The organism is Variovorax sp. J2L1-78, assembly GCF_030317205.1.
GTDB lineage: Bacteria > Pseudomonadota > Gammaproteobacteria > Burkholderiales > Burkholderiaceae_C > Variovorax > Variovorax arabinosiphilus.
In genome coordinates this window covers 2,242,222-2,297,517 of sequence record NZ_JASZYB010000001.1, presented here as the reverse complement: position 1 = coordinate 2,297,517, position 55,296 = coordinate 2,242,222, and the positions used below count along the sequence as shown (strand labels likewise).

54 protein-coding genes (2 of these 54 cut by a window edge) are annotated in these 55,296 nt (G+C 68.5%); 36 read left to right on the top strand and 18 right to left on the bottom strand.

The features are described 5' to 3' along the window. Nucleotides 1-739 carry the 3' portion of a BMP family ABC transporter substrate-binding protein gene (locus tag QTH86_RS10910; RefSeq protein WP_286644670.1) on the top strand. It extends 353 nt beyond the left edge of the window, so 739 of the gene's 1,092 nt are visible here — the last part of the coding sequence; its start codon lies beyond the left edge, outside the window; the stop codon is at nucleotides 737-739. Here QTH86_RS10910 and QTH86_RS10905 read toward each other — a convergent pair. After that, nucleotides 736-1,617, bottom strand: coding sequence for a LysR family transcriptional regulator (locus tag QTH86_RS10905; protein WP_286644671.1), 882 nt, complete (start codon nucleotides 1,615-1,617; stop codon nucleotides 736-738). The two genes, QTH86_RS10910 and QTH86_RS10905, sit on opposite strands and share 4 nt — an antisense overlap. Nucleotides 1,618-1,721: 104 nt before the next feature. Here QTH86_RS10905 and QTH86_RS10900 point away from each other — a divergent pair, with 104 nt between their 5' ends. The 9 genes from QTH86_RS10900 (at nucleotide 1,722) to QTH86_RS10860 (ending at nucleotide 12,572) form a co-directional block, all read left to right on the top strand. Further along, nucleotides 1,722-2,327 carry a short chain dehydrogenase gene (locus tag QTH86_RS10900; RefSeq protein WP_286644672.1) on the top strand — a complete coding sequence of 202 codons (606 nt, stop codon included), beginning with the start codon at nucleotides 1,722-1,724 and terminating at the stop codon, nucleotides 2,325-2,327. Then, nucleotides 2,324-3,310 (top strand): NHL repeat-containing protein, encoded by a 987-nt coding sequence (locus QTH86_RS10895; RefSeq protein ID WP_286644673.1) that lies wholly within the window; start codon nucleotides 2,324-2,326, stop codon nucleotides 3,308-3,310. Before QTH86_RS10900 ends, QTH86_RS10895 begins: the two co-directional genes overlap by 4 nt. Before the next feature lie 76 nt (nucleotides 3,311-3,386). Beyond that, a complete protein-coding gene (guaD, locus tag QTH86_RS10890; protein ID WP_286644674.1) occupies nucleotides 3,387-4,679 on the top strand; it encodes a guanine deaminase in 1,293 nt (430 codons plus the stop codon). Between the two features lie 53 nt (nucleotides 4,680-4,732). Continuing rightward, a complete protein-coding gene (gene dcd, locus QTH86_RS10885; protein ID WP_286644675.1) occupies nucleotides 4,733-5,299 on the top strand; it encodes a dCTP deaminase in 567 nt (188 codons plus the stop codon). Nucleotides 5,300-5,486: 187 nt separating this feature from the next. Then, the gene (locus QTH86_RS10880) at nucleotides 5,487-5,711 is read left to right on the top strand and encodes a hypothetical protein (RefSeq protein ID WP_286644676.1); all 225 of its coding nucleotides are present in this window, start codon (nucleotides 5,487-5,489) and stop codon (nucleotides 5,709-5,711) included. A gap of 54 nt (nucleotides 5,712-5,765) precedes the next feature. Continuing rightward, nucleotides 5,766-6,644 (top strand): KPN_02809 family neutral zinc metallopeptidase, encoded by an 879-nt coding sequence (gene ypfJ, locus QTH86_RS10875; protein WP_286644677.1) that lies wholly within the window; start codon nucleotides 5,766-5,768, stop codon nucleotides 6,642-6,644. Between the two features lie 103 nt (nucleotides 6,645-6,747). Next, a complete protein-coding gene (locus QTH86_RS10870) occupies nucleotides 6,748-8,223 on the top strand; it encodes a DEAD/DEAH box helicase (RefSeq protein WP_286644678.1) in 1,476 nt (491 codons plus the stop codon). Between the two features lie 216 nt (nucleotides 8,224-8,439). Next, complete coding sequence (locus QTH86_RS10865) at nucleotides 8,440-9,480, top strand: TRAP transporter substrate-binding protein (protein ID WP_286644679.1); 1,041 nt, start codon at nucleotides 8,440-8,442, stop codon at nucleotides 9,478-9,480. After that, nucleotides 9,477-12,572 (top strand): bifunctional diguanylate cyclase/phosphodiesterase, encoded by a 3,096-nt coding sequence (locus QTH86_RS10860; RefSeq protein WP_286644680.1) that lies wholly within the window; start codon nucleotides 9,477-9,479, stop codon nucleotides 12,570-12,572. The genes QTH86_RS10865 and QTH86_RS10860 overlap by 4 nt, the downstream gene beginning before the upstream one ends. Here the strand turns inward: QTH86_RS10860 and QTH86_RS10855 are convergent. The 3 genes from QTH86_RS10855 to QTH86_RS10845 are packed head-to-tail and all read right to left on the bottom strand — an operon-like array spanning nucleotide 12,559 to nucleotide 15,666. Beyond that, nucleotides 12,559-13,806, bottom strand: a complete 1,248-nt coding sequence (locus tag QTH86_RS10855; RefSeq protein WP_286644681.1) for a rhodanese-like domain-containing protein — start codon at nucleotides 13,804-13,806, stop codon at nucleotides 12,559-12,561. The two genes, QTH86_RS10860 and QTH86_RS10855, sit on opposite strands and share 14 nt — an antisense overlap. Continuing rightward, the gene (locus QTH86_RS10850; RefSeq protein WP_286644682.1) at nucleotides 13,803-14,417 is read right to left on the bottom strand and encodes a cysteine dioxygenase family protein; all 615 of its coding nucleotides are present in this window, start codon (nucleotides 14,415-14,417) and stop codon (nucleotides 13,803-13,805) included. Before QTH86_RS10850 ends, QTH86_RS10855 begins: the two co-directional genes overlap by 4 nt. 10 nt (nucleotides 14,418-14,427) lie before the next feature. Beyond that, on the bottom strand, nucleotides 14,428-15,666 hold the full coding sequence (locus QTH86_RS10845) for an acyl-CoA dehydrogenase family protein (RefSeq protein WP_286644683.1): 1,239 nt from the start codon (nucleotides 15,664-15,666) through the stop codon (nucleotides 14,428-14,430). Between the two features lie 138 nt (nucleotides 15,667-15,804). Between QTH86_RS10845 and QTH86_RS10840 the strand changes: the two genes are divergently transcribed. From QTH86_RS10840 to QTH86_RS10805, 8 genes are read left to right on the top strand one after another with little or no spacing between them, the layout of a single operon-like run. After that, nucleotides 15,805-16,830, top strand: coding sequence for an ABC transporter substrate-binding protein (locus QTH86_RS10840; RefSeq protein WP_286644684.1), 1,026 nt, complete (start codon nucleotides 15,805-15,807; stop codon nucleotides 16,828-16,830). Nucleotides 16,831-16,863: 33 nt separating this feature from the next. Next, nucleotides 16,864-17,976, top strand: coding sequence for an LLM class flavin-dependent oxidoreductase (locus QTH86_RS10835; RefSeq protein ID WP_286644685.1), 1,113 nt, complete (start codon nucleotides 16,864-16,866; stop codon nucleotides 17,974-17,976). Further along, nucleotides 17,973-18,791, top strand: coding sequence for a class II aldolase/adducin family protein (locus QTH86_RS10830; protein WP_286644686.1), 819 nt, complete (start codon nucleotides 17,973-17,975; stop codon nucleotides 18,789-18,791). The genes QTH86_RS10835 and QTH86_RS10830 overlap by 4 nt, the downstream gene beginning before the upstream one ends. Before the next feature lie 20 nt (nucleotides 18,792-18,811). Beyond that, a complete protein-coding gene (locus tag QTH86_RS10825) occupies nucleotides 18,812-19,810 on the top strand; it encodes an ABC transporter substrate-binding protein (RefSeq protein ID WP_286644687.1) in 999 nt (332 codons plus the stop codon). Next, nucleotides 19,807-20,880: an ABC transporter permease gene (locus QTH86_RS10820; RefSeq protein WP_286644688.1), complete on the top strand. Its 1,074-nt coding sequence runs from the start codon at nucleotides 19,807-19,809 to the stop codon at nucleotides 20,878-20,880. Before QTH86_RS10825 ends, QTH86_RS10820 begins: the two co-directional genes overlap by 4 nt. Further along, nucleotides 20,874-21,680, top strand: a complete 807-nt coding sequence (locus QTH86_RS10815) for an ABC transporter ATP-binding protein (protein ID WP_286644689.1) — start codon at nucleotides 20,874-20,876, stop codon at nucleotides 21,678-21,680. The genes QTH86_RS10820 and QTH86_RS10815 overlap by 7 nt, the downstream gene beginning before the upstream one ends. Continuing rightward, nucleotides 21,677-22,855 carry a c-type cytochrome gene (locus tag QTH86_RS10810; protein WP_286644690.1) on the top strand — a complete coding sequence of 393 codons (1,179 nt, stop codon included), beginning with the start codon at nucleotides 21,677-21,679 and terminating at the stop codon, nucleotides 22,853-22,855. The genes QTH86_RS10815 and QTH86_RS10810 overlap by 4 nt, the downstream gene beginning before the upstream one ends. Nucleotides 22,856-22,880: 25 nt before the next feature. After that, nucleotides 22,881-23,837 (top strand): ABC transporter substrate-binding protein, encoded by a 957-nt coding sequence (locus QTH86_RS10805; RefSeq protein WP_286644691.1) that lies wholly within the window; start codon nucleotides 22,881-22,883, stop codon nucleotides 23,835-23,837. Between the two features lie 3 nt (nucleotides 23,838-23,840). On the opposite strand, the gene QTH86_RS10800 is transcribed toward QTH86_RS10805, so the two are convergent. Further along, nucleotides 23,841-24,683: a symmetrical bis(5'-nucleosyl)-tetraphosphatase gene (locus tag QTH86_RS10800; protein WP_286644692.1), complete on the bottom strand. Its 843-nt coding sequence runs from the start codon at nucleotides 24,681-24,683 to the stop codon at nucleotides 23,841-23,843. A 22-nt stretch (nucleotides 24,684-24,705) separates the two neighbouring features. Here QTH86_RS10800 and QTH86_RS10795 point away from each other — a divergent pair, with 22 nt between their 5' ends. The 5 genes from QTH86_RS10795 to QTH86_RS10775 all read left to right on the top strand — a co-directional run bounded on the left by QTH86_RS10795 (nucleotide 24,706) and on the right by QTH86_RS10775 (nucleotide 30,413). Beyond that, a complete protein-coding gene (locus QTH86_RS10795; RefSeq protein ID WP_286644693.1) occupies nucleotides 24,706-26,013 on the top strand; it encodes a hemolysin family protein in 1,308 nt (435 codons plus the stop codon). Further along, complete coding sequence (locus QTH86_RS10790; protein WP_286644694.1) at nucleotides 26,006-26,833, top strand: alpha/beta hydrolase; 828 nt, start codon at nucleotides 26,006-26,008, stop codon at nucleotides 26,831-26,833. The genes QTH86_RS10795 and QTH86_RS10790 overlap by 8 nt, the downstream gene beginning before the upstream one ends. Nucleotides 26,834-26,924: 91 nt before the next feature. After that, the gene (locus QTH86_RS10785; protein ID WP_444813678.1) at nucleotides 26,925-29,009 is read left to right on the top strand and encodes a TonB-dependent siderophore receptor; all 2,085 of its coding nucleotides are present in this window, start codon (nucleotides 26,925-26,927) and stop codon (nucleotides 29,007-29,009) included. 37 nt (nucleotides 29,010-29,046) lie between these two features. Further along, entirely contained in the window at nucleotides 29,047-30,231 is a 1,185-nt protein-coding gene (locus QTH86_RS10780) for a PepSY-associated TM helix domain-containing protein (protein ID WP_286644696.1), read from the top strand. After that, entirely contained in the window at nucleotides 30,228-30,413 is a 186-nt protein-coding gene (locus QTH86_RS10775; protein WP_286646794.1) for a hypothetical protein, read from the top strand. The genes QTH86_RS10780 and QTH86_RS10775 overlap by 4 nt, the downstream gene beginning before the upstream one ends. 19 nt (nucleotides 30,414-30,432) lie before the next feature. On the opposite strand, the gene QTH86_RS10770 is transcribed toward QTH86_RS10775, so the two are convergent. The 10 genes from QTH86_RS10770 to QTH86_RS10725 all read right to left on the bottom strand — a co-directional run bounded on the left by QTH86_RS10770 (nucleotide 30,433) and on the right by QTH86_RS10725 (nucleotide 40,682). Continuing rightward, nucleotides 30,433-31,419, bottom strand: a complete 987-nt coding sequence (locus tag QTH86_RS10770) for a Bug family tripartite tricarboxylate transporter substrate binding protein (RefSeq protein WP_286644697.1) — start codon at nucleotides 31,417-31,419, stop codon at nucleotides 30,433-30,435. A gap of 40 nt (nucleotides 31,420-31,459) precedes the next feature. After that, entirely contained in the window at nucleotides 31,460-32,434 is a 975-nt protein-coding gene (locus QTH86_RS10765) for a Bug family tripartite tricarboxylate transporter substrate binding protein (RefSeq protein ID WP_286644698.1), read from the bottom strand. 62 nt (nucleotides 32,435-32,496) lie between these two features. Then, nucleotides 32,497-33,261, bottom strand: a complete 765-nt coding sequence (locus QTH86_RS10760; RefSeq protein WP_286644699.1) for an SDR family NAD(P)-dependent oxidoreductase — start codon at nucleotides 33,259-33,261, stop codon at nucleotides 32,497-32,499. A 16-nt stretch (nucleotides 33,262-33,277) separates the two neighbouring features. Further along, nucleotides 33,278-34,867: a galactarate dehydratase gene (gene garD, locus QTH86_RS10755; protein WP_286644700.1), complete on the bottom strand. Its 1,590-nt coding sequence runs from the start codon at nucleotides 34,865-34,867 to the stop codon at nucleotides 33,278-33,280. Between the two features lie 44 nt (nucleotides 34,868-34,911). After that, nucleotides 34,912-36,003, bottom strand: coding sequence for a lactonase family protein (locus tag QTH86_RS10750; RefSeq protein ID WP_286644701.1), 1,092 nt, complete (start codon nucleotides 36,001-36,003; stop codon nucleotides 34,912-34,914). Between the two features lie 47 nt (nucleotides 36,004-36,050). Continuing rightward, nucleotides 36,051-37,346, bottom strand: a complete 1,296-nt coding sequence (locus QTH86_RS10745) for a TRAP transporter large permease (protein ID WP_286644702.1) — start codon at nucleotides 37,344-37,346, stop codon at nucleotides 36,051-36,053. A gap of 4 nt (nucleotides 37,347-37,350) precedes the next feature. Further along, nucleotides 37,351-37,839 carry a TRAP transporter small permease gene (locus QTH86_RS10740; RefSeq protein WP_286644703.1) on the bottom strand — a complete coding sequence of 163 codons (489 nt, stop codon included), beginning with the start codon at nucleotides 37,837-37,839 and terminating at the stop codon, nucleotides 37,351-37,353. A gap of 46 nt (nucleotides 37,840-37,885) precedes the next feature. Next, entirely contained in the window at nucleotides 37,886-38,863 is a 978-nt protein-coding gene (locus QTH86_RS10735) for a TRAP transporter substrate-binding protein (RefSeq protein ID WP_286644704.1), read from the bottom strand. 43 nt (nucleotides 38,864-38,906) lie between these two features. Further along, the gene (locus QTH86_RS10730; RefSeq protein WP_286644705.1) at nucleotides 38,907-39,806 is read right to left on the bottom strand and encodes an SMP-30/gluconolactonase/LRE family protein; all 900 of its coding nucleotides are present in this window, start codon (nucleotides 39,804-39,806) and stop codon (nucleotides 38,907-38,909) included. A gap of 18 nt (nucleotides 39,807-39,824) precedes the next feature. Continuing rightward, entirely contained in the window at nucleotides 39,825-40,682 is an 858-nt protein-coding gene (locus QTH86_RS10725; RefSeq protein ID WP_286644706.1) for an NAD-dependent epimerase/dehydratase family protein, read from the bottom strand. 93 nt (nucleotides 40,683-40,775) lie between these two features. Between QTH86_RS10725 and QTH86_RS10720 the strand changes: the two genes are divergently transcribed. The 7 genes from QTH86_RS10720 (at nucleotide 40,776) to QTH86_RS10690 (ending at nucleotide 47,770) form a co-directional block, all read left to right on the top strand. Beyond that, entirely contained in the window at nucleotides 40,776-41,558 is a 783-nt protein-coding gene (locus QTH86_RS10720) for a FadR/GntR family transcriptional regulator (protein ID WP_286644707.1), read from the top strand. A 106-nt stretch (nucleotides 41,559-41,664) separates the two neighbouring features. After that, nucleotides 41,665-42,648 (top strand): Bug family tripartite tricarboxylate transporter substrate binding protein, encoded by a 984-nt coding sequence (locus tag QTH86_RS10715; RefSeq protein ID WP_286644708.1) that lies wholly within the window; start codon nucleotides 41,665-41,667, stop codon nucleotides 42,646-42,648. Nucleotides 42,649-42,685: 37 nt separating this feature from the next. Further along, nucleotides 42,686-43,597, top strand: coding sequence for a 5-dehydro-4-deoxyglucarate dehydratase (gene kdgD / locus QTH86_RS10710; RefSeq protein WP_286644709.1), 912 nt, complete (start codon nucleotides 42,686-42,688; stop codon nucleotides 43,595-43,597). Between the two features lie 133 nt (nucleotides 43,598-43,730). Further along, a complete protein-coding gene (locus tag QTH86_RS10705; protein WP_286644710.1) occupies nucleotides 43,731-44,180 on the top strand; it encodes a nuclear transport factor 2 family protein in 450 nt (149 codons plus the stop codon). Continuing rightward, a complete protein-coding gene (gudD, locus tag QTH86_RS10700; RefSeq protein ID WP_286644711.1) occupies nucleotides 44,177-45,502 on the top strand; it encodes a glucarate dehydratase in 1,326 nt (441 codons plus the stop codon). Before QTH86_RS10705 ends, gudD begins: the two co-directional genes overlap by 4 nt. Before the next feature lie 85 nt (nucleotides 45,503-45,587). Further along, on the top strand, nucleotides 45,588-47,024 hold the full coding sequence (locus tag QTH86_RS10695) for an aldehyde dehydrogenase family protein (protein ID WP_286644712.1): 1,437 nt from the start codon (nucleotides 45,588-45,590) through the stop codon (nucleotides 47,022-47,024). 95 nt (nucleotides 47,025-47,119) lie between these two features. Continuing rightward, nucleotides 47,120-47,770 (top strand): glutathione S-transferase, encoded by a 651-nt coding sequence (locus QTH86_RS10690; protein WP_286644713.1) that lies wholly within the window; start codon nucleotides 47,120-47,122, stop codon nucleotides 47,768-47,770. 24 nt (nucleotides 47,771-47,794) lie between these two features. Here the strand turns inward: QTH86_RS10690 and QTH86_RS10685 are convergent, their stop codons facing one another. Both QTH86_RS10685 and QTH86_RS10680 read right to left on the bottom strand, forming a co-directional pair. Further along, nucleotides 47,795-48,553, bottom strand: coding sequence for a hypothetical protein (locus tag QTH86_RS10685; RefSeq protein ID WP_286644714.1), 759 nt, complete (start codon nucleotides 48,551-48,553; stop codon nucleotides 47,795-47,797). Nucleotides 48,554-48,665: 112 nt separating this feature from the next. Further along, nucleotides 48,666-49,001, bottom strand: coding sequence for a transcriptional repressor (locus tag QTH86_RS10680; RefSeq protein ID WP_286644715.1), 336 nt, complete (start codon nucleotides 48,999-49,001; stop codon nucleotides 48,666-48,668). A gap of 370 nt (nucleotides 49,002-49,371) precedes the next feature. Here QTH86_RS10680 and QTH86_RS10675 point away from each other — a divergent pair, with 370 nt between their 5' ends. Genes QTH86_RS10675 through QTH86_RS10655 form a run of 5 tightly spaced genes read left to right on the top strand, consistent with a single transcriptional unit; the run spans nucleotide 49,372 to nucleotide 53,513 of the window. Further along, the gene (locus QTH86_RS10675; RefSeq protein WP_286644716.1) at nucleotides 49,372-51,561 is read left to right on the top strand and encodes a TonB-dependent receptor; all 2,190 of its coding nucleotides are present in this window, start codon (nucleotides 49,372-49,374) and stop codon (nucleotides 51,559-51,561) included. Nucleotides 51,562-51,579: 18 nt separating this feature from the next. Continuing rightward, complete coding sequence (locus QTH86_RS10670) at nucleotides 51,580-52,266, top strand: Fe2+-dependent dioxygenase (RefSeq protein ID WP_286644717.1); 687 nt, start codon at nucleotides 51,580-51,582, stop codon at nucleotides 52,264-52,266. 35 nt (nucleotides 52,267-52,301) lie between these two features. Further along, nucleotides 52,302-52,610, top strand: a complete 309-nt coding sequence (locus QTH86_RS10665) for a PepSY domain-containing protein (RefSeq protein ID WP_286644718.1) — start codon at nucleotides 52,302-52,304, stop codon at nucleotides 52,608-52,610. Then, the gene (locus QTH86_RS10660; RefSeq protein WP_286644719.1) at nucleotides 52,607-53,146 is read left to right on the top strand and encodes a cytochrome b/b6 domain-containing protein; all 540 of its coding nucleotides are present in this window, start codon (nucleotides 52,607-52,609) and stop codon (nucleotides 53,144-53,146) included. The genes QTH86_RS10665 and QTH86_RS10660 overlap by 4 nt, the downstream gene beginning before the upstream one ends. Before the next feature lie 52 nt (nucleotides 53,147-53,198). Next, complete coding sequence (locus QTH86_RS10655) at nucleotides 53,199-53,513, top strand: hypothetical protein (protein WP_286644720.1); 315 nt, start codon at nucleotides 53,199-53,201, stop codon at nucleotides 53,511-53,513. Here QTH86_RS10655 and QTH86_RS10650 read toward each other — a convergent pair. Next, on the bottom strand, nucleotides 53,510-55,033 hold the full coding sequence (locus tag QTH86_RS10650; RefSeq protein ID WP_444813677.1) for an ABC transporter permease/substrate-binding protein: 1,524 nt from the start codon (nucleotides 55,031-55,033) through the stop codon (nucleotides 53,510-53,512). The genes QTH86_RS10655 and QTH86_RS10650 overlap by 4 nt on opposite strands. A gap of 144 nt (nucleotides 55,034-55,177) precedes the next feature. On the opposite strand from QTH86_RS10650, the gene QTH86_RS10645 reads away from it, so the two are divergent. Then, nucleotides 55,178-55,296, top strand: partial view of an ROK family protein gene (locus QTH86_RS10645; protein ID WP_286644721.1) — the start only. It continues 1,132 nt past the right edge of the window; only the first 119 of its 1,251 coding nucleotides appear in the window; it begins with the start codon at nucleotides 55,178-55,180; the stop codon falls past the right edge of the window.

Here is a 55,296-nt window from a genome sequence, read left to right as displayed (position 1 = left end):
GATCACCGGCTACAAGACCGCGCCCAACGTGGCCACCGCGAACGCGCGCTACTACGAGGGCCGCTACCTGGCCGGCGTGGCCGCGGGCCGCATGTCGAAGACGCATGTGGCGGGCTACGTCGCGGGCTTCCCGATCCCCGAGGTGCTGCAGGGCATCAACGCCTTCACGCTCGGCATGCGCTCGGTCGACCCGAAGGCGCGGGTTTTGGTGGTGTGGCTCGACGCCTGGTTCGATCCGCCGAAGGAGCGCGACGCGGCCATGACGCTGTTCAACCAGGACGTCGACGTGATCGCCTTCCACACCGGCTCGACCGCCGTGATGGCGGCGGCGCAGGAGCGCGGCAAGATGGCCGTGGCCTATCACTCCGACATGCGCAAGGTCGCACCCGACGCGCAGATCGTCGCCGTGACGCACCAGTGGGGCGGCTACTACACGCAGCGCGCCCGCGCGGTGCTCGACGGCAGCTGGAAGCCGGGCAATGTCTGGGGCGGCGTGAAGGAAGGAATGATCCGCGTCGGCGACTTCGGGCCGAAAGTGCCCAAGCCGGTGCAGGACGAGGTGCTGGCGCGGCAGCAGGACATCGCCGCCGGCAAGCTGCGGCCCTTCACCGCCGTGGCGGCCGACGTGCGCGACAACGAAGGCCATGTCGTGGTGGCCAAGGGCAGTGCGCTCACCGACGAGCAGATCCTGAAGATGAACTGGCTCGTCGAAGGCGTGCAGGGCCGCGTGGCGCGCTAGCCGAGCCGTTCGACCACGAAGTCGACGAAGGTCCGCAGCTTGGCGCTGGGCCGCGCTTCGGGCAATCGAACGATGTGCACCTGGCGCGTCGGCAATGCCCAGTCGGGCAGCAGCTGAACCACCTGACCCGAGGCCAGAGCGGGGCCGAGCAGCGCATCGGCCTGCACGATCACCCCCACGCCTGCCAGGGCGGCAGCCAGCAACGCTTGCCCGTTGTTGGTGGTGAGCGGCCCGCGCACCGGCACATGCACGGTCTGGCCGTCGCGCGTGAAGCGCCATGAATGGTTCGGCCCCCAGGTGGCAAAGCCCAGCAGCGGGAAAGCCTCGAGCTCCGACGGATGGCGGGGCTGCCCGTGTTGCGCGACCCAGGCCGGGCTGGCGGCCACGAACATGCGCGCGAGCGCGAGCGGACGCGCGATGAGCCCTTCATCGACCGCCGCCCCGGAGCGGATGCCGCAGTCGAAACCCTCTTCGGCCAGGTCGACCACGCGGTCGTTGAGCACCAGGTCCACCTTCACCTGCGGGTAGGTGGCGATGTAGTCGCCGATCACCGGCGTGAGCCGGTGCGCCCCATAGGCCACCGGCGCGGTGACCCGCAGCACGCCCTGCGGCATGGCGCGCAGCGATTCGGCGACGCCGTCGGCCATGCGCACGCTGGCCAGCACGTCGCGGCAGCGCTCCAGGTAGGCCGCACCAATCTCGGTGAGCGCGTGGCGGCGCGTGGTGCGCTCCAGCAGGCGCGCGCCCAGCTGTGCTTCGAGCGCGCGAATGTGCTTGCCGACCATCACCGCCGACAGGTCGAGCGCCTCCGCTGCAGCGGCGAAGCTGCCCGCGTCGACCGTGGCGGCAAAGACCTCCATGGCGCGTAGCTTGTCCATATTGCGAACCTCGAGTTTCGAATGAGCGAACCGGATGGCAATTTATCAAATCGATGGTTCGCAAAACAATCGCCGCTTCCTGATTCACTTTGGCGAGGTTCTCCATGAAGGTTCTTGTTGTGGGCGCGACGGGCGCTGTGGGCAGCGCGGCGGCACAAGCACTGGCCGCACGCGGGCACGAGGTGGTGCGTGTGGGCCGTACGCGCGGCGAGCTGCAGGTCGACATCACGAGCGACGCCAGCGTCGATGCGCTGTATGCGGCGGTCGGGCGTGTCGATGCGATCGTCTCGGCGGCGGGTGGCCTGTTCTTCGGCCCGCTGGTCGAGATGACGCCGGCGAACTTCAATGTCGGCCTGCAGGACAAGCTGCTGGGCCAGGTGCGGCTCGCGTTGCTCGGCCAGCACGTGTTGAATGACGGTGGCTCGATCACCTTGACCACGGGCGTCGCCGCCGATGACCCGGTTCGCGGTGGGAGCAATGCGGCTGCCGTGAATGCGGCGGTCGAGGGATTCGTGCTGGGCGCAGCGATCGAGCTGCCGCGCGGCCTGCGCATCAATGCGGTGAGTCCGACGCTGCTGACCGAATCGTCGGCGGCGTATGGTGCGCTCTTTCCTGGCGTTGAAACCGTACCGGCCGCGCGCGTGGCGCTGGCTTACGTGCGCAGCGTCGAAGGACCGCTGACGGGGCGCGTGTTTCGCGTGTGGCAATGAGCAGGCGCACACGGCTGGCCGGCGCGCTGCTTGCGCTCGTCACGACAGCGGCCATCGCCGCACCGCCTGTCGTGCAGGCGCTGCCCGAAGACTGGTACCCGGAGAGCGTGGCCATCGGCTCGGACGGCACGTTCTACGTCGGCAGCTGGCGCCAGGGCGCGGTTGCACGGCTGAAGCGCGGTGTGGCGCCAAAGGCCGAGGTGCTGGTGAAGCCAGGCAGCAACGGACTGGCGAACGGGCAGGGCGTGTTGGTGGACGCCCGACACCAGGCCCTGTGGGTCTGCTCAGGCAACAGCGGCTTCACCACCGTGCCGCAGACGCCGAGCGCGCTCAAGCGCTACGACCTGGCCACCGGTGCGCCGCGCGCGAGCTATGCGATGCCCGACGAGGGCTATTGCAACGATCTGGTGCAGGACGCACGGGGAAATCTCTATGTGACGGATTCCTTTCATCCGCGCGTGCTGCGGCTTGCGCCTGGCGCCGCCGCGCTCACGGTCTGGAAGGAAGACCCGGCGCTGGCCGGAGACGGGCCGTACAAGGGCCTGAACGGCATCGCCATCGATGGTGGGCGCGATGTCTACGTGAGCCTGGTGGCCGCGGCGCCGCACCTGCTGCGCATCGGTCTCGGCGCTGATGGGCAGGCTGGCGAGATCTCGCGCATCGAGGCACCGCGCACGATGAAGAACGTCGATGCGATCCGTGCCTGGAAGCCCGGCCGACTGGTGTTGTTCGAGAGCAATGCCTTCGGTGACGGGCCGTATGGTGGACAGATCACCGTGGCCCGCATCGACGGCACGAAGCTCGGTTTGCAGACCGTGGTGACGGGGCTGAACGACCCATCGTCTGGTGCTGTGCTGGGCGACCGCGTCTATTTCATCGAGTCGAAGTACGGGCTGCTGACCCGTCGCAAGGACGGCGACCCGCCCGTGCCGGCCGGTGTGCCCTTCGACATTCAGTCGCGGGTGCTGCTGCCGCCGCCGTGAGTGCATTCCGCCTATAGCACTCATATGTGCATGAAAATTGCGGCGGCGCGAGGCTGGATTACCCTCCGCAGCCACGATGAAAAAATCCTACCGCGCCTCCCTCCTGCGATTCGACGATGCCGGTCGTCCCCAGTTCGACGAAGACGGCCTGCTGGTCGTCGCGCCCGATGCCACCGGCCGCCAGCGGGTGGTCGATGCCGGCCCCCACGCCGCCGTGGCGCCGCGCCATCCTGATGCGTCCGTCACGCACTGGCCGGGGCGCATCCTAGCGCCGGGCTTCGTGGACATGCACATCCACTTTCCGCAGACCGACATCATCGGCGCGCCGGCCGACGGCCTGCTGCCCTGGCTCGAGAACTACACCTTTCCGGCCGAGAGCCGCTTCGCCGAGCCGGCCCATTCGGCGGCTGTGGCCGAGGTCTTCTTCGACGAACTGCTGCGCAACGGCGTGACCACGTCGCTGACCTTCGCGACCTCGCACGTCGCATCGGTGCAGGCCTTCTTCGCATCGGCCCAGCGCCGCGGTCTGCGCATGATCACCGGCAAGGTGCTGCAAGACCGCCATTCGCCCGACGGCGTGCGCGACGAGACCGCGCAGAGCCTGGCCGACACCGAGTCGCTGATCCGGCAATGGCACGGCGTGGACCGCCTGGGCTACGCCATCACGCCGCGCTTTGCGCCGACCAGCACCGACGCACAGCTGCGCGGTGCCGGCGAGCTGGCGGCCAAGTACCCCGACACCTGGATCCATTCGCACGTCGCCGAGAACAAGGACGAAGTGAAATGGGCGCGCGAGCTGTTTCCGCATGCGCGCTCCTACCTCGAGGTCTACAACGGCTTCGGCCTGATGCGCGAGCGCGCCGTGTACGCGCATTGCATCCACTTCGACGACGAGGACCGCCGCCTCATGCGTTCGACAAAAACGGCCACGGCCGTGAGCCCGACCAGCAACCTGTTCCTGGGCAGCGGCTTCTTCGACTTCGAGGGCGCCGACCGCATCGGCTACCGCTATGGCCTGGCGAGCGACGTGGGCGGCGGCACCAGCTTCAGCCCCTTCGCGACCATGATGGCCGCGTACTACGTCGGCCGCGAAGGCCAGACCAAGCCGGGCATCAGCATCGCACCGTCCGAACTCTGGTGGCGCCACACCGGCGGCGCAGCCGAGGCGCTGGGCCTGGCGGGCGTGATCGGCAACCTGCAGCCGGGCTGCGAGGCCGACTTCGTGGTGATCGACCCGAAGGCCACGCCGCTGCTGGCGCGCAAGACCGGGCTGGCGGCCAACCTGGAAGAACTGCTGTTCGCGATGATCGTGCTGGGCGACGACCGGCTGATCGAGCGGACGGTGATCTCGCAGGCACTGCCGGCCTGACCCGGCCGTCCACGCCGGCTGCCTAGAATGGCGGCCCGAGGAAGGACCCTGACATGACCATCAAGAGCGACAAGTGGATCCGGCGCATGGCCGAGCAGACCGGCATGATCGAGCCCTTCGAGTCCGGCCAGATCCGCGAGCGCGAGGGCCACAAGATCATCAGCTACGGCACGTCGAGCTACGGCTACGACATCCGTTGCGCGCCCGAATTCAAGGTCTTCACCAACATCCACAGCACGGTGGTCGACCCGAAGAACTTCGACGAGAAGAGCTTCGTCGACATGCAGGGCGACTACTGCATCATCCCGCCCAACAGCTTCGCGCTGGCCCGCACGGTCGAGTACTTCCGCATCCCGCGCAACGTGCTGACCATCTGCCTGGGCAAGAGCACCTACGCCCGCTGCGGCATCATCGTCAACGTCACGCCCTTCGAGCCCGAATGGGAAGGCTACGTGACGCTGGAGTTCAGCAACACCACGCCGCTGCCGGCCAAGATCTACGCGGGCGAAGGCTGCGCGCAGGTGCTGTTCTTCGAGAGCGACGAGGTCTGCGAGGTGAGCTACAAGGACCGCGGCGGCAAGTACCAGGGGCAGCACGGCGTGACGCTGCCGAAGGCCTGATCGGTCGAGTGGCGGATGCCCGGCGGCGTCCGAGTCGCGGCCCGGCTGTGGTCCTACAACGCCTCGCGCTCTCCGGCATGGTCTGCCCATCGGGGTGCACGGCACCATCGGTAACTGGACGTACACGCTGTACGGAGTCGAGGAGCCGACGATGAATCACACAGAACAACTGCGCCCTGAGCGCCCCATGACGCCGTACCGCTGGCTGCTGGCCGCGGCGTTGTTGTCCCTCATGCTGGCGCAGATGGTCGCGATGGTGCTCGTCACCCGCTCGCAGGTGCTGCGGGCCGAGGTGCGGGAAGCGGCGGAACGCACGCAGGCACGAACGACTTCGGTGGCGTCGTCGAATGCGCGGACGGTCGATGCCTCCCGTAACGGTTTGATCACGGTCGGGCTTTCCGCCACGCGTTGAGCGCGTAGGATCGCGCCAAAGCCCGCCCTGTAGGCGGCTGTCAAGGAGAGCGTCATGCGGTGGGAAGGCAACGAACAGTCGGACAACGTGGAGGACCGCCGCAGCGATGGCGGCGGTGGTGGGGGCTTCCCCATCGGCGGCCGCAGTGTCGGCATCGGCACGGTGGCCGTGGCGCTCATCGCCGGCTGGATCTTCGGCATCAATCCCCTGACCGTGCTCGGGCTGCTCAGCGGCGGCGGCGCCCCCCAGGTGCAACAGCAGCAGGGGCCCGCGCACAAGCCGCCGCCCGACGACCGCGAGGCGGCGTTCGTGTCCACCGTGCTCAAGAACACCGAGGTCGTGTGGACGCAGGCGTTTCAGCAGAACGGCGGCACCTACCAGCCGCCGCGCCTCGTGCTGTTTCGCGGCGCCACGCCGACCGCCTGCGGCACCGGCCAGTCGGCCATGGGGCCGTTCTACTGCCCCGGCGACAAGAAGGTCTACATCGATCTCGGCTTCTTCGACACGCTCAAGCGCGATCTCGGTGCGCCGGGCGAGTTTGCCCAGGCCTATGTGATCGCACACGAGGTCGGCCACCATGTGCAGGACGAGCTCGGCATCACCGCCAAGGTCGACGGCATGCGCGGCCGGCTCAGCCCCACCCAGAACAATGCGGTCAGCGTGCGCGTCGAGCTGCAGGCCGACTGCTTCGCCGGCGTGTGGGCACACCACTCGCAGCAGTCCAAGCAGTGGCTGGACCCGGGCGACATCGAGGCAGCGATGAACGCCGCGCAGAAGATCGGCGACGACGCGCTCCAGCGCTCGGCCGGCCGGGCCGTGGTGCCCGACAGCTTCACCCACGGCACCAGCGCGCAGCGCCAGCGCTGGTTCGGCAACGGCTACAAGACCGGCAGCATGCAGGCCTGCGACACCTTCGCCGCCAAGCAGTTGTAACGCCACGGGAGCGGCCTCGGGCTGCTCCTCATTCGATAGCGGATCGGCGAGTCACCGCACTGTCATTGCCGTTTTTTGCCGCAGTGCGACAATAGCGGGCTTCATGACAAGCTCCTTTTCCAATCTTTCGCTGGCAGAACCGCTGGCGCGCGCCGTGGCCGAAATGGGCTACGAGACCATGACACCGATCCAGGAACAGGCCATTCCGGTCGTGTTGTCCGGGCAGGACGTCATGGGCGCCGCACAGACCGGTACCGGCAAGACGGCCGCCTTCTCGCTGCCGCTGCTGCAGCGGATGCTCAAGCACGAGAACAGCTCGACCTCGCCCGCGCGCCACCCGGTGCGCGCGCTGGTGCTGCTGCCCACGCGCGAGCTGGCCGACCAGGTCGCCCAGCAGGTCAAGCTGTACGCCAAGTACACCAACCTGCGTTGCGCGGTGGTGTTCGGCGGCATGGACATGAAGCCGCAGACGCTCGAGTTGAAGAAGGGTGTCGAGGTGCTGGTCGCCACGCCCGGCCGCCTGCTCGACCACATCGAAGCCAAGAACGCGGTGCTCAACCAGGTCGAGTACGTGGTGCTCGACGAGGCCGACCGCATGCTGGACATCGGCTTCCTGCCCGACCTGCAGCGCATCCTGAGCCACCTGCCCAAGCAGCGCACCACGCTGCTCTTCTCGGCCACCTTCTCGCCGGAAATCAAGCGTCTGTCGGCCAGCTACCTGCAGAACCCGGTGACGATCGAGGTCGCGCGGCCGAACGAAACCGCGTCGACCGTCGAGCAGCGTTTCTTCAGCGTGAGCGACGACGACAAGCGCCGCGCGCTCAAGCAGATCATCCAGCAGCGCGGCATCACGCAGGCCTTCGTCTTCGTCAACAGCAAGCTGGGCTGCGCCCGGCTGGCCCGTTCGCTCGAACGCGAAGGGCTGCGCACCACGGCACTGCACGGCGACAAGAGCCAGGACGAGCGCCTGAAGGCGCTCGACGCCTTCAAGAAGGGCGAAGTCGACCTCCTGGTGTGCACCGACGTCGCGGCCCGTGGCCTGGACATCAAGGACGTGCCGGCGGTGTTCAACTTCGACATCCCGTTCAACGCCGAAGACTACGTGCACCGCATCGGCCGCACCGGCCGCGCCGGCGCCTCGGGCCTGGCGGTGAGCTTCGCGAGCGGCGGCAACGACGCCCGCCTGGTGGCGGACATCGAGAAGCTGATCAAGACCAAGATCGAGCTCGAGCCGATGGAGTTCGAGGAAGACCGCCCGCGTGGCCGTATCAACGACGGTCGCCGCCACTGGCGCGAAGAGGGCGAGGCCGGCGACGAGCGCGACGTGCTGGACACGCTGCAAGCGCCGGCGCGCGAGCGCGTGGCCGACACGCGCTCGCCGCGCGGCGGTGGCCGTCCGCACCGTGCGCCGTCCGCCCCGCGCGACCCGTTCTTCGAGCAGCCCTACGAGGCGCCGGCGCGCGAAGCGGCACCGACGTGGGAAACCACCGCCAAGGGTGCGCCCGCACGGGGCATCTCGAGCAACATCAAGCCCAAGCGCAAGGTCGCCGCGCTCTTCAAGAGCAGCGAGCCGAGCTGAGCCGGCGGCGCGAGCCGCGCGCTGCGTGGACGCCACAGGGCGCCTGCACCGCGCGCATCGCTGGTTGACCGCAAGCGGCACTGCCGACACCATTGACGGTCGGCGATAGCGCGGATCTTGTTTGCCGGTGCTGGCCCGACACAAGGAAACACACGCATGGTGCACCGGCCCGCCGCTCGTTCCGCCCGCACAGCGGCGCGCGCATGGCGGACATGCATGCTTCTCGTCCTCTGCGCCGTGGCCGCGGGCATGCCCGCGCGGTCTCAGCCGCAGCCGCGCGAAGCACTGAAGTTGCGCGTCGTTGGCGGCCTGGCCGGCATCAGCCAGTACGTGCAGCACGAAGAACCCTTCTGGACACGCGAACTGAGCCGCCTGAGCGACGGCCGATTCACGGCGGACATCGTTCCGTTCGACCGCGCCGGCGTGCCGGGTCACGACATGCTGACCCTTCTCCGGCTGGGCGTGGTGCCGTTCGGCACGGCCCTGCTGAGCCTGGTGGCCGGCCAATACCCCGAACTCGGTGCGCCGGATCTGGCGGGTTTGAATCCGGACGTGCCGACGCTCCGGAAGGTGGTCAACGCGTTTCGTCCCGCGCTCGAGGGGCTCATGGCGGAACGCCACGGCGCCAAGCTGCTGGCGGTCTACATGTACCCCGCGCAGGTGGTGTTCTGCCGTGAGGCCCTGAAGGGCGCGGAGGATCTCGCTGCGCGCAGGGTCCGGGTCTCCTCCGCCACACAATCCGATTTTGTCCGTGCCCTCGGGGCGGTGCCCGTTCTGATCCCGTTCTCCGAGGTCGGGGCCGCGATGCGCTCGGGCAAGACCGACTGCGCGATCACGGGGGCGGTGTCGGGCAACGCCCTGGGCCTGCCCAAGGTGGCCAAGACCCTCTACACGCTTCCGATCTCGTGGGGGCTCGCGGTCTTCGCCGCCAACCGGGAGGCATGGCGCGCGCTGCCGGCCGAACTGCAAACGCTGCTGCTCGAGCAGATGCCCCGGCTCGAGTCTGCGATCTGGGACGAAGCAGAGCGCGATTCGCTGCCGCGCAGAAGCTGCAGTGCCGCGCAGCCCTGCGTGGCAGGCACCCTGGACGCGTTGGTCGAGGTGCGGCCGCTGGAAGCCGACCAGATCCTGCGGCGGCGGATCTTCGAGCAGGAGGTGCTCCCGCGTTGGATCGATCGCTGCGGGCCCAAATGTCCCTCCCTGTGGGACGCGACCATCGCACCCGTCATCGGTGTCAAGGCGCCGACCTCCCGGTGACGATCAAGCCCTCGCCACGTTACGCGCTCGCGATCTTCGGCGCGGCGCTGTTCATGGCGGCCGTGATCGCCGGGATGGCCGTGCTCGCCAGCAGGGAGCTGTCGCAGCGTGCACTGCTGGGGGGTGAGCAACAGGCCGGGCGATTCATCACCGGCGCGCAGGCCGCATTCAACCGGTCGGTGCTGGGGGTCGACGTGCTGCTGGCCGGCGTGGGTGAACTGGTGCCCGAGCCCAAGGAGCTGCAGACGGCGGAGGGTCGAGCCCGCGCCGCACGGCTGATGGAGATCGGCGTGACCCAGAACCCTTTGGTGCGCAAGATGGTCCTGGTGTCGCCCGCAGGAGAGGTTCTTGTTTCTTCCGAGGAACGTGGCCGCGGCGACGTGCGCCGGTGGCCGCTGCCGGCTGGTTACCTGCCCTCCGTCCTTGCGCCGACCGTCGCGTCCCTGGTGATCAGCGACCCGGTCCTCAGCCCCACCACGTCCAGTCAGGTTCTGTATTTCGGCCGCGCGCTGCGGCTGCACGACGATGGCCGCGCCGCTGCCGTGGCCGAGGTCGACCTGGGGCAGTTGATGAACCTCCTGGTCCAGGGGGCGGACATCGAAGGCCTGGAAGTGACGCTGGAGCGCGCCGACGGCGCCTTGTTGGCGAGCATCCCGACGTCGGTCGTGCCCCGAGGGTCCGTCGCGCGTCTGGCGCCGGCCACACGCCCCCCGGAAGGCCGCCACCGACCGTTGGCCAGTGCCGCACGCGTGACCGGTACGCCCGCCTTGGTGGCCGTGCGCGCAACGCTGCAGACGGGCGTGCTGGTAACGGCCAGCATTCCACTGGGCTGGGCCCTGGCGGATTCGCAGCGGGAACGCACGGTCATCTTCGGCCTCGCGCTGCTTCTGATCGCGGCGACCTTCGCGGGCGCCGCCTTCCTGCACCTGCGCATCCAGCGCCAATGGCTCGCGCGCGCCGAGCAACTGCGCTCGCGCGCCACGCTCGACCAGGCGCTGGAATCGATGCAGGTCGGCTTCGTGCTGCTCGATGCCCAGGACCGCATCCTGGTCTGGAACCGGACCTACCTCGAGATCTTCCCCTGGGCCGAGGCATTTGTCGGGCCGCTGCGGCCGTTCGGCCCGATCCTGGACTACGCCGCCAGCTACCGGCGCACGGTGGGCGAGGGCGCATGGACGGCGTGGCGGTCCGGCGGTGGCGAGCGCGCCGGCGGCCAGTTCGAGAGCGAGCTGACGCTGCCGGACGGCCGTGTGGTCCGCTCGACGAAAAATCGCACGCCGGACGGCGGTCTGGTCTGCATCTACGAGGACGTGACCGAAAAGAAGCAGCGCACGGCCGAGATCCTGGACAGTCGCGCGCAACTGCAGGCGACGCTCGATGCGCTGCCGGACACGCTGTTCGAACTGAGTGGCGATGGCGTGTGCGGTCGCATCCATTCGCCGCAGGGGCTGGTGGCGGCCGTGGACGCGGCGGCGCCCAGGACGCAGCGCCTGCAGGACCTGTTGCCGCCTGCCGCGGTCAGCGAAGTCATGCGTGCGGTGCGCGACGCCGAGACCGCCGGCATCTCCAGGGGGCGGCACTTCGAGGTCGAATCCACCCGAGCACGCAAGCACTTCGAGATCTCGGTGTCACGCAAGATCGGCGAAGGACCGACACGGCCCGGCTATGTCGTGATCCTGCGCGACGTCACGCAGGCGGAGCAGGCCTCGCGCGACATCCGGCAACTGGCGTTCTACGATGCGCTCACCGGCCTGCCGAACCGCCGCTACCTGCTCGACCTGATGGCCAGCGCCGTCCGGATCGATCCCGAGAGCGGGCGCCGCGGTGCCGTGCTCTTCCTCGACCTGGACAACTTCAAGACCTTGAACGATGCCCTCGGGCATGCGATCGGCGACGCCTTCCTCAAGGAGGTGGCCATCCGCATCGGGCAGAGCGTGCCACCGGGTGGCGTGGTCGCGCGGCTCGGTGGCGACGAGTTCGTCGTCGTGCTCGAAAACCTCGGGCCGGGGACGCGACAGGCGACGACACAGGCACGCGAAGTGGGCGAGCAGATCATCGATGCGCTCGACGTGCCCTTCGCGCTGGACACGCAGACCACCTACCAGCGGGCCTGCAGCATCGGCGTCACGCTGTTCGACGGTCGCGAGCGATCGATCGAGGAACTGCTCAAGCAGGCCGACATCGCCATGTACGTGGCCAAGACCTCGGGTGGCAACGGCTTGCGCTTCTTCGAGCCCGAGATGCAGGCGGCCGTCGCGGCCCGCTCCGCACTCGAGAACGAGATCCGCGAGGCGCTGTCGGCCCGTGAATTCGTCCTGCACTACCAGAGCCAGGTCGATCGGGACGGCGTCGTGATCGGCGCCGAAGCGCTGGTGCGCTGGCACCATCCGCGGCGGGGCCTGGTGCTGCCTGGCGACTTCATCGCGGTGGCCGAGGACTCGGACCTCATCGTCGCCCTCGGCACCCAGGTGCTCGAGATGGCGTGCGTGCAGCTGGCGGCCTGGCGCCTGCGGGAAGACCGCAGGACGCTGGAGCTGGCCGTCAACGTGAGCGCCAGGCAGTTCCGGCGCGACGACTTCGCCGAGCAGGTGCAGCAGATCCTCGAGGCCACGGGTGCCGACCCGTCGATGCTGACGCTCGAACTCACCGAGAGCCTGCTGCAAAGCCGGGTGGAGGAAACGATCCGGAAGATGCACCGCCTGAAGGCCATCGGGGTGCGCTTCTCCATGGACGACTTCGGCACCGGTTATTCGTCCCTGTCGTACCTGACCCAGCTCCCGCTGGACCAGGTGAAGGTCGACAAGTACTTCGTCGGCAACATCGGACGCGATCCGAAGATCGAGATGATCGTGCAGACGATCATCGGCATGGCCCGCAACCTCGAGGTCGAACTCATTGCCGAAGGCGTCGAGACCGAGGCGCAGTTGCAGTTCCTGCAGGAGAACGGCTGCCTGCGTTACCAGGGCTATCTGTTCAGCAGGCCTCGCCCGATCACCGAATTCGACTACAGGGTCGGTGCGGCTTCGGGGCTGCAGGTTGCGCACGACGCACCAGGCGTTCTGCAGCCTGGCTGGGGTTCTACACGACCTTGAAATGGTGCGTGCCGTCGCGCGCCAATTGCGCGACCAGGCCGAACTCCCAGTCGAGGTAGGCCTGCATGGCCTCCGGCGACGCGTCCGTGCCTTCGTAGGGGCGGCGATAGCGCTGCGCACCCACTGAATGCGCAATGGTCGGTGCGCCGGTCTCGCGCAGCGCGCTGGTGGGCGGCGGCGGATCGATGACGACCACCTCCCAGCCCATCTGCGCGAGCCACGAGGCCGTCATCGGCGCGCGCACGCCATCGTCGTCGGCCAGCACGATGCGCGCGCCGCGCACGGGCACGTGGTGGTCGGTCTCCTGGACCAACTGACCCCCGGGCGCGCTCGCGAAGCCGGGCAGGTGGCCCGCGGCGTATTCCTCGGGCGTGCGCACGTCGAAGCGGTAGACGGTGCGCGTGGGCGCCTCGAGCGTGTCGAGGGCGTCCAGCGCGATCCAGCGCACGCCCGCGCGCTCGGCCACGGCGCGGGCACCGGCCTGCGCCTCGGCACGGTGGGCGGCGTCGACCGCCGGCGCCTGGCGCGCGGCGCCGGTGTCGAGCACCTGGCCGGCCAGTTTCCAGCCGATGGTGCCGTTGCGAAGCGCCGCCACCGGGTTCGGCAGGCCGGCGTTCACCAGCGACTGGGTGCCGATGATGCTGCGCGTGCGGCCGGCGCAGTTGACGATGACCCGCGTCTTCGGGTCGGGTGCCAGCGTGCGGGCCCGCAGCACCAGCTCGGCGCCCGGCACGCTGGTGGCGCTCGGGATGCTCATCGTGCGGTATTCGTCGAAGCGGCGGGCGTCGAGCACCACCACATCGGCCTTCGCGTCGATCAACGCCTTCACTTCCTGCGCCGACAGCGAGGGCGTCTGCCGCTCGTGCTCGACCAGCTCGCCGAAGGACTTGCTCGGCACGTTGACATCGCGGAACAGCTCGCCGCCGGCCGCGCGCCAGCCGTCGAGTCCACCTTCGAGCGCATGCACGTTCGTGTAGCCCAGCGCCGCGAAGCGCTCGGCGGCGGCGGGTACGCGGTCGACGTCGTCCTGTTCGCCGTACAGCACGACCAGCGTGTCGCGCCGCGGGATGCGCCGCGCTGCGTCGCGTTCGATCAGGTCGAGCGGCAGGTTCGCCGCCCACAGCGGATGTGCCTGCGCGAAGGGGTGTTCCTCGCGCAGGTCGATGAGCGCGATCTCGTCGCGGGCGAGCAGGTGCTGGCGGATGTCGGCGAAGGACAGGGTGGAGAGCGTCATGCGTGGCGCAGTTCGGCGGAGCGGTCCCACAGGTTGGGAAGCAGGGTGTTCGAATAGCCGGAGACGAAGGGCTTGCGCCCGCCTTCGGCCGGGTAGGTGTGGCGTCGCACCGCGCCGATGTTGGCGCCGTAGACGTGGATGCTGACCGACACGCGGTCATCGTAGAGGTTGCGTACCCGGTGCACGTCGCCGACGGTGGGCGACACCGCCTCGACGTCGCCCGGCGCCAGCCGCACCGACGCGCCCTGCGGCACCGCACGGCCATCGCGTTCGACGTAGGCCTGGCTTTCCTCCGCGCCGCGCAGCATGCCGATGAGGCCCCACACCGTGTGGTCGTGCACCGGCGTGGCCTGGCCCGGCCCCCAGACGAAGCTGACCACCGAGAAGCGCTCGGTCGAGTCGGCGTGCAGCAGGTGCTGCTGGTAGTAGGTGGGGTGCGGCTGCGCGAAGGCCTCGGGCAGCCAGTCGTCGCGGGCCACCAGCGTGCGCAGCAAGGCACCGCCTTCGGCGAGGATGCGTGCCTCGTCGGGTCGCGTGTCGAGCAGCCGACCGAAGCCGGTGACGAAATCGCGCAGCGGGGTGATGGGGGAGCGCTCGATCGTGGACGTCATCCGCGGATTCTCATCGCTTCAGCGCCGCCTTGCCCGCCGCCACCAGGATCGCGTCGTTCTGCGGCGTGTGGATGCGGCTGCACAGCACGTCGCGGTGGTGGCGCTCCAGCGGGTTCTGGCGCGACAGGCCGTGGTTGCCGCTCAGCTGCAGGGCGATCTCCACGGCGCGGATCGCGTTCGCCGTCACGCTGTATTTCAGCATGCCGCTGTCGGTGGCGGCCGGCAGGCGGCCGGCGTCGACCTCGGCGGCGGCGTGGTCCAGCAGCACGCGGTTGGTGCGCAGCAGCGCCTGGATCTCGCCCACCTGTTCCTGCACCCGGGGCAGGGTCGCCAGCGGCGCGCCGAGGCTGCCCGGCGCGCGCGCCTGCAGGAAGCCGCGCAGCCAGGCCTCGGCCGCCTGCGCGACGGCGTCGTAGAGCGACCCGAGCAGCACGACCATCCAGGCCTGCTGCTGGGCGTGTGCCTCGATGTCCGCCGCGCTGCCGTTGCCGGGAATCCAGGCCTCTGGCGCACGCAAGTCGACGGCGTGATCGAGCGGCACCTTCACATCCTCGAACACCACTTCGTGGCTGCCCGAGGCGCGCAGGCCCAGGTGGTCCCAGCTCTCGATCACGCGGAGGCCGGGTGCATCGCGCGGCACCAGGAAGACGCCGACCTGCGGCGCCGGGTCGTCGGTGCGGCCCCACACCGACAGCCAACGCAGCCCCTCGATGCCGGTCGTGTAGAGCTTGTGGCCGTTGATGATCCAGCCGTCCGCGGTGCGCGTGCCCACGGTGCCCGGCAGGCCGCCGCGCGCGGGCGAGCCCAACGCGGGTTCCACGCGCAGGGCATTGATGAGCGCACCGTGCGCTGCCGTGTCGCGCGCCACGCGCTCGCGCAGGTGGCGTGGCCAGCGGCTGTCGGCACGGGCGATGGCCTGGTGCTGCAGGTAGGTCATCGTGAGGATCAGTGCCGTCGCCGGCTCGCCGCGCGCCACGGCGCCGATCACGCGGCGCGCCTCGGCCAGGGTGGCGCCGCGCCCGCCGTGGGCCGTCGGCACCGTGAGCCCGACCAGGCCGTGGCGTTGCAGCGTCGCGAAGTTGTCGTGCGGAAAGCGGCCCGCGCGGTCGTGGTCGGCCGCGGTGGCGGCGAACTGCGCGCTCAGCGAGGCCAGCAGGGCGTCGTCGAGGGGTCGCCTGGCGGGGGACGACGAAGAGAGGGCCGTGGCAAGGGGCGAGGGCGCAGGCCTGGGCGGAGCGATGGAACTCATGGCCGCGACGGTAGACCCGCGCAGCTTGCCGGCCAACAAAGTTTCTCGCCTATCGATCTGCGTTTTTCTGCGTTGGGTTTCGGCCGCCCGGGGCTTACGGTCTCGTTCCTGTCATCCATCGTCCGAGGAACCTGCCCCATGCCTTCCCACCCGTCCGACGCCTGGTCGCGCCGCACCTGGCTGCAGGGTGCTGCTGCCACCGCGATCGGCGCCAGCCTGCCGTTCGCCGCGCACGCCGCACCGCCTGCCACCGACCTCTCGGGCCTGACCTTGCGCGTTGCCGTCTACAAGGGCGTGTGGCGCCCTCTGCTGCAGGCGGCGGGTGAGGCGAACACGCCCTACAAGATCGACTGGCGCGAGCTCAACAATGGCGTGCTGCACATCGAGGCGATCAACGGCGATGCGCTGGACATCGGCTCGGGCAGCGAGATCCCGGCGACCTTCGCCGCACGGCAGAAGGCCAACGTGCGCTTCATCGCCGCCTCGCACGAGGACCTGAACAACCAGGTCACGCTGGCGCGCAAGGACGCGCCCATCCAGAAGATCGCCGACCTCAAGGGCAAGCGCGTGGGCTACGTGCGTGCCACCACGGCGCATTACTTCCTGAGCAAGCAGCTGGCCGAAGCGGGCCTGGGCTTCGACGACATCCAGGCGGTGAACCTCACGCCGGCCGACGGCCTGTCGGCCTTCGCGCGGGGCGACCTCGATGCCTGGGCCATCTATGGCTACAACGGCCAGATCGCGCGCACCCAGTACGGCGCCCGCACCATCAAGACCGGCAAGGGCTACCTGTCGGGCAACTTCCCCGTCTACGCCAACCCGCGGGCCATCGACGACCCGCGCCGCCACGCGGCCATCACCGACTACCTGCTGCGCGTGCAGCGCGCCTACGCCTGGGCCAACCGCAACTACCTGGCGTATGCCAAGGCGCAGTCGGCCGAGACCCGCGTGCCGGTGGGTGACCTGGTCGAACTCTTCAACGGCCGCAGCGACGACTACGCGCTCGGCCCGGTGACCGAAGCCATCGTGCGCAGCCATCAGGAGGTGGCCGACACCTTCCAGCGCCTGGGCGTGCTCGACGGGCCCGCCAACGTCGCGCCCTTCTGGGACCGCAGCTTCGACCGCGCACTGGCCGCCGGCGCGCGCGGCCTGTCGGCCGCCTGACCTACTTTTGAAACCATCGTCCAAGGACGCCCCATGAGCCACGACAGCCCCATCGAATTCATCGGCATGATCCAGACCCAGAAGGTCTCGGAGATCCACGCGGCCAAAGGCCCGGCGATCGACCGCGACTACGTGCGCGCCTTCGCGCAGGCCCATGAGAAGGCCGGCTTCGACCGCATCCTGGTGCCGCACCATTCGACCGGCCCCGACGCGACGCTGACCGTCGCGTACGCCGCATCGGTCACCGAGCGCATCCAGTTCATGCTGGCGCACCGGCCAGGCTTCGTGTCGCCCACGCTGGCGGCGCGGCAGTTCGCATCGCTCGATCAGTTCAGCGGCGGGCGGCTGGCGGTGCATTACATCTCGGGCGGCTCCGATGAGGAGCAGCGGCGCGACGGCGACTGGCTGGACCACGACCAGCGCTACGCGCGCACCGACGAATACCTCGAGGTGCTGCGCAAGGTGTGGACGGCCGACAAGCCCTTCGACCATCAGGGCGCGCATTACCACGCCGAGAAGGCCTTCTCGGAAGTCAAGCCGGTGCAGACATTGAACGGCAAGCCGCACGTGCCCGTGTACTTCGGCGGTGCGTCGGCGGCCGCGATTCCCGTGGCCGGCAAGCATGCGGACGTGTATGCGCTGTGGGGCGAGTCGCTCGACCAGGTGCGCGAGCTCACCGGCCGTGTGCGGGCCGAGGCGGCCAAGCATGGCCGCAGCGTTCGCTTCTCGGTGTCGTTCCGGCCGATCCTGGCCGAGACCGAGGAGAAGGCCTGGGCCCGCGCCGACGCGATCCTCGCCGAGACCAAGCGCCTGCGCGTGGTGCAGGGCTTCGGCCGCGGCGGGCCGCAGCAGAGCGAAGGCGCCAAGCGCCTGCTGGCCGCGGCGGAAAAGGGAACGCGGCTCGACAAGTTGCTGTGGACGGCCGTCGCGCAGGAGATCGGCGGACGCTCCAACAGCACCGCGCTGGTCGGCACGCCCGAGCAGGTGGCCGACGCGCTGCTCGACTACTACGACCTGGGCGTGACCACCTTCCTTATCCGCGGCTTCGACCCGCTGGAAGACGCCCTCGACTACGGCCGCGAACTGATCCCGCGCACGCACGCGCTGGTGGCCGAGCGCCTCGCTGCGCAAAGGAAGACGGCATGAGCGCCGTTCTGTCGATCGACCGGAAGTCGCCACTCGCGCTCAACCCGAACCCGAAGCAGAAGTTCTGGTTCGACCCGCCGCCGCGGCGCACCAGTGTCGAGGCCGAGCGGCGCCACCGCCAGGAACGCCTGGCAGGCGCCTTCCGCCTGTTCGCGCGCTTCGGCTTCGCGCAGGGCTTGGCCGGCCACATCACGGCGCGCGATCCCGAGTTGACCGACCACTTCTGGGTCAATCCGCTGGGCGTGCACTTCTCGCGCATCAAGGTGTCGGACCTGCTGCTGGTCAATGCAAAGGGCGAGACGGTGATCGGCGACCGGCCGCTCAACAAGGCGGCCTTCGCGATCCATGCGGCCATTCACGAGCACAACCCGAAGATCATCGCGGCGGCCCACACGCACTCGACCTACGGCAAGGCCTGGTCGACACTCGGCCGCCAACTCGACACGCTGACGCAGGACGCTTGCGTGTTCCACGGCGACGTGGCGCTGTTCGACGACTTCACTGGCATGGTGGTCGACGGCAGCGAGGGCCAGCGCATCGCACAGGCGCTGGGCGACGGCAAGGGCGCGATCCTGAAGAACCACGGCATCCTGACCGCCGGCCCGACGGTCGAGGCCGCCGCCTGGTGGTACATCGCGCTCGACAACGCCTGCCACACGCAGTTGCTGGCCGAAGCCGCCGGCACGCCGCAACCCATCGACGAGGCGACCGCGCAGCACACGCACGGCCAGATCGGCGGCCCCGAAGGCGCGCTGCATTCCTTCGAGAGCCTGTACGAAGGCCTCGTCGAAGCCGAACCCGAATTGCTCGATTGACCACGACCTGCGGAGAACCCATGACCCATTCCCCGTCCCGCCGCAGCGTGCTGCGCGCCGGCAGCGCGGCTGCCATCGTCGCTTCGAGCAGCCTCATCGCCTCGCGCGCCTGGTCGCAGCAACGCAAGCTGACCTTCGCCTGGAACGCGTCGGCCTTCTGCCTGTCGCCCGTGGTGGTCGCGCAGGAGCGCGGCTACTTCGAGAAGAACGGCCTGCAGGTCGACCTGATCAACTACACCGGCTCGACCGACCAGCTGCTGGAGTCGCTCGCGACCGCCAAGGCCGACGCCGCCGTGGGCATGATCCACCGCTGGCTCAAGCCGCTGGAGTCGGGCTTCGACGTGAAGATCGTCGGCAGCTCGCACGGCGGCTGCGTGCGCCTGGTGGGCGTGAAGGAGGCGGGCATCACCAACCTGCAGAAGCTCAAGGGCACGACCATCGGCGTGTCGGACATCGCGAGCCCGGGGAAGAACTTCTTCTCGATCCTCTTGAAGAAGAACGGCATCGACGCCGACAAGGACGTGACCTGGCGCCAGTACCCGGCCGACCTGCTCGACATCGCCGTGAACAAGGGCGAGATCCAGGCGATCGCCGATGGCGACCCGACGCTCTACCTGATCGAGAAGCGCAACAAGGGCCGCTTCGTCGAGCTCGCGACCAACCTGTCGGGCGAGTACAAGGACAAGGTCTGCTGCATCGTCGGCGCCCGCGGCGAGCTGGTGCGCAAGGACAAGCCGACCGTGGCGGCGTTGGTGCGCTCGATCGTGCAGGCCTCCGACTTCGTCGCGGAGAACCCCAACGAGTCGGCCAAGCTCTTCGCCAAGTACTCGCCCAAGGTGGCGGTGGAAGACCTGCAGGCGCTGCTGGGCACGCTCACGCACGGGCATCATCCCGTGGGCAAGAACCTGCGCGACGAGGTCGAGTTCTATGCGCGAGACTTCCGCTCGGTGGGCGTGCTCAAGGCATCGACCGATCCGGTGAAGCTCGCCAACCATGTGTCGGTGGACGTGCTCGCATGACCACCGCCGACCAGGTTCTGGGGAGCCGCATCGAGCGGTCGGCAGCCGCGCCGGCGCGCGCCGCTGCACCCCATGCCACAGCCATCCCGGCGTCGCTGCAGGACACCGTCGCCACCGGCGTCTGGCGCACCGGCGTCGTCGCGGCGCTGGCGTGGTTCGCTTTCGGCGCGCTCACGCTCTACTGGCCGAACAAGGAAGTCGGCTTCAGCGACTGGACCTTCACGAGCGAGCTCGGCGCAGCCGGACTCGCGGTGGGCCTGGTCCTGCTGGGTGTCGCGCTGCTGGGCGCCCATGCCGGCCGCGTCGGCCGCACGCTGCGGCCGGCAGGGCACTGGCTGATCGCCGCACCGCTGCTGCTCGCGCTGTGGGAGACGCTGACCGCCAAGCTCGGCGCGCTGCCGCCGCCCTTCTTCGCACCACCACAGAGCCTGATCGACGTGGCCTACGAAGACTGGGCACGGCTCGGTTTGTCGACGGCGCATTCGCTGCGCCTGCTGGCACACGGCTTCGTACTCGGTGCGCTGGTGGGATTCGGCACCGGCGTGTGGATCGGATGGTCGCGCATCGCCGGCTACTGGGTGCACCCGGTGCTGCGCTTCCTCGGCCCGGTGCCCGCGTCGGCGTTGCTGCCGCTGGCCTTCTTCTTCGCGCCGTCGAGCTATGCCGCAGCCGTGTTCCTCGTCGGCCTGGCGACTTTCTTCCCGGTGGCGGTGCTCACCTGGTCGGGCGTGGCCTCGGTCCACAAGAGCTACTACGACGTGGCGCGCACGCTCGGCGCATCGGAGTGGTTCCTGGTGCTGCGCGTGGCCGTTCCCGCGGCGCTGCCGCAGGTCTTCGTCGGTCTCTTCATGGGCCTGGGCGCCTCGTTCTCGGTGCTGGTCACGGCCGAGATGATGGGCGTCAAGGCCGGCCTCGGCTGGTACCTGCAGTGGGCGCAGGGATGGGCCGCCTACGCCAACATGTACGCGGCGCTGCTGGTGATGGCGGTGCTGTGCTCGGGACTGATCACGCTGCTCTTCACGGTGCGCGACCGTGCGCTGTCGTGGCAGAAGGGGACCGTCAAATGGTGAGCGTCGCTTCCGCCCCCGCCGCTGCCGAGGCGACGCTGTCGCCCGGCGGCGCGCGCATCGACATCGAAGGTGTCAGCCACTGGTTCAAACAGCAGGGCGGCGTGCTGCAGGTGCTCGACGACATCGACCTGCAGGTGCAGCCCGGCGAGTTCGTCGCGCTGCTCGGCCCGAGCGGTTGCGGCAAGTCGACGCTGCTGCGGCTGGTCGCCGGCCTCGAGCCGGCCACCACCGGCCGCATCGCGCAGGATGGCGAATCCATCACGCGGCCCGACCCGTCGCGCATCGTCGTGTTCCAGGACCCGACGCTGTACCCCTGGCGCACGGTCTGGGACAACGTGGCGCTGGGCCTGCAGGCGCGCGGGTTGCTGAAGACGCAGCGCACGCGGGTCGACGATGCGCTGGCGCTGGTCGGCCTCACCGACTTCGCCAAGAGCTTTCCGCACCAACTCTCGGGCGGCATGGCCCAACGGGTGGCGCTGGCGCGTGCGCTGGTCAACGACCCGCAGTTGCTGGTGCTCGACGAGCCGCTGGGCAAGCTCGACTCGCTCACGCGCCTCGCGATGCAGAGCGAACTCGTTAACCTGTGGCAGCGCGCCGGCTTCTCCGCGCTGCTGGTGACGCACGACGTGGAGGAGGCGCTGTTCCTCGCCAACCGCGTGATCGTGCTGAGCGACCGGCCGGCGCGCATCGCGGCGGAGCTGGTCGTCGACCTGCCGTACCCGCGGCATCGCGGCCATCCACGGCTGGCGGAGTTGCGGCACGAGGCGCTGCGCCATCTCGGGCTGGACGCGACCTGGTGACCGGTGCCGACGACGGCTGGCTCAACGCGCTGATCGGCTTGCTGCAGGGCGCGCAGGTTGCGTTGTTGCAGGCGCTCGCGGCGCTGGGGCTGGCCGGTACGAGCCATGGGCAGCCCGCGTGGCCCTGGGCGCTGAAGCTGTCCGGCGAGAACCTGCTGATCGATCTCGGGCAGGCGCGGCGGCTGGTCGGTAGCCTGGCCGTCGTCGCGCTGGTCGTCGTCCTGTTGCTGCTGGCGGGCGTCTGGAGGCGAGCACGTGTTGGAGCGCTTGTTGCCGTGCCTTTGATGCTGCTGGCCGCCCCCTGGCCGGACGCACGGGTGGTCTGGGTCGCGGCGACGCCCGCGAGTTTTCACCGTTCACCGACCGGCTTCACGGTGCAGTCGATCGCGCAGGGCCGCACGCTCTATGCGCAGCATTGCGTGGGTTGCCATGGCGCCGACGGACGCGGGCAGGGCGCATGGGCCGATGCCCGATCGATGTCGCCGCCGAACCTCGCGGGGCCGTTGTTGTGGCGACGGGCCGATGGCGATCTGCTGTGGCACGTGATGCGCGGCATGCGCGCGCGTGACGGTGCCCTGACAATGCCGGCCTTCGGCGAACGCCTGCGCGACGACGAAGCCTGGGCGTTGATCGATTTCATGAAGGCGCAGGCGGCGGGCGAGACCCTGCGCGTCACAGGCATCTGGGCACTGCCCGCCGCCTTGCCCGATGTCGCGGTGCGCTGCGACGGTCAGTCGCCACGCCGCTTGGCCAGCTGGCGCGGGCAGCGCGTGCGCATCGTGGCGCAGGACGACGCACCGGTCGAGCCGCAGGCGCCGCTCGAAGACCCGCGGCTCGTGACCGTGCGGCTCGCGCCGAGCGCGCAGGCGGTGTCTCGCGATGGCGCCGGCTGCGTGGTCGATGCGTCCGAGGCGGCCGATGCGTGGTCCGTCTTCGCGCTTGTCAGCGGCACGCCCTCGCCGGCCGGCACCACGCTGATCGCCGACCGCGACGGCTGGCTGCGTGCGCGCAGCCAGCCCGGCCAGGCCGGTTGGTCGGACGACGACCTGCTGTGCCGCACCGACACCGCGCCGCGTGCAGTACAGACCGCCGTCGTCGCCGACGGCCTCGGCGCGCTCATCGCCCGCATGGACGCGCAACCGGTGCGCTACGTCAAGGGCGGCTTCGTTCACTGAATCATTTGTTCCCAAGGAGAAGACCATGACCCATCCTTCGCGTCGCCAGTTCGTCGCCCGCACGCTCGGCGCCGGTGCGGCGCTAGCGCTCCCCGCCATCGGCCGCACGCAGGCGCGCCCCGTCCTGAAGGCCGGCGACCAGAAGGGCGGCCTGCGCGCGCTGCTCGAAGCCGCGGGCGCGCTCGAGGGCGTCGGCTACGACATCCAGTGGTCGGAATTTCCGGCGGCGGCGCCGCTGGCCGAAGCGCTCAACGCGGGCGCGGTCGACTCGGGCCCGATCGGCGATGCGCCGCTGATCTTCGCGCTGGCGGCCGGCACGCGCGTGAAGGCGATCGGCGCCAACCGCTCCGACGCCTACGGCACGGCGGTGCTGGTGCGGCCCGACTCGACGCTGAAGACCGCGGCCGATCTGAAGGGCCGAAGCATCGCGACCAACCGCGGGTCGATCGGCCACTACGTCACGCTCAAGGCGATCACGCGTGCCGGCCTGAAGCCGGAGGACGTGAACCTGCGCTTCCTCGCGCCGGCCGACGCCAAGCTCGCGCTCACGCAGGGCTCGGTCGATGCGTGGGCCACGTGGGAGCCGTACACCGCGCTGGCCGAGGTGAGCGGCCATGCGCGCGTGCTAGTGAGCGGGCGCGACCTGCTGCCGGGCCTGAGCTACCTGGCGGCCACCGACGCAGCGATCGCGTCCAAGCGCGCTGTGCTGCAGGACTACCTGCAACGCGTGGCGCGTGCCCAGCAATGGTCGTACCGCAACGTCGATGCCTACTCGGCCGCGCTGGCCCGCATCATCGGCATCCCGCCCGAGGCCGCGAAGCTGCAGTTCGAACGGCGCCAACAGAAGTGGGTGCCGATCGACGCGCAGGTGGTCGCCGACCAGCAGGGCACGGCCGACTTCTACCGGCAGGTCGGGCTGATCAAGCAGCCGCTCGACGTGAAGGGCACCTTCGACACCGGCTTCGCGCTCGCTGCAGGCTGACGGTCAACCCGGTTTCTGCGCGGGGTCGCAGCGCACCTCGACATGCGCGATGGCGTCGAGCGTGTCGCCGATGCGCGCCGCGCTGAGGCAGCCGCCCCAGACGCAGCCGGTGTCGGTCGAGATCAGGCCGGGCCGCGCGATCCAGCCCAGCGTCGACCAGTGGCCGAAGGCGATGGTCGCGGCGGCCGCGCGGCGCCCCGGCACATCGAACCACGGCATGTAGCCGGCGGGCGGCGCGTCGGCGCTGTCCTTGGTGTCGAAGTCCATCACGCCGTCGGCGGTGCAGAAGCGCAGCCGCGTCAGGCCGTTGACGATGGCGCGCAACCGGGCGTGGCCGGTGAGCGCGTCGTTCCACTGCGCCGGCTCGTTGCCGTACATGGTGCGCACGAACTCGCCCAGTGCCGGGCCGCGCAGCACCGACTCGACCTCCGCCGCCAGCACCAGCGTCTGGCCGATGCTCCATTGCGGCAGCACGCCGGCATGCACCATCAGCAGGTCGCGCCCGCCGACGGTCTGGTGCAGCGCCATCGACTGCTGGCGCAGCCAGTCGATCAGCGCGTCGCGGTCGGGCGCGTCGAGGATGCCGTCGAGCGTGTCCTTGCGCCCGGACTTGCGCGCCCCGTGCGCCACGCCCAGCAGGTGCAGGTCGTGGTTGCCCAGCAGGCTGCGCGCCGCGCCGCCCAGCCGCTGCACGCGCCGCAGCACGCCGGCCGAATCGGGCCCGCGGTTGACCAGGTCGCCCAGCAGCACGAGCGTGTCGCGGCTCGGGGAGAAGTCGATGTGGTCGAGCAGGCGCTGCAGCGCGTCGTCGCAGCCCTGCACGTCACCGATCAAGTAAAGTGCCATGTCCCCATTCTCTCCCCCGTTCATGGATGTCTTCTTACTGGCCTTGCTGACCACGCTCAACGCGTTGTTCGCAATGTCCGAAATGGCCCTTTCCACCAGCCGTCGTGCACGGCTCGCGGCGCTGGCCGAAACCGGGGACGCCGGCGCGGCCGCCGCCCTCAAGCTGATGGAGGACCCGACCCAGTTCCTCTCGAGCGTGCAGATCGGCATCACCTCCATCGGCATGCTCAGCGGCATCGTCGGCGAAGCCGCCTTCGCGGCGCCGCTGGCGGTGTGGATGGAAGGCGCGGGCATGGGCGCCGGCACGGCCAGCATCGCGTCGACCGCGGTGGTGGTGACCTGCATCACCTTCTTCACGATCATCTTCGGCGAGCTGGTGCCCAAGCGCATCGGCCAGCTCTACCCCGAGCCGGTCGCGCGTTTCGTGTCGCGGCCGATGCGCGCGCTGGCCACCGGCGCCAAGCCCTTCGTGCTGATGCTGTCGGGCGCGACCGCGATGACGCTCAAGCTGCTGCGCATCGACTCCAACGCGGCGCGCACGGTGACCGAAGAGGAAATTTCCGCGAGCCTGGAAGAGGGCGTCGATGCCGGCGTGATCGAGATGCACGAGCACCAGATGGTGCGCAACGTGTTCCACCTGGACGACCGCCGGCTCAGCTCGCTGATGGTGCCGCGGGCCGACATCGAGTGGCTCGACGCCACCGACACGGTGGCGTCGAGCCTGCAGAAGGTGGCGGACGCCGGTGCCCTCAACCTGGTGCACTCGTGGTACCCCGTGTGCCGCAACTCGCTCGACGACGTGCTGGGCGTGATCAGCGTCGCGCATCTGCTGCGGCTCGGCCCGCAGCACGAGGGCACGATCGACAGCGTGGTCCAGCCCGCGCTGTTCGTGCCCGAGACATTGACCGGCATGGAGCTGCTGGAGCAGTTCCGCGTGCGCGGCGGGCGTCTGGTGTTCGTGGTCGACGAGTACGGTGTGGTGCAGGGCCTGATGACGCCGCGCGACATGCTCGAAGCCATCACCGGCGAGTTGCAGCCCAACACCACGACCGACGCCTGGGCACGCCAGCGCGAGGACGGCGCCTGGGAGCTCGACGGCCTCATGCCCGTGTCGGAGCTGCGCGCGCGCCTCGCGATTCGCGAGCTGCCCGAGGAGGAGCGGGGGCGCTACAACACCGTCGCCGGTCTCTTGATGTCGGTGTCGGGCCAGCTGCCCGTCGTGGGCGAGCGCATCGAATGCGCGGGCTGGGTCTTCGAGGTGGTCGCGCTCGACGGCCGCCGCATCGACCGCGTGGTGGCCCACGCGGGCACCGGGCCGGGCCATGAGTGATGCCGAGTTCCAGTACCTGACGGGGCAGGCGCGGCCCGGGTTTCCGGCGCTCTTCGAGGAGTTCGAGCGACACAGCGCCGAGGCGGTCCGGGGCGGCGCCTGCGAGCTCGATCTGCGTTACGGCATGGCCGAACGCTGCACCTTCGACTTCTTCGATGCCGGCCCGGCCGCGCGCGGCGTGTTGATCTACCTGCACGCCGGCTACTGGCAGTGGCGCGACAAGGCAGGCTTCCGTTTCATTGCGCCGGCCCTCGTGCGGCGCGGCCTGCACGTTGCGATGGTGAACTACCCGCTGTGCCCCACGGTGTCGCTGGCCGACCTGACCGAGACCGTGCGCACCGCCGTGCCGGCCGTGCTCGGCCGGGTCGATGCCGCGCTTCCCCTGGTCGCGATGGGGCATTCGGCCGGTGGGCATCTGGCGATGGAAATGGCGCTCACCGATTGGACCGCGCGCGGGCTGCCGATGGCCACGGTGGCCGGCGTGGTCGCGCTGAGCGGCCTCTACGACCTGGCGCCGCTGGCACAGACCTCGCTCAACGAGAACCTGCGGCTCGACGCACACAGCGCGGCCGCGGCGTCGCCGCTGTACCGCGCCGCGCCCGATGGCCCGCCGCTGCTGCTGGCCGCCGGCGCCGACGAGACGCCCGCCATGCGCGAACAGAGCCGCCGCATGCACGAGGTGTGGCTGGCGATGGGCAACCCCTCGGTGCTGCACTACGAGCCGGATGCGGACCATTTCAGCCTGCTGCAGCGCCTGGTGGCGCCACGCAGTGCGCTGGGCCAGCAGGTCGACCTGCTGCTTGATCGCGCCCTGGACTGAGGGTCGAGTGTCCCCACGCGCCGTGGGAGTGGCGTTGACAATGGCACCGTGAGGTTGAATAGAATGAGAATCCTTCTCATTTCAAATCTTAATGACGATGCCCACCACTTCGCCGTTCGGTCACCGCTCGGCCGTTTCCCTTGCCTTCGGCCTTCTGGCCCTGCAGGCAGCCGCCCAGACCCTTCCCGAAGTGCGTGTCGACGCGAGCGCGGAAAACGAATCCGCGACCTCCCCGGTGGTGGGCTACCGCGCGAAGAACGCCGTGACCGCGACCAAGACCGACACGCCGTTGGCCGAGACGCCGCAGGCCGTCACCGTGGTCACGCGCGACCAGCTCGTGGACCAGGGCGCCACCAGCCTGCAGGATGCGCTGGGCTATGCCGCGGGCGTGCGCTCCGATGCCTACGGGCTCGACGCGCGGACCGACTCCGTGCGCATTCGCGGCAGCGAGCCGAGCGTCTACCTCGACGGCTTGCGTCAGGCCTACGGCTACTACACCAGCACGACCCGCACCGAGCCCTACGCCCTCGAGCGCCTGGAAGTCCTGCGCGGCCCGGCCGGCATGCTCTTCGGTTCGGGCACGGCCGCCGGCGTGCTCAACATGGTGAGCAAGCGACCCTTGACCGAGACGCAGCGTGAGGTCGGCGTGCAGTTCGGCAACTGGGGCCGCAAGCAGATCCAGGCCGACTTGACCGGTGCGCTGACGGCCGACGGCGAGTGGTCCTACCGACTCGTTGCGCTGCAGCGCAAGTCCGACACGCAGGTCGACTATGTGCCCGACGACCGCAGCCTGCTCGCACCGTCACTCACCTGGCGCCCGAGCGCCGCCACCTCGCTGACTTTGCAGGCCATGTACCAGAAGGACAAGAGCGGGACGAGCTCGCAGTTCCTGCCCTGGGAAGGCACGATCCTGTCGAACCCGAACGGCCGCATTCCCGCGAGCCGTTTCATCGGTGAGCCCAGCGACTACTACGACAGCGAGCGCAAGAGCTTCGGCTGGCTGTTCGAACACAAGTTCAACGACGCCTGGACCGTGCGCCAGAACTTCCGCGTGGCGCACAACGAGAACGACAACCGCTACGCCTACGGCGACTTCTTCAGGATCACGGGCGGTTGGGGCGAGGACCCGGTGAACAAGCGCCTGCTCGGCCGCATCACCGACAGCTCGCTCACACGCAACCGCATCGCCACCATCGACAACCACCTCGAAGGCCACTTCGCCACGGGCGACGTCAAGCACACCCTGCTGGTCGGCGCCGATTTCTCGCATCAGCGCGAGAACGTGTCGAGCGGCTTCGACTACAGCGTGATCGACGCCTACGCGCCGGTGTACGGCAGCCTCGTCGACCCCGAGCGCTTTGCGCTGCCGCGCACCACGCAGCGCAACAGCGGCCTGTACGTGCAGGACCAGATCAAGTGGAACCAATGGATCTTCCTGGCCGGGCTGCGCCACGACCGCGCCGTGTCGGGCGTGGAGGGCAGCGAGGACGAGAAGACCAGCGCCAACACCAAGCGCTTGGCCGTGATGTATGCGATGTCTTCGGGCTGGTCGCCCTACGTGAGCTACACCGAGTCCTTCACGCCGCAGTCGGCCCGCATGGGCCAGAGCTTCAAGCCGCTGCGCGGCGAGCAGTGGGAGGCCGGCATCAAGTACGAGCCCAAGGCGCGCGCCATGGCCTTCAGTGCGGCGGTCTACGACCTGCGCGAGAAGAACCAGATCGTCGAGCCGGAGCCCAACACCTTCAACCAACTGGGCGAGACGCGGAACAAGGGCGTCGAACTCGAAGCCAAGGGTTCGATCAGCCACGACCTAGACGTCATCGCGCACTACAACTACATCGACCTCGACGCGCAGATCGAAGGCATGCCGAAGCACCAGGCCAGCCTGTGGACCAAGTACCGCTTTGCTATCGCGGGCCTCCCGGGCTTCTCGGTCGGCGCGGGTGTGCGCTACATGGGCAATTTCCGCGACACCTCCTACGGCGGTTACGGGCCTCGCATCCCGAGCGTGGCGCTGCTCGACTTCGTGCTTGCGTACGATACCGCCCAGTGGCGCTACGCCCTGAACATCAACAACGCCACCGACAAGGTGTACTTCAGCACCTGCCTGGCGCGCGGCGACTGCTGGTATGGCAAGGGCCGTGAAGTGGTCGCCAGCGCGACGTACCGCTTCTGACCGCGCGCCCTGAAGCATCAACAAGACGAACACCACGATGAACAGCCGAAAGATCAAGACCTGGGCCTGGGTTCACAAATGGAGCAGCCTGGTCTGCACCGTGTTCATGCTGCTGCTGTGCATCACGGGGCTGCCGCTGATCTTCCATCACGAGATCGGCCACCTGCTCGGGACCGAGGTCGAGGCACCCAAGATGCCGGCGAACACACCGCGCGCCAGCCTCGACCGCGTGCTCGAGGTCGCGAAGGCCAAGCACCCCGATCGCGTGGTGCAGTTCGTCTCGCAGCCCGAGGACGACGACGGCCTGTGGTTCGTCACGCTCACGCCGACGCCCGCGCCCACCGACGACTTCAAGTCGGTCGCGGTCGATGCCCGCACGGCCGAGGTGCTGGCGCAGCCCAAGTTCGACGAGGGCTTCATGTACGTGATGTTCAAGCTGCACGTCGACCTGTTCGCCGGCCTGCCGGGCAAGCTCTTCCTCGGCTTCATGGGCCTGCTGCTGCTGGTGGCCATCGTCTCGGGCGTGGTGCTGTATTCGCCCTTCATGCGCAAGCTCGACTTCGGCACGGTGCGCCGCGACAAGCGGCCCCGCTTGAAGTGGCTCGACCTGCACAACCTGCTGGGCGTCGTGACGCTGGTGTGGGCCTTCGTGGTCGGCGGCACCGGGATGATCAACACCTGGGCCGACCTGGTGATCAAGTACTGGCAGTACGACCAGCTCAGCGCGCTGCTGGCGCCGTACCAGGGCCAGCCGGTCACGCCGGTGGCCGAGCGCGGCTCGGTGCAGAAGTCGCTCGACGCGGCCTACGCGCAGTCGCCCCACAGCAAGCTGTCGTTCATCGCCTTCCCCGGCACGGCGTTCTCGAGCCCGCACCACACCACGGTGTTCTTGAAGGGCAACGAGCCGTTCACCTCGAAGCTGCTGCAACCGGTGCTGGTCGATGCCAAGACCACCGCGGTCACGGCCGCGCCCAAGCTGCCCTGGTACCTGACGGCCCTGCTGGTGTCCCAGCCGCTGCACTTCGGCGATTACGGCGGCATGCCGATGCAGATCCTGTGGGCGCTGCTCGACATCGCCACCATCATCGTGCTGGGCAGCGGCCTGTACCTGTGGCTCAAGCGCAGCAACAGCGTGCCGGTGCCGAAGGCGAAGACCGAGGCCGGTGAGTCGAATGGGGGCGGCGCGCAACCGGTCGCCGTGATGAAGGAGGCCCGCCCGTGAAGCCGCGTCATGCCTTCTGGCGTCTGTGGGGCTGGCCCCTGGTGATGGGCGTGCTCACCACCGTGGGCCTGATCTCCGCCCTGTTCAGCGACGGCGGCGCCGGGGACATGCTGGCGTGGGTCACGCTCGGCATCCCCGTCGCGGTGTGCGCCTGGTTCGGCTGGCGGCGTTCGCCGCGCTAGCCGGCCCGGCGCGGAAGTCTTACTCGACCTTGATGTTGGCGGCCTTGATCACCTGGGCCCACTTGTCGACCTCGGCCTTCTGGAAGGCGGCGATCTGTGCCGTCGTCATGTCGGCCGGCTCCATGCCGAAGCCCTTCATCTTCTCCTGCATGTCCGGCTGCGCGAGGATCGTGCGGATCTCCTTGTGCAGACGCTCGACAATCGGCGCGGGCGTGCCGGCCGGCACGAAGATCGCCTGCCACGACACCACCTCGAAATCGCCCAGGCCCTTGATGCCGGACTCGGCCACCGTCGGCACGTCGGGCATCGAGGCCAGGCGCTTGGCCGAGGTCACGGCGATGGCGCGCAGCTTGCCGCTCTGGATGTGGGGCGCGGCGACCACCGTGGTGTCGAACATCATGTCGACCTGGCCGCCGATCACGTCCTGGATCGCCGGGCCGCTGCCCTTGTACGGCACGTGGGTGAACTTCACGCCCGATTTGTAGGCCAGCAGTTCGAGCGACAGGTGTTGGGACGTGCCGGTGCCGGCCGAGGCCGACGACAGGCCGCCCGGCTTGGTCTTGCTCGCCTCGAGCACGTCCTTGAGCGTCTTGTAGGGGCTCGCGGCATTCACCACCAGCACGACCGGGTTGGTGCCGATCAGCGTCACTGGCGCGAAGGACTTGATCGGGTCGTAGCCGATCTTGGGGTACAGGCTCACGTTGATGGCGTGCGAGCTGATCGTGCCGCCCAGCATCGTGTAGCCGTCGGGTGCCGCGCGCGACGCGACTTCCGAGCCCACGCTGCCGCCGGCTCCGCCGCGGTTGTCGATGACCACGCTGGTGCCGAGCGCCGTGCCCAGCTTCTGGCTGATGAGGCGGCCCAGCGTGTCGGTCGTGCCGCCGGCCGGGAAGGGCACCAGGTAGGTGATGGCCTTGCCCGTGGGCCACGTGCCCTGTGCGAAGGTGGGCAGGGCGCTGGCGGCGAGGCCGGCGATGGCGGTCTGGATCAGGGTGCGGCGTTGCATGGTGGTCTCCTTGGGTGTGTGGTCGGGATGCGAAGCCGGCTCAGGGCTTCAGGTTGAGCTTGGTGATCAGCGCCTTGAAGTAGGCGTTGTCCTTGGCCAGCGTCTCCTTGAAGACGGCGCCGTCGGTGTAGACGTAGCCGAGGTTCTGCTTGTCCATCACCTCGTGCATGAGCGGCTCGGCGGCCGTCTTGGCCGTGATCTCGCGCAGGCGTGCCATCACCTCGGGTGGCGTGTTCTTCGGTGCCCCCAGCCCGCGCCAGGTGCCGATCGACAGGTCGATGCCGCGCTCCTTGGCGGTGGGCACCTGCTCGAAGCCCTTGACGCGTTTGTCGGCCATCACCATCAGCACCTTGAGCTTGCCGCCCTGCACATGGGTCGTCACTTCGGCGGGGCTGACGGCCACCGCTTCGATGTGGCCGCCGAGCAGTGCGAGCACCGCCGGCGCTGCGCCCTGGAACGGGATATGGCTGAACTTGGTGCCGGTCTTGTCTTCCAGTGCGGCGGCGGCCAGGTGCCAGATCGAGCCGTTGCCGGAATTGCCCACCCGCACGCTCTCGGGCGACTTCTTCGCCGCGGCGAGGAATTCCTCGACCGTGTTCCAGGGCGCATCGGCCTTCACCGTGATCGCGGCCGGGTCTGCGTTGAGTTGGGCGATCGGCTGGAAATCGTCGTAATTGAACTTCGCCAGGCCCAGGTGCGGGAGCGTGAGCAATTCGACCGTGAGCACCGCCAGCCTGTAGCCGTCGGGCTTCGCATTGATGACCTCGGTCCAGCCGATGGCGCCACCGGCCCCCGGCCGGTTGATGATCACGATGCTCTGGTCGATGTGCTTGCGGCTGGCTTCGGCAAAGGCACGTGCCAGGCCGTCGGTGCCGCCGCCCGGCTGGTAGGGCACCAGCAGTTCGATCGTGCGGTTCGGGAAGCTGGTCTGGGCCGAAGCGGCAGGTGCGAGGCCCATCGCCAGGGTGGCGGCGACCGACAGGGTCGCCACGCTGCGCAGGAATGCTTTTCTCATGAATCTTTGTCTCTTTTATAGGTCTTGAACAGGGTGAAGGGCGATCGATCCCCAGCGTCGGGTCAGGGCATGTACTGGCCCCCGTTCACCTCGAGCACCTGCCCGGTGACGTAGCCCGACAGTTGCTTCGAGGCGAGATAGAGAAAGGCACCGGTGCAGTCGTCCGGGTGGCCGATGCGGCCCATCGGAATCGAGGCCCTGAAGGATTCGAGCAGGGCCGGTGTCGAGAAACGGTCCTGGAACGGTGTCAGGATCACACCGGGTGCCACCGCATTCACGCGGATGCCGTCGGCGGCGAGTTCCTTCGCAAGGCCGTGGGTCGCTGTGCTGACGAAGCCCTTCGAGCCGGCATACAGGTAGGCGCCAGGACCGCCGCCGGTTCGTGCGGCGACCGATGACACGTTGATGATGCAGCCGCCGTTGCCGCGCTCGCGCATGAGCGGCACCACCTCGCGGCAGAAGGCCAGCGTCGAGCGGGCATTGATGTGCATCACCTCGTCGAACAGCGCGTCGTCGAACTCGGCGATCGGCGCGCGCTTGACCAGGCTGCCCGCGTTGTTGACCAGCACATCGATGCCGCCCAGCCGTGCGCGCGTCTCGCGCACGATGCGGGTGATGGCCGTGGTGTCGCGCACGTCGCCCTGGAGGGCGAAGGCGTCGCCGCCGGCCTTCACGATGGTGTCGACCACCGCCTGTGCCGGCCCGGCCGACTGGTTGTAGTGCACCGCCACGCGCATGCCGCGCGCGCCGAAGGCGATGGCGACGGCGGCCCCGATGCCGGTGCTGGCACCGGTCACGAGTGCGGTTTTTCCTTGAAGGTCTTCCATCGTTATGTTCCTTGGTTCAGGTCACGGGGGCGGGGTTGAACAGCACCAGCGCGTTGTGCAGCTTCCAGTGCTCGGCCCAGGTCTTCTTGCGGCCGCTGGCCACCTCGAGCATGAGCCGGAACATCTCCCATCCCACGTCCTCGATGCTTGCCTCGCCGTCGGCGATGCGCCCGGCGTTGATGTCCATCAGGTCGTGCCAGCGCCGTGCGAGGTCGCTGCGCGTCGCCACCTTGATGACCGGCACCTCGGCCAGGCCGTAGGGCGTGCCGCGGCCGGTGGTGAACACGTGCAGATTCATGCCGGCGGCCAACTGCAGCGTGCCGCAGATGAAGTCGCTGGCTGGCGTGGCGGCGTAGAGCAGGCCCTTCTGCTTCGCCTTGTCGCCCGGCGACACCACGCCCGAGATCGGCGCGCTGCCGCTCTTGACGATCGAGCCCATCGCCTTCTCGACGATGTTCGAGAGCCCGCCCTTCTTGTTGCCGGGCGTGGTGTTGGCGCTGCGGTCGACGCGGCCCTTGTCGAGGTAGGCGTCGTACCAGGCCATCTCGCGGATCATGGCGTCGGCCACGGCCGGCGTGGTGGCGCGCGAGGTGAGCTGGTCGATGCCGTCGCGCACCTCGGTCACTTCCGAGAACATCACGGTAGCCCCGGCGCGCACCAGCAGGTCGGTGCAGAAGCCCACGGCCGGGTTGGCGGTCACGCCCGAGAAGGCATCGCTGCCGCCGCACTGCACGCCGACCACCAGCTCGCTGGCGGGCACGGTTTCACGGCGGCGCGCGTTCAGGCGTTCGAGGTGTTCCTCGGCCTGCCGCAGGATCGAATCGATCATCGACATGAAGCCGACGTGCGCATCGTCCTGCAGGCAGACCACGTCGAGCGGGCTCTCGGCGCTGACGCCGACATCGGCCACGTTGCGTTCGTCGACCAGGGGGATCGAGCCTGGCGGCAGCAGGCGCTCGGGCTGCAGCTTTTCGCAGCCCAGACTGATGACCATGACCTCACCGCCGAAGTTCGGGTTGAGGCTGATGTTGCGCAGCGTGCGGATCGGGATGACGGCGTCGGGCGCGTCGATGGCCACGCCGCAGCCGTAGCTGTGCGACAGGCCCACCACGTCGTCGACGTTCGGGTACCTGGGCAGCAGCTCGGCCTTGATGCGCTGCACCGCGAAGTCGACCACGCCGGCCACGCACTGCACCGTCTGCGTGATCGCCAGGATGTTGCGGGTGCCCACCGAGCCGTCCAAGTTGCGGTAGCCCTCGAAGGTGTAGCCCTCCAGCGGTGGCATCTCGGGCGGCTTGACGGTGGCAATGGGCAGGCCGGTCAGCTCGCGCGCCGCGGGCATCTGCAGCAGGCGCTCGTGCACCCAGCTGCCGGCGGGAATAGGCTTGAGCGCATAGCCGATCGGCACGTTGTAGCGCCGCACCACACCGCCCTCGGCGATGTCCTCGAGCGCCACCTTGTGCGCCTGCGGCACCTTGTCGACCAGCGTCAGCCCGGACGCCAGCACGGTGCCCGCCGGCAGGCCCCCGTCGTTGGCGACGATGGCGACGTTGTCGGCCGCATGCATGCGGATGGTGAGGGGCGCGAGAGCGTGGGGCGCGTTCATGGTCTTGGCGATTCGGGAGTCGGCATGCGGGCTGTTCAGGCAGGTCAGGGCAGGTCGACGATCTCGACCCAGTTCGGGTTCTTGCCGGCCGGCACGCGCGTGGGTGTGCCGGGCAGCCCGGTCGCGGGATCGATCGGGTGCAGCGACACGCTGTGCGAATCCTGCCCCGCGGCAATCAGGAAGCGGCCCGAGGCATCGATGGCGAAGCCGCGCGGCGTCTTCTCGGTCGGGACCTGGCCCAGGGCGTCGAGCTGGCCGGTGGCCGGGTCGACGCGGAAGGCTGACAGCGTGCTGGACGTGCGTTCCGACGCATACAGCGTGCGGCCGTCGGGCGACAAGTGCAGGTCGGCCGCCCAGGGTTTTCCGGTGAAGCCGGCGGGCAGCGTGGTGGTGCGCTGCACCGCGCGCAGCGTGCCGCGCGCGGCGTCGTAGGCCATCACGTGCAGGCCGGCATCGAGCTCGTCGAGCACGTACATGTGGCGCTGGGCCTTGTCCCAGACGAAGTGGCGCGGGCCGGACTTCTCGGGGGTGATCGTGGTCAGCGCCGGCTCGTTGGCGCTGAGCCGTCCGGTTTCGGCGTCGAAGCGCCAGCTCGAGAGGTTGTCGCCGCCCAGGCTGGTGGCGAAGACGTAGCGGTTGGCGGCGTCGGCATGGATCGCATGGGCGTTCGGCGCCGTCGGAATGAGCTGCTGCACCGCGCCCACGGCACCGTCCTTGCCGATGCTGTTGACCGTGATCTTGTGCCCGCCATACGAGGCCGCGAACAGCCAGCGCCCGGTGGCGTCGGTGTCGATGTTGGCCATGCTGTCGGCCAGCGGCGCCTCGCCCAGCTTGCGCAGCTTGCCGCTCGCCGGATCGACAGCCAGGCTCACGACGCGGAAGGGTTGCGAGCGCAGGGCGACGTAGAGCACGCGCTTGTCGGGCGAGAAGGCCATGGGCATGGCCATCCCGCCGAGGGGCACGGTCTCCACCGGCGTCAGCGTGGCGGCCGTGCGGTCGAGCGCGAACACCGAGACGTCCTGACTGTCGGCATTGGACACGTAGACCCACGTGGCCGCCGATGCCGCGCCGTTCAGGAGCAGCAGCGCCGCACCGATGCTGGCGGCGATGCCTCGCGGCGAAGAATGTCGATGCATAGAACTCCTGGGGGAAGACGCCATGTCCGCACTCCTTCGTTGCTTGTTTACTTCACCACCATGAACAGGCTGGGCAGCCAGGTCGAGAAGGCCGGCACGAAGGTCACCAGGCCCAGCGCGAAGATGAGCGCGCCGTAGAAGGGCCAGATGGTCTTCATCACCGTGCCGACCGACACACCACCGATCGCGCAACCGACGAACTGCGTGGTGCCCACCGGCGGCGTGTTCAGGCCCAGCGCGCAGTTGATCAGCATCACGATGCCGAACTGCACCGAGGTCATGCCGTACTGCTGCGCGATCGGCAGGAAGATCGGCGTGCACAGCAGGATCGTCGCGGCCATGTCCAGGAAGGTGCCCAGCACGAACAGGATGATGTTGATCATCAGGAAGATCATCCAGGGCGTGCTGGTGATCTGCGACAGCATCTGGCCCGTGAGTTCGGCCACGCCGTAGAGGCTGATGAGATAGCCGAAGGTGCTCGAGATGCCGATCAGCAGCAGGATCACGCCGGTGGTGCGCACCGCCTTCGAGGCCGCCTTCACGAAGTGTTCCCACTTCAGCGTGCGGTACAGGAAGATCGTCAATGCCAGCGCATAGAGGACGGCCACGGCCGCCGATTCGGTCGCGGTGAAGATGCCCGAGAGAATCCCGCCGAGGATCAGGATGACGATGAACAGGCCCGGCAGCGCCGCTGCAAAGGAGCGCGCCACGATCGCCCAGCCCGGGAAGGTGCCGGCCGGGTAGCCGCGCTTGACGGCCACCCCGTAGGCGGCCGCGAGGTTGCTGATGGTCAGGATGGCGGCCGGCAGCAGGGCCGCCAGGATCAGCGCGGCGATCGACACCTTGCCGCCGGCGGCGAGCGAATAGATGATCAGGTTGTGGCTGGTCGGCATCAGCGCGCCGACGAGGGCGGCATGCGTCGTCACGTTGACGGCGTAGTCCGCGTGGTAACCCTCTTTCTTCATCATCGGGATCATCACGGCGCCCATGGCCGAGACGTCGGCCACCGGCGAGCCCGAGACGCCGCCGAACAGCGTGCAGGCCACCACGTTCGACATGCCCAGGCCGCCTCGCACGTGGCCGACCAGGTTGCGCGCGAAGTCGACGATGCGGTCGGCGATGCCGCCGTAGAGCATCAGCTCGCCCGCGAAGATGAAGAAGGGAATCGCCAGGAACGAGAAGATGCCCATGCCGGACGTCATCTGCTGGAAGCCCACTGCGAGCGGCAGGCCTTCGTAGGCGAGGGTGGCCAACGCCGAGAGACCGATCGAGAAAGCCACCGGAACGCCCAGCAGCAGGAACAGCGTGAACGACACGCAAAGTATCAACAGAGGAATGGTCATTGGCTCAGCCCCAGGCGGGTTCGACTTCGCGGCCTTGGGCCAAAGCGATGATGTGTTCGATCGAGAACATGACGATCAGCACGCCGGCGATGGCGGCCGGCACGTACTTCCAGCCTTCGGAGATCCACAGCGTGGGCAGGCGGTAGTCCCACACCGATTCGGCGAGCGATGCGCAGTTCCACGCCATGGTGGCGCCGAAGATCAGGATCAGGAAATGGATGAGGTATTCCATCTTCAGGCGCAGCCAGTCGGGTGCCAGCACCAGGAAGGATTCGAGCCCGATGTGGCCCGCGTCGCGCACGCCGACGGCAACGCCGAACATCGTGACGTAGAGCACCAGCAGCAGTGCCAGGCTTTCGGCCCAGGTGGGCGTGTTGTTCATGACGTAGCGGCCGAACACCTGCCAGCTCACGGCGCAGATCACTGCGACGAGTCCGAAGATGCCCAGCCACATGCAGGCACGCGCGAGCGTGCGGCAGAGTTTGGTGTACATGTTGTTCTTCCGCTTCCCCCGCAGCGGGGGGAAGCTTCCTTGCCGATTACTTCGTGTCCTGAACCCGCTTGACGAGGTCCTTGAGCTTGGCGTCGGTGATGAACTTGTCGTACACCGGCTTCATCGCGGCCTGGAAGGGAGCCTTGTCGACCTCGATGATCTCGGCGCCGCCGGCCTTCACCGTGGCGAGCGACTTGATCTCGCGCGCTTCCCACTGCTTGCGCATGTAGGGCACCGACTCCTTGGCCGCCTGGCGGACCCAGCCTTGTTCCTGCGGCGTGAGCTTGTCCCACACGCGCTTGGAGAACAGCAACATTTCCGGTGCCATCGAGTGCTCGGTCTTGCTGTAGTACTTCGCCACTTCGAAAGCGCGGGCGCTCTCGTAGGTGGGGTAGTTGTTCTCGGCGGCGTCGATCAGGCCGGTCTTGAGGCCGGTGTAGACCTCGCCCATGGGCATCGGCGTGGCGTTGGCGCCCATGGCTTCGAGCATCGACACCCACAGGTCGGACTGCTGCACGCGGACCTTCAGGCCCTTCATGTCGGCGAAGCTGCGCACCGGCTTCTTGGCGGTGAACATCGAACGCGCGCCGCTGTCGTAGTAGGCCAGGCCGATGAAGCCCTGCTTCTCGCACGACTTCAGGATCTCTTCGCCGATCGGGCCGTCGAGCACCTTGTGCAGGTGGTCGACCGAGCGGAACAGGAAGGGCATGGTCGGCACCTGCGTCTCGGCGCAGATGTTGTTCATCGGTGCGATGTTCACGCGGACCATCGACAGGGCGCCGATCTTGGTCTGTTCGATGGTGTCCTTCTCGTTGCCCAGCGAGCTGTTGTTGAACACCTTGATGGTGTGCTTGCCACCGGAGAGTTCCTTCAGGCGCTCGCCCATGAACTTGACCGCGGTGACGGTCGGGTAGTCGTCGGGGTGGATGTCGGCCGAGCGGAACTCGGTCGCTTGCGCGCCGAAGCTCGCCAGCGCGGCGGTGGCGCAGGCGGCCAGGGCGATCAGTGTGCGTTGCAGTCTCATTTGTCTTCCTCTACGGGTGGTGGTTGTCGAAATACTTTTGAAGTCAGAACTGGCAGGCCGGCTCGGGCAGCCCCTGCACGCCGGGGCGCAGCGCGAACACGCCGCCGGCCAGCGGCTGGTCCGACAGGTCGCCGCCGGGGCGGATCGAAGTGACGTAGAGCGTGTCGAGCTGCGCGCCGCCGAAGGCGCACATCGCCGGCTTCTTCACCGGCACTTCCAGCGAGCGGTCCAGCCGGCCGTCGGGCGTGAAGCGATGCACCAGCCCGGCGTCGTTGCCGCAGATCCAGTAGCAGCCGTCGGCGTCGACCGCCGCGCCATCGGGCCGGCCCGGCAGCGGTGTCATGTCGACGAAGAGGCGCCGGTTGTGCGGCGTGCCGGTGGCCGTGTCGTAGTCGAAGGCCCAGATGGCCTGCACGGTCGGGTGCGAGTCCGACAGGTACATCGTGCGGCCATCGGGGCTGAACGCCATGCCGTTGGGCACGATCATCTCGTCGAACTGCACGCGCAGCGCGGCCTCTTCGTTCACGTCGCTCTGGTAGCGGTAGACGCGGCCGACGGGGCGGGCAGCCGCCATGTCCATGAGCATCGTGCCGGCCCAGAAGCGGCCCTGGCGGTCGCAGCGGCCATCGTTGAAGCGCATGCCGTGGGCGGCGTGGGCCGCGCGTGCGATGGGGGTGGCCGCCAGCGTGCCGTCGTCCTGCGTGGCGATGGCGAAGAGGCCGCTTTCCATGCCGGCGATCCATTGCCCCGGATGGTCGGCGCGCGGCGCGATGCACGCGAGCATCTCGTCGCCTGTCCAGGTGCTGTGGGCGCCGGTGGCCGGGACGAGGCGGTGGAGCTGCCGCGCCGGGATGTCGACCCAGTACAGGGCTTGTTCGGCGGCGTGCCAGACCGGGCTTTCGCCGGTCGCGTTGCGGGCGTCGAGGACGAGTTCGGCTTGCATGGTGTGCGCGCCGCGGGGTCAGTCGCCGAAAGGGCCCTGAGCGGTGAAGGCCCCGCCCTGGTAGATCGCGTTGGGGTCGGTCGGCGCGACCGAAGGCTGTGCCTCGACCTTGTCGCGGAACACCTCCGAGCTGTCCTGCGGCACGAAGCCCAGGTGCGCAGCGGCGCTGTTGTCCCACCAGACGTCGCGGTTGGCCGACATGCCGTAGACCACCGTGTGCTTCACGCCCGGGGTGAACAGCGACTTCTCGATCAGCGTCGTGAGGTCGCGGTAGCTCAGCCAGGTGCTCATCATGCGGCGGTTGAGCGGCTCGGGGAAGGACGAGCCGATGCGGATGCTGACCGTCTCGATGCCGTAGCGGTCGAAGTAGAACTGCGCCACGTCTTCGCCGAAGGACTTCGACAGGCCGTAGTAGCCGTCGGGCCGGCGCGCGGCGCTGGCGTCGATGTGCTCGTCCTGCTTGTAGAAGCCGATCACGTGGTTGGAACTGGCGAACACCACGCGCTTCACGCCATGGCGGCGGGCGGCTTCGTAGAGATGAAAGATGCCCTTGATGTTGGCCTCGAGGATTTCCTCGAAGGGCCGCTCGACTGAGACGCCGCCCAGGTGGACGATGGCGTCGCAGCCTGCCACCAGCGCATCGACGGCCTGCTTGTCGGCCAGGTCGCAGGGAACGACTTCTTCGGCAGCGCTCGCCGCAGGGGCCATGGTGCCGATGTCCGACAGGCGGATGACGTCGGCATAGGGCTGCAGCCGTTCGCGCAGCACCTTGCCCAGGCCGCCGGCGGCACCGGTCAGCAGGAGGCGGTGCAGTCGCGTGCCGGCCGAAGCGGGCGCGGCTGGCGAAGGGGTGGCGGCAGGAGCGGAAGCACTCATCGGGATCTGTCTCTATTAAGTTATCTGTTGTCGTACAACTTCTCGGAAGATTATCATCAGCGCATGGCTCGCCTGTCAACAGAAGTTCCCACCATGCCCGATGTCCCGGCGTCGGCGCCGTACATGGCCCGGCCACGGCCGCGTGGGCGGGGACTGGCCCACAGCCTGGTCGACGATTTCGGGGCGCGCATCCGCGACGGCGTGCTGCGCCCCGGTGACAAGCTGCCGACCGAGTCGGAAATCATGCAGGCCTTCGGTGTCAGCCGCACCGTGGTGCGCGAGGCGCTGTCGAAGCTGCAGGCGGCCGGTCTGGTCGAGACGCACCACGGCATCGGCACCTTCGTGCTGCAACAGCGCGCCAGCGGGGTGTTCCGGCTGGACGCCGGCGACATCGCCACCTCGGTCGACGTGCTGGCCGTGCTCGAGCTGCGCATCAGCCTGGAGACCGAATCGGCCGGGCTGGCCGCCACCCGTCGCACCGACGACCAACTGCAGGCCATGCGCCAGGCGCTGGACGATTTCGAAAGCAACGTCGCCGTGGCCGGCGACACGGTCGCGCCCGACTTCCGTTTCCATCTGGCGATCGCCCAGTCGACTGGCAATCCGTACTTCGCGGACATCATGAGCCACCTCGGCACCACGATCATTCCGCGCACCCGCATCAACGCCATCCGCACGGCCGACCGAAGTGGCGCCTACCTCAGCCGCGTCAACCGCGAGCACGAGGAGATCTACGCAGCGATCGCCCGGCGCGATGCCGAGTCGGCCCGTGCGGCGATGCGCATCCACCTGACCAACAGCCGCGAACGCCTGCGGCTCGCGCAGGAGGCGGCTCGCCGCGCAGACCAGGCGGCCGACGAGGCCGCGCGGGGCTGAATTTCTATCGGTCAACCCCTGGACAAGTCATTCCTTGAGTTGTACGATGACTGATCACTTCGCTGTGAAGCGGGTGGTATCGCTTTTCAAAACAACGGAGATGTCCATGTCTATTGCTCGCCGCCGCCTCGTCGGCTCCGCCTGCCTCGCCACGCTCGCGCTGGCCGCACCTCTTGCCGCGATGGCCCAGGCTGCTTGGCAGCCGACCAGGCCCATCAAGCTCATCGTGCCGTACCCGCCGGGTGGTTCCTCGGACATCATCGCCCGCGCCATCAGCCAGCCGCTGTCCGAAGCGCTCAAGCAGCCGGTGATCGTCGAGAACCGGCCCGGTGCCAACGGCAATCTCGGCGCCGACTTCGTCGCCAAGTCGGCCCCCGATGGCTACACGCTGCTGCTGTGCGACGTGGGTGCGCTGGCCATCAGCCCGTCGGTCTACACCAAGCTGCCCTTCGACCCGTCGAAGGACCTGCGCGGCGTGACCATGCTGGCCTATTCGCCCCACCTGCTGGTGGTGCATCCGTCGGTGAAGGCGAACAACCTCAAGGAACTCATCGCCCTGTCGAAGACCGGCGACCTGAACTTCGCCGTGACCGCCACCGGCAGCGCGCCGCACTTGGCCGGCGTGGCGCTGGAGCGCGCCAGCGGCGCCAAGTGGACCTACGTGCCGTACAAGGGAGGCGTCCAGGCCATCCAGGACACGGTGGCCGGCCAGACGCAGGTGCTGATGAACGGCATGCTCGCCACGCTGCCGCAGGTGCAGGGCGGCAAGCTGAAGGTGCTGGCCGTTTCCAAGGGCACCCGCATGCCGCTGATCGGCGACGTGCCGACCATCGCAGAGCAAGGTGTTCCGGGCTTCGAGTCCGGCACCTGGCAGGGCGTGCGCGTGGCCAAGGGCACGCCCGACGCCGTGGTGCAGCGCCTGAACAAGGAACTCATCACGGTCATTCGTGCCGCCGACATCCGCTCGCGCCTGGCCGGGCAGGGCGCCGAGGTCGTGACCATGGCACCGGCCGAGGAAGAGCAGTTCTTCAACAAGGAACGCGCGCGCTGGGCCAAGGTCGTGGCCGACGCCAACATCAAGCTGGACTGACCGGTCCCTCTCTTTTTCTCCCATCACAGGAAATGCGATGAATCCGCAAGAACTCAAATCCATCATGGGCTCCGGCCTGTTGTCCTTCCCGATCACGGACTTCGACGAACAAGGCGAATTCCGGCCGAAGACCTATGTCGAGCGCCTGGAGTGGTTGGCGCCTTACGGCGCGAGCGCGCTGTTCGCAGCCGGCGGCACGGGCGAATACTTCTCGCTCGCTGGCGAGGAGTACGGTCGCGTCATCAAGACGGCGGTGGATACCTGCCGCGGCAAGGTGCCGATCATCGCCGGCGCCGGCGGCCCGACCCGCACCGCCATCGCGCATGCGCAGGAAGCCGAACGGTTGGGCGCCCACGGCATCCTGCTGCTGCCGCACTACCTGACCGAAGCCGGCCAGGAAGGCCTGATCGCGCATGTCGAAGCCGTCTGCAAGAGCGTGAAGTTCGGCGTCATCGTCTACAACCGCGACCGCACCCGGCTCACCCCCAACTCGCTGGCCATCCTGGCTGAGCGCTGCCCCAATCTGGTCGGCTTCAAGGACGGCGTGGGCAACATCGAAACGATGTCCTCCATCTTCATGAAGATGGGCGACCGCTTCGCCTACCTGGGTGGGTTGCCTACGGCCGAGGTCTATGCGGCCGCCTACAAGGCACTGGGCACGCCGGTGTATTCGTCGGCGGTGTTCAACTTCATCCCGAAGACTGCGATGGATTTCTACAAGGCGGTGGCTTCCGACGACCTGCCGACGCAGCATCGTCTGCTGAAGGATTTCTTCATGCCCTACCTGGAAATCCGCAACCGCGTCGAAGGCTATGGCGTGAGCATCATCAAGGCCGGCGCCCGACTCGTGGGCCACGACGGTGGCCCGGTGCGCGCACCGCTGACCGACCTGAAGCCGAACGAGATGGAGATGCTCAAGGCACTCATCGACAAGCTCGGCCCGCAGTGAATATGCCCACCCCCGGAGCGGCTCACTTCGTGTAGCCGAATCCCCCTCAAGGGGGCAACACCAGCGGCCCGGCGAAGCCGGTTCCGCGGTGTTTCTGGTGAATGCAGTTCCAACCCAGAAAGAGAGACAAAAAATGCTGAAGAAACTGATCCTTATTGCCGCCGCTGCAACGGCCCTTGCCGGCTGCGCCGGCATGTCCCGCGGCAGCGGCGCAGCCGATGAACAGGCCGTGGCGGCTGCGGCCGAACGACTGCGCGTCGCCATGATCGACCCGACGCCGGCCGCGCTCAACGCGCTGGTGGCCGACGACCTGAGCTACGGCCATTCGGGCGGCAAGGTCGACACCAAGACCAGCTTCATCGCCGACCTGATGGACCGCAAGTCGGACTTCGTCACCATCGCCATCACCGACCAGACCATCAAGCTGGTCGACAACGTCGCGATCGTGCGCCACACGCTCACGGCCGACACCAACGACTCGGGTAAGCCGGGCAAGGTCAGCATCAAGATCCTCGGCGTCTGGCAGAAGCAGGGCGGCGACTGGAAGCTGCTGGCCCGCCAGGCGGTCCGCCCTCCGCAATGACAACACCCGTCGTCACCGAACTGCGCGTGGTCCCGGTCGCGGGCCACGACGGCATGCTGATGAACCTGAGCGGCGCGCACGGGCCGTTCTTCACGCGCAACCTGCTGATCCTCAAGGACAGCGCCGGCCACACCGGCGTGGGCGAGGTGCCCGGCGGCGAGAAGATCCGCCAGACGCTGGAAGACGCCCGCGACCTGATCGTCGGCCAGCCCATCGGCCGGCACAACGCGGTGCTCAACGCCATGCGCGCGCAGTTCGCCGACCGCGACAGCGGTGGCCGCGGCACGCAGACCTTCGACCTGCGCATCGCCATCCACGCGGTCACGGCCGCCGAGGCCGCATTGCTCGACCTGCTGGGCCAGCACCTGAACGTGCCCGTTGCCGCACTGCTCGGCGAAGGCCAGCAGCGCGATGCGGTGCAGATGCTCGGCTATCTCTTCTACGTCGGCGACCGGAAGAAGACCGACCTGCCGTACCGCAGCGAGCCCGAGGCGGACAACGACTGGTTCCGCCTGCGTCACGAAGAAGCCATGACGCCCGAGGCCATCGTGCGCCTGGCCGAGGCCAGCCACGCGCGCTACGGCTTCACCGACTTCAAGCTCAAGGGCGGCGTGCTGCGTGGCGAGGAGGAAGTCGAGGCGATCCGTGCGCTGCACGAGCGCTTCCCCGAGGCGCGCGTCACGCTCGACCCCAACGGCGGCTGGCTGCTCAAGGACGCGATCCGCCTCACGCGCGACCTGCACGGCGTGATGGCCTATGCCGAAGACCCATGCGGTGCCGAAGGCGTGTTTTCCGGCCGCGAGGTGATGGCCGAATTCCGCCGCGCCACCGGCCTGCCGACCGCCACCAACATGGTCGCCACCGACTGGCGCGAGATGGTGCACAGCCTGTCGCTGCAGTCGGTCGACATCCCGCTGGCCGACCCGCACTTCTGGACCATGGCCGGCTCGGTGCGCGTGGCGCAGCTGTGCCAGGCCTGGGGCCTGACCTGGGGCTCGCATTCGAACAACCACTTCGACGTGTCGCTCGCGATGTTCACGCACGTGGCCGCGGCGGCGCCCGGCAAGGTCACGGCCATCGACACGCACTGGATCTGGCAGGACGGCCAGCGCCTGACGAAGAACCCGCTGCAGATCGAAGGCGGCTACGTGCAGGTGCCCCAACAGGGCGGGCTGGGCGTGGAACTGGACATGGACGAGGTCGAGAAGGCGCACCAGCTGTACCTGAAGCACGGCCTCGGTGCGCGCAACGACGCGCAGGCCATGCAGTACCTGATCCCCGGCTGGCAATTCGACAACAAGCGGCCCTGCATGGTGCGCTGACGCGTTAATCTCGGCACCCACCGTTTCTTCCCAAGCCGAAGCGCGGTCGCTTCGGCTTTCTCACTTTTCACCACAAGGATCCGACATGCAACAACACGACAACCTGATCGGCGGCGAATGGAAGAAGGGCAACAGCTACAGCCCGAACCTGAACCCGTCCAACCTGGGCGACACCATCGCCGAGTACACGCAGGGCGACGCCAGCCAGGTCGACGCCGCCGTGGCCGCGGCCACCGCCGCTTTCCCGGCCTGGTCGACCAGCGGCATCCAGATGCGTTCCGACGCGCTCGACAAGATCGGCACCGAGATCCTGGCGCGCAAGGAAGAGCTGGGCACGCTGCTCGCGCGCGAGGAAGGCAAGACCAAGGCTGAAGGCATCGGCGAAGCCACGCGCGCCGGCCAGATCTTCAAGTTCTTCGCCGGCGAATGCCTTCGCCTGGCCGGCGAGATCATCCCGTCGGTGCGCCCGAACATCGGCGTCGAGATCACGCGCGAGCCGGTCGGCGTCGTCGGCCTGATCACGCCCTGGAACTTCCCGATCGCCATCCCGGCATGGAAGATCGCGCCGGCGCTGGCCTTCGGCAACTGCGTGGTGCTCAAGCCCGCCGACCTGGTGCCGGGCTCCGCCTGGGCGCTGGCCGAGATCATCAGCCGCTCGGGCATTCCGGCGGGCGTGTTCAACCTGGTGATGGGCCGCGGCAGCGTGATCGGCAATGCGCTGGTCGAGCACCCCGGCATCCACGCGATCAGCTTCACCGGCTCGGTCGGCGTCGGCCGCAACATCGCCGTGCAGTGCGTCAAGAGCCACAAGAAGGTGCAGCTGGAGATGGGCGGCAAGAACCCGCAAGTCATCCTGGACGACGCCGACCTGGCCCAGGCCGTCGAGCTCAGCGTGCAGAGCGCCTTCTATTCCACCGGCCAGCGTTGCACCGCGTCGAGCCGCCTGATCGTCACCCAGGCCATCTACCCGAAGTTCATCGAGGCGATGAAGGCGCGCATGGAAAAGATCAAGGTGGGCGACGCGCTCGCGCAGGGCACGGACATCGGCCCGGTGTCCAGTCAGAGCCAGCTCGACCAGGACCTGGAGTACGTGAAGATCGGCCAGGACGAAGGTGGCACGTTGGCGGCCGGCGGCCAGCGCCTGAAGCTGGACACCGAAGGCTTCTACATGTCGCCGGCGCTGCTGGTGGACACCGAGAAGACCGCGCGCATCAACCGGGAAGAGGTGTTCGGCCCGGTGGCGAGCGTGATCCGCGTGAAGGACTACGAAGAAGCGCTGGCCACGGCCAACGACACCGAGTTCGGCCTGTCGGCGGGCATCGCGACGACCAGCCTGAAATACGCCACCCATTTCAAGCGCCACAGCCAGGCCGGCATGGTGATGGTCAACCTGCCGACGGCGGGCGTGGACTACCACGTGCCCTTCGGCGGCCGCAAGGGCTCGAGCTACGGCCCGCGCGAGCAGGGCAAGTACGCGCAGGAATTCTTCACGGTCGTGAAAACGGCGTACACGCTGGCCTGATCACTGGACAGAACGTTCCGCGTTGAACGCCATGCCCGCTGCGCTTGCGCCGCGGGCATTTTTCATGGGCGTGGGTCTACCATCGCAGCGACCCCATGCTGCCCATCCTTTATTCCTTCCGCCGCTGTCCCTTCGCCATGCGTGCCCGCTTCGCGCTGCTGGTCAGTGGCACGGCCTGCGAGTTGCGCGAGGTGGTGCTGCGCGACAAGCCCGCTGCCTTGCGTGAAGCCTCGCCCAAGGCCACGGTACCGGTGCTGGTCGATGTCGACGGCACGGTGATCGACGAGAGCCTGGAGATCATGCAGTGGGCGCTGGCGCAGCGCGATCCGCAGGGCTGGCTCACGCCGTCGGCCGGCACGCTCGATGACATGCTTGCCCTCGTCGCGCAGTGCGACGGCGATTTCAAGCAGCATCTGGATCGCTACAAATACCCCAACCGTTTCGAAGGGGCCGACGCGTTGCAGCACCGGACCGAAGCCGGCGTCTTCCTCGATCGGCTGGAGGCGCGGTTGCGCGGGTCGCGCCACCTGTTCGGTGGCGCGCCCGCCCTGGCCGACATGGCCATCGCGCCCTTCGTGCGGCAGTTCGCGCAGGTTGATCCCGTGTGGTTCGCGACAACGCCATGGCCCCTGCTGCGGGCCTGGCTGTCCGCACTGACCGGGTCGCCGATGTGGGGCGCGATCATGTCGAAGTACGGGCCCTGGCGGCCGGGCGATGCCGTGGTGGTCTTTGCTGCGGACGCCTGATCGGTCGACTTCGCGCCCTGCGGGTCAGCGCCGCTGCACCGTCCCGGCGCGCCGCCACCAGGCGCGCATCCACAGCACCAGCGGGATCACGGCCAGGCCGGCGCACAGCAACCAGTAGCGGTCGCCGTTTTCCAGGTACGGCTGCATGGCGCGGCCCACCTGCGTGAGGTGCGGGCCGGCGACGCCGCGCAGCAGCACCTCGACGACGGCCTCCAGCATCATCTGGATGCCGATGATGAACAGGAGCACGGCGGTCAGACGGAACACGATGTGCGTGCGCCGGCTGGTCGCCAGCGCTTGCCAGGCGGCCGCCAGCAATGCGCAGGCGGCCAGGCCCAGCGCGACGCCCCAGGCCACGTCGTGCACCGTGTTCGCCGCTGCCACGAAACGGATGAGCAGGAAGGCCTCCAGCGCTTCGCGCAGCGCGCTGAACGCGACGAAACCCAGCACCGGGATGGCCGTGGCGCGCCGTGCGAACCAGTTGTCGAAGACCGAACTCGCATGGGCCCCGATGCCCGCCATCGACGCCATCGTGCCGCAGGACAGCAGCGCGACCGACAGGCCGAAGCCGCAGGTCAGGGCGATGTCCAGCCATTCGTTCATGCCGGTCTCCGGCAGCGTGGCCACGATGGCGGCCGCAGCAGCGAAGCCTGCGATCACGCCGATGGCGATCCAGGGCCCCAGCCCGGGTCGTTGTGCCTGGCGTGCCCATTCCCGCAGGGCAATGAGGATCAGCAGCAGTTCGATCGCCTCACGGCTGACGATCACGAAGGCCTGGAACATGGGGCAGAGCGCGGCGACGGAAAAGAAGGACGGCCCGATTCTGCCCGTGCCGGAATGCGGCCGTCATGCGGGTCCGGCGTTGAGCCGGCGCAGCGTGTCGGGGCGGCCGCGACTACGACGAGGTGCCGGTCGTCGCGAGATGCGCCCCGCAGTGCGCGCACACGGCACCGGCTTGCGCGGCGGCTGAACTGTCCCCGGTCGCGCTGTAGACACCGCGTGGACGTCCGTGGTGCGGCGCCCATTGACGTCGCACCAGGCCGGCGCTCTCGAGTGCCTTGAGCGCGCGATAGAGCGTCGACAAGGGCATGTCCTGGCCTTGGGTGAGGAGGGCCCGGTAGATCGTGTGCGCGTCGGGCTCGGGGGTGGGCATGGCGCGCAGCGTCGACAGCACGGCGTCGTGTTGCGCGCCGAGCCGTCCGGTGGTTGGGGAATGGCTGCGTGGGGACATGAGGCGGCGGGCATCCAAAGTGCAGGGCGGATGAAAAAATGCATAGAGTAGGACGACAGCGTACTACTGCAAAGTAGGGAAATCTTGGTTGGACAGTTGTATGTCCAATACAAGTAGCAAAGAAGAGTGGGTTATCAAGTGCTACTTTTGTCGCCAAACCCTATACTGCGTTCCGCATTCCCGGCAAGCCATTTGCGCTCCAGCGCGTAGCCAGCCTTCCACCCACCGCGACGCTTTTGGCGTTCGCGTTTTCATGGAGGCCCCCTTGGCTCGAAAATCCCGCCGCGCGCCTGCGCCCGCCGCTCCCGCTTTCCGCTCCCTCGCTGCACGATCGGTCGACGCAGCCACCGCATTTCCGCTTGGCGCGCTCATGCTGGCGGCCTCCGTCAGCAGTTGGGCGCAGACGCCGCCTGCGACGGGTGGGACACTCGGCACGGTGACCGTGACCGGGGAAGCCGAAACGCAGGGCAAGGACCAGATTCAGACCAAGAAGACCAGCATCGGCAAAGGCGTGCAGGACATTCGCGACGTGCCCCAGTCGATCACCGTGGTGACCGAGAAGCTGATCGACGACGTGAAGCTCGACACACTGCGCGACGCACTGCACTACACGGCCGGCATCACCTTCGCCGCCACCGAGAACGGCACCGACCAGGACATCCGGCTGCGCGGCTTCCCGATCGCCAGCACCGGCGACCTGATGATCGATGGCATGCGCGACCCGTCCCAGTACGACCGTGACACCTTCAATCTCGACCGCATCGAGGTGATGCGTGGTTCCGCCTCGATGCTGTTCGGCCGCGGCTCGACCGGCGGCGTGGTGAACCAGGTGAGCAAGAAGCCGCTGCTGGCCGACCAGACCGACGTCGTCGGCACCGTGGGCACCGGCGGCTACTACCGCACCACCGCCGACTTCAACATCCGTACCGGCGAAACCTCGGCGCTGCGCATCAACGCGATGTACAACAAGGCGGACAACGGCGGCGCGAACATCGACAAGAACGGCATCGCGCCGAGCTACAGCTGGGGACTGGGTACGGCGGACGAGTTCACCGTCGGTTTGTTCCATCTGAAGAACAACAATGTGCCGATGTCGGCCGTTCGTTACGTCAACGGCAGCCTGGCGCCGGTCAAGCCGGGCAAGTATTACGGCACCTCGGCAGACTTCGTCGACGGCGAGGCCAACTATGTGCACGGGGCGTGGAAGCACGCCTTCGCCAATGGTGGCGAGTTGCGTACGCAGGTGCGCAGCGGCGTGTTCGACCGGGCGCAATGGAGCACGGCGGTCGGTGCCTGCGGCGCGCGTCCGACCGCGGCGGGTGCCTGCCCGCCCAACACGCCTGCCGTCACCTCGCTTGACCCGGCGACCTTCCTCACGCGCAGCGGCCTGACACCGCGCAAGGACCGCTACAAGGCGACCTATGCGCAAAGCGACTACAGCCAGGCCTTCAACGCCCTCGGCATGAAGCACGAGCTGCTGACCGGCATCGACGCCTCGAAGGAAGAGGCGAATCGCTTCCAGAACAACGGCAGCACGCTCGGCACGCGTCCGTTCACGCAGGTCGGCACGCCCGACGACGGCGCCGGCCTGACCGGCACCGGCCTGTCACCGCAATGGCGCCATTCGAGCAACTACGACGCCAAGGCCTATGGCGTGTACCTGCAGGACTTGGTCCAGGTGGCACCGCAATGGAAGCTGCTCGGCGGCGTGCGCTACGACCACTTCTCTGGCGACTTCGAGCAGTTGGGCTATGCCACGGGCGCCAACGGCCGGCTGATCAGCACCACCAGCACGCACCTGTCGAATTCACCGTGGAGCTATCGCGGCGGCGTGCTGTTCCAGCCGACCGACACGCAGTCCTATCACCTGTCGTACGGCACCTCGTTCAACACCTCGGCCGACACCTACCAATACGTCACGCCGCAGAACGCCAACACGCCGCCGGAGAAGAGCCGCAACCTCGAACTGGGCGCCAAGCTCGACTGGCTGGGCGGCGCGCTGTCGACACGCGGCGCGATCTTCCGCACCGAGAAGTACAACGAGCGCACCACCGATTCCGACTTCGCCGGCTCGGCCTACACGCTGTCGGGCAAGCGGCACACCGCCGGCCTCGAGCTCGACGTGGTCGGCCGCCTGGGGCCGCAATGGGAGGTCTATTTCTCCTACACCTGGGTGCCGGTCGCGAAGATCGACCAGGCCGGCAGCGCTGCTGCCGCACAGGCCTCGGTGGGGCAGCGCGTCGGTCTCACGCCCAAGCAGTCGGGTGCCGTCTGGATCAGCTACCAGGCAACCTCGAAGATGCGCGTGGCGCTGGGCGCGCATGGCGCCACCGAAAACCGCCCGCTGACGGGTAACACCGGCGCCGCCTCTGCAACCGCCCGCGTGCCGGGCTACATGGTGGCCGATGCGATGTTCGAGTACAAGTTCACCCCGGATGTGTATGCGCAGATCAACGTCAACAACCTGAGCAACAAGGCCTACGGCGATCAGCTGTACCCGGGCTTCACCATCCTCGGTGCCAAACGCCAGGTGCTCGCCACGGTCGGCGTTCGCTTCTGATCGGGCTATCCTGCAACCATGCTGCTGCACGTCAAACAGGTGCTCACACCCGAGGAGCTGCGAGAGGCCCGGGCGATCCTGGCCGACGCCCCCTGGGGTGACGGCCGGATCACCGCGGGCAGCCAGTCCGCGCTGGCCAAGAACAACGAGCAGTTGCAGGAGGATTGCGACGAAACCCGTGCGGTGCAGCGCCTGTTGCTGCGGGGGCTGGAGCGGCACCAGGTGTTCTTCTCGGCAGCACTGCCCAAGCAGATTTCGCCACCGCTCTTCAACCGCTATGGCGGCGCGTCCAATGCGTTCGGCAACCACGTCGACAGTTCCGTGCGCTTCCTGCGCGACGGTTCGGGCCGGGTCCGTACGGACATCTCGTGCACGCTCTTCCTGAGCGACCCGGCCGACTACGACGGCGGCGAACTGGTCATTGAAGACACCTACGGCGAGCAACGCGTGAAGCTGGCCGCGGGTGACATGGTGATGTACCCCGGCACCAGCGTGCACCGGGTGACACCGGTCACGCGGGGCTTTCGCGTCGCGAGTTACTTCTGGATCCAGAGCATGGTCCGCAGCGACGAACAGCGCCGCCTGTTGTTCGACATGGACAACCATCTGCGTCACCTGCGCAGTTCCTATGGCGAGACCGATCCGGGCGTGATCGGCCTCACCAGCACGTACCACAACCTGCTGCGCATGTGGCTCGACGTCTGAGCGCTGCGCGGCCTTCCCTGCATCGAGGTTCATCCATGACCGTTGTCTCCCGGCTCCTGCGCATCGTCGTCGGCGCCATCGTTCCGCTGTCGTTCGCCGGCGTTGCGGCCGCGCAGTACGTTGACCACAACGCCGTCAAATGCGAAGCCGTGGCCAAGGAAGAAATGAAGCCGCAGATGGAGCTGCAGAAGAAGCTGGTCTCGGAGGGCTGGAAGGTCCGCCAGGTCAAGAACTTCAACGGCTGCTACGAGGTGTACGGCTTCGACACCAGCGGCCGCCGCGTCGAGGCCTTTTTCGACCCGAAGACCTTCGCCAAGGTCGGCGAGATCAAGCAGCCCGAGTGAGCCTGCCCCCGCCCGGCACGGTCCGCGTCTGGGACCTCGCGCAGCGCCTGATGCACTGGGGCCTCGCGGCCTCGGTAGCGCTGGCCTGGTGGGCGGGCGAGTCGCGCCTGGCGCTGCATCTGTGGGCCGGCTACACCGCCCTGGGCGTGATGCTCGCGCGCGGCGTCTGGGGCCTGGCGGGCAGCCGCCACGCGCGCTTCGCCAGCTTCGTGTGCGGCCCGCGCGTCGTGTTCGGCTACGCCGGCAGGCTCCTGCGCGGGAACGCACCGCGCGTGCTGGGCCACAACCCGCTCGGCGGCTGGATGATCGTGCTGTTGCTGCTCTGCGTGGGCATCGTCTGCGTCTCCGGCATCCTGTACACGACCGACCGTTTCTGGGGCCTCGGATGGCTCGAACTCACGCACCGCATCTCGGCCTGGACCCTCGTGGGCCTGGTGGCTATTCACCTGTTCGGCGTGGCCTTCATGAGCTGGCGCCACCGCGAAAATCTCGTCGCCGCCATGTGGAGCGGAAGGAAGCGTTCGACCGAACGCTAAGATGTGTGCGCCGAAGCGGGGGTATTTCGTGGCGATGACCGACGAGCAGATCATGTCTTTGGTCGACCGGGCGGTCGACGGATTCCAGGGTGAGTTGAACGATCTCGAGAGCGCGATCGGGATGCTGATCATCGGGCGCCACTACGGCTGGCGCGTGCTGCTGCTCATCCACAGCCCGGCCACGGTGCGCAAATACACCAAGCTCCTGGGCCTCAAGAACCTCCGCGAAGCCCTGCCCGAAGTCGGCGTGTTGGCGCACCGTTCCAACGCCTGGCGCCTGCTCGACGACAGCAAGAACTTCTGGAAGGTCGTGCGCGGCCAGATCGCCGGCATCCGCAGTTCGAAGTCGGAGACGCCGCCGCGCTAACGCGGCCGTCGCAGCCACAGGCGGTCCACCGCCTCGAACACCAGTTCACTCAGCAAGGCCAGTGCCGCCGCCGGCAGCGCACCGGCCAGCAGCAGTTGCCGGTCGTTCAGCGCCAGCCCGGTGACGATGCGTTCACCGAAGCCGCCCGCGCCGACGAAGGCGGCGATGGTCGCGGTGCCGATCGCGATCGTCGTGGCGGTCCGCACGCCCGCCAGCAGCGTCGGCATGGCGAGCGGCAGTTGCACCAGTCGCATGCGTTGCGCCGATGTCATGCCGAGCGCCGTGCCGGCCTGCCGCAGCCCCTGCGGCACCTCGGCCAGGCCGGTGACGGTGTTGCGCATGATGGGCAGCAGCGCGTAGAGCGTGAGCGCGATGAGTGCGGGCAGCGTGCCGATGCGGCCGATCAGCGAGATCAGCACCGCCAGCAAGGCGAGCGAGGGCACGGTCTGCATCAGGCCGGCGATGCCCAGCACCACGGCGCGGGTGCGTGCATGCGAGGACACCCACACGGCCAGCGGCACGCCGACCAGAATCGCCAGGCCGACCGACACCGCCACCAGCAGCAGGTGCTGGCGCGTGAGCCGCCCCAGGTCGCTGCCGAGCAGCTTCGCCAGGAAGCCGCGTTGGCCCGCCGAGGCTTTGCCGCCGGCGAGGAAGTCGCGGGCGATGGTGTCGAAGGCCGTGCCTTGCAGTTCGGCACGCGCGTTCATCGCGATCATGGCGCGCTCGTCGATGCGGCCTTCGAGCGTCTGCAGCGCGGCCCAGGCGGCCGGCTGCTTTGTCGGCAGGTCCAGGCGGTACAGCAGCACCGCGTCGTAGCGCGGGAAGTAGCCGCGGTCGTCCTGCAGCACGCGCAGGCCGAGGTGGTCGATCTTCGCGTCGGTCGTGTAGATGTCGATCACGTCGACCTGCTGGGCCGCGATGGCGTCGTAGGCCAGGCCGTGGTCGAGGCCGGTGGGCTTCTGCGTGAAGCCGTAGCGCGCGGCCAGGCCCTGCCAGCCGTCGGCACGGCCGAGGAATTCGTTCGACAGTCCCAGCGTCAGTTCGGGGTGCCGGGCTAGGTCGCTGAGCGTGGCGAGCTTCAGGCGGTCGGCGTCGGCGTTGCGCATCGCGAGCGCATAGCCGTCGTTGAAGCCGAGCGGCACGGCCACGCCGAGGCCCAGCGGCGCGAGCCGCGCATTCATCTCGGCGGGCGTCATCGTGGCGCTGCCCTGCAGGATCTCGAGCGCGATGGTGCCGGTGTATTCCGCGTACACGTCGATGGCGCCGGAGCGCAACGCCTCGTACACGATGGCCGTGTTGCCCAGGCCTTGGCGGACCACGGGTGCGACGCTTGTATGGGGTGCGGCTGTCTTCGCCAGCACCTCGGCCAGGATGTACGACTCGGTGAAGCGCTTCGACCCGATGCGCAGTGGCTCGTCCTGCGCGCGTGCAGCGCCTGTGCCCACGAGCATCGCCAGGAAGAGCAAGGGGAGCAGCGCCGACCGCCAGGCGCGCTGGAGCGGGTGCGGCAGCAGCATGCGGTCAGTGTATCGGTCAGGCCGCCTTCCTACAGCCGGTCGTGCGCAGCGCCGATGGGCCGGCCCCGCGTGCGCGGCGACAGTCGATGGACGGCGACGCCGACAGGCGACCTCGACCCTTTCCCACTTTTTTCGAAAGAGCCCATGGCCCCCAAGACCGTGCCGCCCCATCTTGCCGATGCCCACGGCGCCCGTGAACTTCCTGCCGTGATCGTCGACGGCTACAGCCTGCAGTTGCGCGACAAGACCGGCTTCGCCGGCGA

Bases quoted from the DNA above. Each gene is read 5' to 3' on its own strand.
- QTH86_RS10870 (WP_286644678.1), top strand. From the start codon at position 6,748: ATGACAAGCTCCTTTTCCAATCTTTCGCTGGCAGAACCGCTGGCGCGC.
- QTH86_RS10750 (WP_286644701.1), bottom strand. From the start codon at position 36,003: ATGCATCGACATTCTTCGCCGCGAGGCATCGCCGCCAGCATCGGTGCG.
- QTH86_RS10865 (WP_286644679.1), top strand. From the start codon at position 8,440: ATGCTTCTCGTCCTCTGCGCCGTGGCCGCGGGCATGCCCGCGCGGTCT.
- guaD (WP_286644674.1), top strand. From the start codon at position 3,387: ATGAAAAAATCCTACCGCGCCTCCCTCCTGCGATTCGACGATGCCGGT.
- QTH86_RS10650 (WP_444813677.1), bottom strand. From the start codon at position 55,033: ATGCTGCTGCCGCACCCGCTCCAGCGCGCCTGGCGGTCGGCGCTGCTC.
- QTH86_RS10835 (WP_286644685.1), top strand. From the start codon at position 16,864: ATGAGCCACGACAGCCCCATCGAATTCATCGGCATGATCCAGACCCAG.
- QTH86_RS10680 (WP_286644715.1), bottom strand. From the start codon at position 49,001: ATGTCCCCACGCAGCCATTCCCCAACCACCGGACGGCTCGGCGCGCAA.
- QTH86_RS10765 (WP_286644698.1), bottom strand. From the start codon at position 32,434: ATGAGAAAAGCATTCCTGCGCAGCGTGGCGACCCTGTCGGTCGCCGCC.
- QTH86_RS10895 (WP_286644673.1), top strand. From the start codon at position 2,324: ATGAGCAGGCGCACACGGCTGGCCGGCGCGCTGCTTGCGCTCGTCACG.
- QTH86_RS10850 (WP_286644682.1), bottom strand. From the start codon at position 14,417: ATGACGTCCACGATCGAGCGCTCCCCCATCACCCCGCTGCGCGATTTC.
- QTH86_RS10900 (WP_286644672.1), top strand. From the start codon at position 1,722: ATGAAGGTTCTTGTTGTGGGCGCGACGGGCGCTGTGGGCAGCGCGGCG.
- QTH86_RS10690 (WP_286644713.1), top strand. From the start codon at position 47,120: ATGCTGCCCATCCTTTATTCCTTCCGCCGCTGTCCCTTCGCCATGCGT.
- QTH86_RS10840 (WP_286644684.1), top strand. From the start codon at position 15,805: ATGCCTTCCCACCCGTCCGACGCCTGGTCGCGCCGCACCTGGCTGCAG.
- QTH86_RS10695 (WP_286644712.1), top strand. From the start codon at position 45,588: ATGCAACAACACGACAACCTGATCGGCGGCGAATGGAAGAAGGGCAAC.
- QTH86_RS10655 (WP_286644720.1), top strand. From the start codon at position 53,199: ATGTCTTTGGTCGACCGGGCGGTCGACGGATTCCAGGGTGAGTTGAAC.
- kdgD (WP_286644709.1), top strand. From the start codon at position 42,686: ATGAATCCGCAAGAACTCAAATCCATCATGGGCTCCGGCCTGTTGTCC.
- QTH86_RS10820 (WP_286644688.1), top strand. From the start codon at position 19,807: ATGACCACCGCCGACCAGGTTCTGGGGAGCCGCATCGAGCGGTCGGCA.
- QTH86_RS10830 (WP_286644686.1), top strand. From the start codon at position 17,973: ATGAGCGCCGTTCTGTCGATCGACCGGAAGTCGCCACTCGCGCTCAAC.
- QTH86_RS10795 (WP_286644693.1), top strand. From the start codon at position 24,706: ATGGATGTCTTCTTACTGGCCTTGCTGACCACGCTCAACGCGTTGTTC.
- gudD (WP_286644711.1), top strand. From the start codon at position 44,177: ATGACAACACCCGTCGTCACCGAACTGCGCGTGGTCCCGGTCGCGGGC.
- QTH86_RS10745 (WP_286644702.1), bottom strand. From the start codon at position 37,346: ATGACCATTCCTCTGTTGATACTTTGCGTGTCGTTCACGCTGTTCCTG.
- QTH86_RS10760 (WP_286644699.1), bottom strand. From the start codon at position 33,261: ATGGAAGACCTTCAAGGAAAAACCGCACTCGTGACCGGTGCCAGCACC.
- QTH86_RS10735 (WP_286644704.1), bottom strand. From the start codon at position 38,863: ATGAGACTGCAACGCACACTGATCGCCCTGGCCGCCTGCGCCACCGCC.
- QTH86_RS10685 (WP_286644714.1), bottom strand. From the start codon at position 48,553: ATGTTCCAGGCCTTCGTGATCGTCAGCCGTGAGGCGATCGAACTGCTG.
- dcd (WP_286644675.1), top strand. From the start codon at position 4,733: ATGACCATCAAGAGCGACAAGTGGATCCGGCGCATGGCCGAGCAGACC.
- QTH86_RS10725 (WP_286644706.1), bottom strand. From the start codon at position 40,682: ATGAGTGCTTCCGCTCCTGCCGCCACCCCTTCGCCAGCCGCGCCCGCT.
- QTH86_RS10905 (WP_286644671.1), bottom strand. From the start codon at position 1,617: ATGGACAAGCTACGCGCCATGGAGGTCTTTGCCGCCACGGTCGACGCG.
- QTH86_RS10825 (WP_286644687.1), top strand. From the start codon at position 18,812: ATGACCCATTCCCCGTCCCGCCGCAGCGTGCTGCGCGCCGGCAGCGCG.
- QTH86_RS10670 (WP_286644717.1), top strand. From the start codon at position 51,580: ATGCTGCTGCACGTCAAACAGGTGCTCACACCCGAGGAGCTGCGAGAG.
- QTH86_RS10785 (WP_444813678.1), top strand. From the start codon at position 26,925: ATGACGATGCCCACCACTTCGCCGTTCGGTCACCGCTCGGCCGTTTCC.
- QTH86_RS10845 (WP_286644683.1), bottom strand. From the start codon at position 15,666: ATGAGTTCCATCGCTCCGCCCAGGCCTGCGCCCTCGCCCCTTGCCACG.
- garD (WP_286644700.1), bottom strand. From the start codon at position 34,867: ATGAACGCGCCCCACGCTCTCGCGCCCCTCACCATCCGCATGCATGCG.
- QTH86_RS10800 (WP_286644692.1), bottom strand. From the start codon at position 24,683: ATGGCACTTTACTTGATCGGTGACGTGCAGGGCTGCGACGACGCGCTG.
- QTH86_RS10665 (WP_286644718.1), top strand. From the start codon at position 52,302: ATGACCGTTGTCTCCCGGCTCCTGCGCATCGTCGTCGGCGCCATCGTT.
- QTH86_RS10790 (WP_286644694.1), top strand. From the start codon at position 26,006: ATGAGTGATGCCGAGTTCCAGTACCTGACGGGGCAGGCGCGGCCCGGG.
- QTH86_RS10720 (WP_286644707.1), top strand. From the start codon at position 40,776: ATGCCCGATGTCCCGGCGTCGGCGCCGTACATGGCCCGGCCACGGCCG.
- QTH86_RS10805 (WP_286644691.1), top strand. From the start codon at position 22,881: ATGACCCATCCTTCGCGTCGCCAGTTCGTCGCCCGCACGCTCGGCGCC.
- QTH86_RS10740 (WP_286644703.1), bottom strand. From the start codon at position 37,839: ATGTACACCAAACTCTGCCGCACGCTCGCGCGTGCCTGCATGTGGCTG.
- QTH86_RS10815 (WP_286644689.1), top strand. From the start codon at position 20,874: ATGGTGAGCGTCGCTTCCGCCCCCGCCGCTGCCGAGGCGACGCTGTCG.
- QTH86_RS10675 (WP_286644716.1), top strand. From the start codon at position 49,372: ATGCTGGCGGCCTCCGTCAGCAGTTGGGCGCAGACGCCGCCTGCGACG.
- QTH86_RS10770 (WP_286644697.1), bottom strand. From the start codon at position 31,419: ATGCAACGCCGCACCCTGATCCAGACCGCCATCGCCGGCCTCGCCGCC.
- QTH86_RS10715 (WP_286644708.1), top strand. From the start codon at position 41,665: ATGTCTATTGCTCGCCGCCGCCTCGTCGGCTCCGCCTGCCTCGCCACG.
- ypfJ (WP_286644677.1), top strand. From the start codon at position 5,766: ATGCGGTGGGAAGGCAACGAACAGTCGGACAACGTGGAGGACCGCCGC.
- QTH86_RS10780 (WP_286644696.1), top strand. From the start codon at position 29,047: ATGAACAGCCGAAAGATCAAGACCTGGGCCTGGGTTCACAAATGGAGC.
- QTH86_RS10855 (WP_286644681.1), bottom strand. From the start codon at position 13,806: ATGACGCTCTCCACCCTGTCCTTCGCCGACATCCGCCAGCACCTGCTC.
- QTH86_RS10880 (WP_286644676.1), top strand. From the start codon at position 5,487: ATGACGCCGTACCGCTGGCTGCTGGCCGCGGCGTTGTTGTCCCTCATG.
- QTH86_RS10705 (WP_286644710.1), top strand. From the start codon at position 43,731: ATGCTGAAGAAACTGATCCTTATTGCCGCCGCTGCAACGGCCCTTGCC.
- QTH86_RS10730 (WP_286644705.1), bottom strand. From the start codon at position 39,806: ATGCAAGCCGAACTCGTCCTCGACGCCCGCAACGCGACCGGCGAAAGC.